At 44.2% G+C, this 57,671-nt stretch carries 45 protein-coding genes, 1 pseudogene and 1 riboswitch (1 of these 47 running past the window's edge); of the genes and pseudogenes, 24 read left to right on the forward strand and 22 right to left on the reverse strand.

The genetic code is table 11. The features are described from left to right. Positions 1-150: 150 nt before the first annotated feature. The 7 genes from pssA to rluD all read right to left on the reverse strand — a co-directional run bounded on the left by pssA (position 151) and on the right by rluD (position 9,360). Positions 151-1,071 carry a CDP-diacylglycerol--serine O-phosphatidyltransferase gene (gene pssA, locus H571_RS14070; protein ID WP_084482649.1) on the reverse strand — a complete coding sequence of 307 codons (921 nt, stop codon included), beginning with the start codon at positions 1,069-1,071 and terminating at the stop codon, positions 151-153. Positions 1,072-1,209: 138 nt separating this feature from the next. After that, entirely contained in the window at positions 1,210-2,226 is a 1,017-nt protein-coding gene (ilvC, locus tag H571_RS0103585; RefSeq protein ID WP_027848116.1) for a ketol-acid reductoisomerase, read from the reverse strand. 158 nt (positions 2,227-2,384) lie between these two features. Beyond that, on the reverse strand, positions 2,385-2,876 hold the full coding sequence (gene ilvN, locus H571_RS0103590; RefSeq protein ID WP_027848117.1) for an acetolactate synthase small subunit: 492 nt from the start codon (positions 2,874-2,876) through the stop codon (positions 2,385-2,387). Positions 2,877-2,878: 2 nt separating this feature from the next. Further along, positions 2,879-4,606, reverse strand: coding sequence for an acetolactate synthase 3 large subunit (locus H571_RS0103595; RefSeq protein WP_027848118.1), 1,728 nt, complete (start codon positions 4,604-4,606; stop codon positions 2,879-2,881). A gap of 392 nt (positions 4,607-4,998) precedes the next feature. Continuing rightward, positions 4,999-7,575, reverse strand: coding sequence for an ATP-dependent chaperone ClpB (clpB, locus tag H571_RS0103600; protein ID WP_027848119.1), 2,577 nt, complete (start codon positions 7,573-7,575; stop codon positions 4,999-5,001). Positions 7,576-7,648: 73 nt separating this feature from the next. Then, positions 7,649-8,401, reverse strand: coding sequence for a peptidoglycan editing factor PgeF (pgeF, locus tag H571_RS0103605; protein ID WP_027848120.1), 753 nt, complete (start codon positions 8,399-8,401; stop codon positions 7,649-7,651). Beyond that, entirely contained in the window at positions 8,398-9,360 is a 963-nt protein-coding gene (gene rluD, locus H571_RS0103610) for a 23S rRNA pseudouridine(1911/1915/1917) synthase RluD (RefSeq protein ID WP_027848121.1), read from the reverse strand. Before rluD ends, pgeF begins: the two co-directional genes overlap by 4 nt. 119 nt (positions 9,361-9,479) lie before the next feature. On the opposite strand from rluD, the gene H571_RS14075 reads away from it, so the two are divergent. Further along, on the forward strand, positions 9,480-10,328 hold the full coding sequence (locus H571_RS14075) for an outer membrane protein assembly factor BamD (RefSeq protein ID WP_051168127.1): 849 nt from the start codon (positions 9,480-9,482) through the stop codon (positions 10,326-10,328). Between the two features lie 86 nt (positions 10,329-10,414). Continuing rightward, positions 10,415-10,855, forward strand: coding sequence for a YtoQ family protein (locus H571_RS0103620; RefSeq protein ID WP_027848122.1), 441 nt, complete (start codon positions 10,415-10,417; stop codon positions 10,853-10,855). 64 nt (positions 10,856-10,919) lie between these two features. Here H571_RS0103620 and H571_RS0103625 read toward each other — a convergent pair whose 3' ends face one another. After that, positions 10,920-12,569, reverse strand: coding sequence for an NAD+ synthase (locus H571_RS0103625; RefSeq protein ID WP_027848123.1), 1,650 nt, complete (start codon positions 12,567-12,569; stop codon positions 10,920-10,922). 88 nt (positions 12,570-12,657) lie between these two features. On the opposite strand from H571_RS0103625, the gene H571_RS0103630 reads away from it, so the two are divergent. Next, entirely contained in the window at positions 12,658-12,906 is a 249-nt protein-coding gene (locus H571_RS0103630) for a PP0621 family protein (RefSeq protein WP_027848124.1), read from the forward strand. On the opposite strand, the gene thiO is transcribed toward H571_RS0103630, so the two are convergent. After that, complete coding sequence (gene thiO, locus H571_RS0103635; RefSeq protein WP_027848125.1) at positions 12,882-13,973, reverse strand: glycine oxidase ThiO; 1,092 nt, start codon at positions 13,971-13,973, stop codon at positions 12,882-12,884. The two genes, H571_RS0103630 and thiO, sit on opposite strands and share 25 nt — an antisense overlap. Before the next feature lie 146 nt (positions 13,974-14,119). On the opposite strand from thiO, the gene H571_RS0103640 reads away from it, so the two are divergent. After that, positions 14,120-14,458, forward strand: coding sequence for a HopJ type III effector protein (locus tag H571_RS0103640; RefSeq protein WP_027848126.1), 339 nt, complete (start codon positions 14,120-14,122; stop codon positions 14,456-14,458). A gap of 19 nt (positions 14,459-14,477) precedes the next feature. Here the strand turns inward: H571_RS0103640 and H571_RS0103645 are convergent, their stop codons facing one another. Then, a complete protein-coding gene (locus H571_RS0103645; protein ID WP_027848127.1) occupies positions 14,478-14,861 on the reverse strand; it encodes a DUF423 domain-containing protein in 384 nt (127 codons plus the stop codon). 109 nt (positions 14,862-14,970) lie between these two features. Between H571_RS0103645 and H571_RS0103650 the strand changes: the two genes are divergently transcribed. From H571_RS0103650 to H571_RS0103705, 12 genes are all read left to right on the forward strand, one after another. Next, positions 14,971-15,807 carry a (Fe-S)-binding protein gene (locus H571_RS0103650; protein ID WP_027848128.1) on the forward strand — a complete coding sequence of 279 codons (837 nt, stop codon included), beginning with the start codon at positions 14,971-14,973 and terminating at the stop codon, positions 15,805-15,807. Next, entirely contained in the window at positions 15,804-17,252 is a 1,449-nt protein-coding gene (locus H571_RS0103655) for a LutB/LldF family L-lactate oxidation iron-sulfur protein (protein ID WP_036217514.1), read from the forward strand. Before H571_RS0103650 ends, H571_RS0103655 begins: the two co-directional genes overlap by 4 nt. Then, the gene (locus tag H571_RS0103660) at positions 17,249-17,914 is read left to right on the forward strand and encodes a LutC/YkgG family protein (RefSeq protein ID WP_027848130.1); all 666 of its coding nucleotides are present in this window, start codon (positions 17,249-17,251) and stop codon (positions 17,912-17,914) included. The genes H571_RS0103655 and H571_RS0103660 overlap by 4 nt, the downstream gene beginning before the upstream one ends. Further along, a complete protein-coding gene (locus tag H571_RS0103665; RefSeq protein WP_027848131.1) occupies positions 17,911-20,718 on the forward strand; it encodes an FAD-binding and (Fe-S)-binding domain-containing protein in 2,808 nt (935 codons plus the stop codon). Before H571_RS0103660 ends, H571_RS0103665 begins: the two co-directional genes overlap by 4 nt. Before the next feature lie 79 nt (positions 20,719-20,797). Then, positions 20,798-23,617: a type I restriction endonuclease subunit R gene (locus tag H571_RS0103670; RefSeq protein WP_027848132.1), complete on the forward strand. Its 2,820-nt coding sequence runs from the start codon at positions 20,798-20,800 to the stop codon at positions 23,615-23,617. After that, the gene (locus H571_RS14080; RefSeq protein WP_051168128.1) at positions 23,617-25,083 is read left to right on the forward strand and encodes a restriction endonuclease subunit S; all 1,467 of its coding nucleotides are present in this window, start codon (positions 23,617-23,619) and stop codon (positions 25,081-25,083) included. Before H571_RS0103670 ends, H571_RS14080 begins: the two co-directional genes overlap by 1 nt. Then, positions 25,070-26,128 (forward strand): nucleoid-associated protein, encoded by a 1,059-nt coding sequence (locus H571_RS0103680; RefSeq protein WP_027848133.1) that lies wholly within the window; start codon positions 25,070-25,072, stop codon positions 26,126-26,128. The genes H571_RS14080 and H571_RS0103680 overlap by 14 nt, the downstream gene beginning before the upstream one ends. Beyond that, positions 26,125-27,129: a GTP pyrophosphokinase gene (locus tag H571_RS0103685; RefSeq protein WP_027848134.1), complete on the forward strand. Its 1,005-nt coding sequence runs from the start codon at positions 26,125-26,127 to the stop codon at positions 27,127-27,129. Before H571_RS0103680 ends, H571_RS0103685 begins: the two co-directional genes overlap by 4 nt. Positions 27,130-27,397: 268 nt before the next feature. Continuing rightward, on the forward strand, positions 27,398-28,396 hold the full coding sequence (locus tag H571_RS0103690; protein WP_027848135.1) for an AAA family ATPase: 999 nt from the start codon (positions 27,398-27,400) through the stop codon (positions 28,394-28,396). A 15-nt stretch (positions 28,397-28,411) separates the two neighbouring features. Next, complete coding sequence (locus H571_RS0103695; RefSeq protein WP_027848136.1) at positions 28,412-30,916, forward strand: S8 family peptidase; 2,505 nt, start codon at positions 28,412-28,414, stop codon at positions 30,914-30,916. 29 nt (positions 30,917-30,945) lie between these two features. After that, positions 30,946-32,499 (forward strand): Fic family protein, encoded by a 1,554-nt coding sequence (locus H571_RS0103700; protein ID WP_027848137.1) that lies wholly within the window; start codon positions 30,946-30,948, stop codon positions 32,497-32,499. Next, positions 32,499-33,989, forward strand: a complete 1,491-nt coding sequence (locus H571_RS0103705; RefSeq protein WP_027848138.1) for a class I SAM-dependent DNA methyltransferase — start codon at positions 32,499-32,501, stop codon at positions 33,987-33,989. Before H571_RS0103700 ends, H571_RS0103705 begins: the two co-directional genes overlap by 1 nt. A 10-nt stretch (positions 33,990-33,999) precedes the next feature. Here H571_RS0103705 and H571_RS14085 read toward each other — a convergent pair whose 3' ends face one another. Both H571_RS14085 and thiC read right to left on the reverse strand, forming a co-directional pair. After that, positions 34,000-34,242 (reverse strand): pentapeptide repeat-containing protein, encoded by a 243-nt coding sequence (locus H571_RS14085; RefSeq protein ID WP_084482651.1) that lies wholly within the window; start codon positions 34,240-34,242, stop codon positions 34,000-34,002. Positions 34,243-34,325: 83 nt separating this feature from the next. Then, the gene (gene thiC, locus H571_RS0103715) at positions 34,326-36,242 is read right to left on the reverse strand and encodes a phosphomethylpyrimidine synthase ThiC (protein WP_027848139.1); all 1,917 of its coding nucleotides are present in this window, start codon (positions 36,240-36,242) and stop codon (positions 34,326-34,328) included. Between the two features lie 74 nt (positions 36,243-36,316). After that, a riboswitch (TPP riboswitch) is annotated at positions 36,317-36,423 on the reverse strand. 131 nt (positions 36,424-36,554) lie between these two features. Here thiC and H571_RS0103720 point away from each other — a divergent pair. The 7 genes from H571_RS0103720 to moaA all read left to right on the forward strand — a co-directional run bounded on the left by H571_RS0103720 (position 36,555) and on the right by moaA (position 41,999). Beyond that, positions 36,555-37,085, forward strand: a complete 531-nt coding sequence (locus tag H571_RS0103720; protein WP_027848140.1) for a hypothetical protein — start codon at positions 36,555-36,557, stop codon at positions 37,083-37,085. Positions 37,086-37,109: 24 nt separating this feature from the next. Continuing rightward, positions 37,110-37,697 (forward strand): molybdenum cofactor guanylyltransferase MobA, encoded by a 588-nt coding sequence (mobA, locus tag H571_RS14090; protein WP_051168129.1) that lies wholly within the window; start codon positions 37,110-37,112, stop codon positions 37,695-37,697. A gap of 184 nt (positions 37,698-37,881) precedes the next feature. Next, positions 37,882-38,412, forward strand: coding sequence for a molybdopterin-guanine dinucleotide biosynthesis protein B (gene mobB, locus H571_RS15985; RefSeq protein ID WP_036217517.1), 531 nt, complete (start codon positions 37,882-37,884; stop codon positions 38,410-38,412). A 1-nt stretch (position 38,413) separates the two neighbouring features. Beyond that, complete coding sequence (moeA, locus tag H571_RS15710) at positions 38,414-39,706, forward strand: molybdopterin molybdotransferase MoeA (protein WP_027848142.1); 1,293 nt, start codon at positions 38,414-38,416, stop codon at positions 39,704-39,706. Further along, on the forward strand, positions 39,703-40,506 hold the full coding sequence (gene moaC / locus H571_RS0103740; RefSeq protein WP_027848143.1) for a cyclic pyranopterin monophosphate synthase MoaC: 804 nt from the start codon (positions 39,703-39,705) through the stop codon (positions 40,504-40,506). The genes moeA and moaC overlap by 4 nt, the downstream gene beginning before the upstream one ends. 3 nt (positions 40,507-40,509) lie before the next feature. Then, positions 40,510-40,995: a molybdopterin synthase catalytic subunit MoaE gene (gene moaE / locus H571_RS0103745; RefSeq protein WP_027848144.1), complete on the forward strand. Its 486-nt coding sequence runs from the start codon at positions 40,510-40,512 to the stop codon at positions 40,993-40,995. Beyond that, the gene (moaA, locus tag H571_RS0103750) at positions 40,992-41,999 is read left to right on the forward strand and encodes a GTP 3',8-cyclase MoaA (protein WP_027848145.1); all 1,008 of its coding nucleotides are present in this window, start codon (positions 40,992-40,994) and stop codon (positions 41,997-41,999) included. The genes moaE and moaA overlap by 4 nt, the downstream gene beginning before the upstream one ends. A gap of 146 nt (positions 42,000-42,145) precedes the next feature. On the opposite strand, the gene H571_RS0103755 is transcribed toward moaA, so the two are convergent. Genes H571_RS0103755 through H571_RS0103775 form a run of 5 tightly spaced genes read right to left on the reverse strand, consistent with a single transcriptional unit; the run spans position 42,146 to position 50,006 of the window. Then, positions 42,146-45,238 carry a molybdopterin-dependent oxidoreductase gene (locus H571_RS0103755; RefSeq protein WP_027848146.1) on the reverse strand — a complete coding sequence of 1,031 codons (3,093 nt, stop codon included), beginning with the start codon at positions 45,236-45,238 and terminating at the stop codon, positions 42,146-42,148. Further along, complete coding sequence (gene nrfD / locus H571_RS0103760; RefSeq protein WP_027848147.1) at positions 45,231-46,412, reverse strand: NrfD/PsrC family molybdoenzyme membrane anchor subunit; 1,182 nt, start codon at positions 46,410-46,412, stop codon at positions 45,231-45,233. Before nrfD ends, H571_RS0103755 begins: the two co-directional genes overlap by 8 nt. Next, positions 46,393-47,172 carry a sulfate reduction electron transfer complex DsrMKJOP subunit DsrO gene (gene dsrO / locus H571_RS0103765; protein WP_027848148.1) on the reverse strand — a complete coding sequence of 260 codons (780 nt, stop codon included), beginning with the start codon at positions 47,170-47,172 and terminating at the stop codon, positions 46,393-46,395. The genes nrfD and dsrO overlap by 20 nt, the downstream gene beginning before the upstream one ends. 51 nt (positions 47,173-47,223) lie before the next feature. Beyond that, on the reverse strand, positions 47,224-48,351 hold the full coding sequence (locus H571_RS0103770; protein WP_027848149.1) for a MalY/PatB family protein: 1,128 nt from the start codon (positions 48,349-48,351) through the stop codon (positions 47,224-47,226). 26 nt (positions 48,352-48,377) lie between these two features. Further along, positions 48,378-50,006, reverse strand: coding sequence for a methyl-accepting chemotaxis protein (locus H571_RS0103775; RefSeq protein ID WP_027848150.1), 1,629 nt, complete (start codon positions 50,004-50,006; stop codon positions 48,378-48,380). Positions 50,007-50,136: 130 nt separating this feature from the next. Here H571_RS0103775 and H571_RS0103780 point away from each other — a divergent pair, with 130 nt between their 5' ends. Further along, the gene (locus tag H571_RS0103780) at positions 50,137-50,538 is read left to right on the forward strand and encodes an acyl-CoA thioesterase (protein ID WP_027848151.1); all 402 of its coding nucleotides are present in this window, start codon (positions 50,137-50,139) and stop codon (positions 50,536-50,538) included. Positions 50,539-50,558: 20 nt separating this feature from the next. Here the strand turns inward: H571_RS0103780 and H571_RS0103785 are convergent, their stop codons facing one another. From H571_RS0103785 to H571_RS0103805, 5 genes and pseudogenes are all read right to left on the reverse strand, one after another. After that, positions 50,559-51,047, reverse strand: a complete 489-nt coding sequence (locus H571_RS0103785; RefSeq protein ID WP_027848152.1) for a hypothetical protein — start codon at positions 51,045-51,047, stop codon at positions 50,559-50,561. Positions 51,048-51,123: 76 nt separating this feature from the next. Next, positions 51,124-53,304 carry a tRNA(Met) cytidine acetyltransferase TmcA gene (locus tag H571_RS14095; RefSeq protein WP_051168130.1) on the reverse strand — a complete coding sequence of 727 codons (2,181 nt, stop codon included), beginning with the start codon at positions 53,302-53,304 and terminating at the stop codon, positions 51,124-51,126. Positions 53,305-53,424: 120 nt separating this feature from the next. Next, positions 53,425-55,377 (reverse strand): annotated as a pseudogene (locus H571_RS14100) (acetoacetate--CoA ligase). Between the two features lie 19 nt (positions 55,378-55,396). Continuing rightward, a complete protein-coding gene (locus tag H571_RS0103800) occupies positions 55,397-57,241 on the reverse strand; it encodes a methyl-accepting chemotaxis protein (RefSeq protein WP_027848153.1) in 1,845 nt (614 codons plus the stop codon). Positions 57,242-57,338: 97 nt separating this feature from the next. Beyond that, positions 57,339-57,671, reverse strand: partial view of a 3-hydroxybutyrate dehydrogenase gene (locus H571_RS0103805; protein ID WP_027848154.1) — the 3' portion only. The gene runs 441 nt beyond the window's last position; the window shows 333 of its 774 coding nt (coding positions 442-774); its start codon lies off the right edge, out of view — the gene reads right to left on this strand; the stop codon is at positions 57,339-57,341.

Here is a 57,671-nt window from a genome sequence, read left to right on the forward strand (position 1 = left end):
TTTAAATTCTTTTAGAAAGAAACCGTTTAAAAACAATCCTTTACACCCCTTGCCAGCTTCTAAACTCAACCCCGTTTCCAAGGCCTCCCTGACAAGAGAGGCGTATTATAGGCACTAACTTTTAGAACGCAAGCCCTTTTTGAAAAAATATTACAAATCATCCAATTTGGTCTTTTTGGACGGCTTAGCAAACACTGCGTACAAAGGACCAGAAAAAGCATAGCCTACAAATAAGACCAAAAGCATAACTGCTGGGTCGATTGAAATGATGGCTAAAAATAGCACTACTGCCAAAAGCACCACAAAGGGCACTCGGTTTTTTAGATCGATACCCTTAAAACTATAGTAGCGAACATTACTTACCATCAATAAACCAACTGCAGCAATAACAAATGCAACCAAAACTTGAGGCCAAAAGGCAGCAAAACTTATGTCATGCAATACCCAAACCAGTGCAGCGACTACTGCTGCCGCTGCTGGGCTAGGCAATCCAGTAAACCAGTTTTTATCCGCACTACCTACATGTACATTAAACCTAGCTAAACGCAAAGCAGTACCTGCTACAAATATAAAGGCAACTATCCAACCTGTTTGACCCAAGTCTTTTAACATCCAGCTAAAAGCAACTAATGCAGGAGCCACACCAAAAGACACCATATCTGCCAGGCTGTCATATTCGGCACCAAAAGCACTTTCTGTTCCTGTCATACGTGCTACACGACCATCTAAACCATCTAGAATCATCGCTACAAAAATCGCAATAGCTGCCGCACTGAAGTCATGATTCATACCAGCAACAATTGCATAAAAGCCTGAAAACAAAGCACCCGTGGTAAATAAGTTAGGCAACAGGTAAATGCCACGATGCTTTTCTTTCTTACCGTTTACCTCTTCTTCTTCTACTACCTCTTCAATCACCTCATCAACTATTCGGTGCGCTCGGCGACTAAACTCACTCTCACCCTCAACTTTCTGTTCTTCTGTATTTTTAGCAGCAATCGCTTCGGAAGCGTCTTTTTCAATCGTATCTTCTTGTTGCTCTACTTCTGCTTCCGATTTTTCTAATGACATAACTTGTACCCTAAGTGTTATAAAATCCCGTAGATTATCTGGCTATACTACACCTTCAATCCAACTTTCTTAAAGCTTAGCTAGCACAAAACAAAAACGCAGCCTCGAAAGGCTGCGCAGAATAAGAAATGATTAAACTTAGTTCTTATCTTTATCAACTAGCTGGTTAGCAGTAATCCAAGGCATCATACCACGCAGTTGAGCACCCACTTTTTCGATAGGGTGTTCAGCATTGTTACGACGGTTGGCAGTCATAGAAGGATAGTTATGCGCACCTTCCGCAATGAACATTTTTGCATATTCACCATTTTGAATACGCTTAAGTGCATTACGCATGGCTTGACGTGATTCTTCGTTGATTACTTCAGGGCCAGTAACATACTCACCATACTCAGCATTATTAGAGATGGAGTAGTTCATGTTAGCAATGCCGCCTTCGTACATCAGGTCAACAATCAGCTTTAGCTCATGCAGACACTCGAAGTAAGCCATTTCAGGTGCGTAGCCCGCTTCAGTTAGTGTTTCAAAACCCGCTTTAACTAGCTCTACTGCACCACCACAAAGAACAGCTTGCTCACCAAACAGGTCAGTTTCTGTTTCATCTTTAAAGGTTGTTTCAATAATTCCTGAACGACCACCACCTACACCCATAGCATAAGAAAGTGCTAACTCTTTAGCTTTACCAGAAACATCACGGAAAATAGCGATTAAATCTGGGATACCGCCACCTTTAACAAACTCAGAGCGCACTGTATGACCTGGTGCTTTAGGCGCAATCATAATAACGTCTAGGTCGGCACGTGGCTCAACTTGGTTATAGTGAATAGAGAAACCGTGTGCAAAAGCTAGGGTAGCGCCCTGCTTAATGTTTGGCTCAATTTCTTCTTTATATAGCTGACCTTGGAATTCATCGGGTGTAAGAATCATAACCACATCAGCGCTAGCAACAGCATCAGCAACATCAGCAACTTTTAAGCCGTGAGCTTCTGCTTTTGCACGTGAAGAAGAATTAGCACGCAGACCAACAGTTACATCGACACCTGAATCTTTTAGGTTGCATGCGTGAGCATGGCCTTGTGAACCGTAACCAATAATAGAAACTTTTTTGCCTTGAATAAGCGATAGATCACAATCTTTATCGTAATAAACGGTCATTGCCATGTTGCTTCTCCTGAAAATAAATATAGTGCTTAGCACTAAATGGTTTATGCCATCAAATTTTTAATCGGCATAGATTAAGGTATTTCTTACACTGCGTAAAATACAATGCACTAATTATTAAAAACCCTGCCAACTCAATTATTGGTTGGGTGCTACAGGCTCAACACCTTTTCACCACGCGCCACACCAGACACACCAGTACGAACAACTTCTAGTAAGGTACTACTGCCTAAAGCTTGAATAAATGCATCTAGCTTACTGGCATGACCCGCCAATTGAACTGTGTAAATGCTGGGTGTTACATCAATGATTTGGCCACGGAAAATCTCCGTTGTCCGCTTTACTTCTGCACGTTGAGCACCCACCGCTTTTACCTTAACCAGCATTAGTTCACGCTCAATGTGCTGACCTTCGGTTAAATCAACCAGCTTTACTACATCAATTAACTTATTAAGCTGCTTGGTTATTTGCTCAATAACCCGCTCGTCTCCAACGGTAGTAACCGTTAAGCGAGACAAGGTAGGGTCATCGGTAGGCGCTACGTTCAAGGTTTCAATATTGAAGTTACGCTGCGAAAACAAACCAACTACTCGTGACAAAGCACCTGCTTCATTTTCCATTAAAATAGAGATGATATGTCGCATGATCAAGTCCTCTCCGTTTTAGATAACAGCATATCTTTCATAGAACCCTGCGGAACTTGCATAGGATAAACATGCTCATGTGGATCTACATAAACATCTAAAAATACTAGCTTATCTTTCATAGCAAAGGCTTTTTCAATGGCAGCATCTAAGTCTTCTGCTTTTTCTACCTTCATTGCTACGTGGCCATAGGACTCAACCAACATTTTGAAATCTGGTAGTGATTGCATATAAGACTGAGCATGACGCGCTTGATAATTTAAATCTTGCCACTGACGAACCATACCTAAGGACTGGTTATTCAGGTTGATGATTTTTACCGGAATACCAAACTGACTACAGGTAGAAAGTTCCTGCATCATCATTTGGAAACTGCCTTCACCAGTAATTAAAACTACTTCTTCATCTGGCTTATTAAGTTTTACACCCATTGCTGCTGGAAAGCCGAAACCCATCGTTCCCAAACCACCCGAGGTAATCCAATGATTCGGCTTATCGAACTTGTAGTATTGCGCGGCAAACATCTGGTGCTGACCTACGTCGGTTACAACATAAGCTTTACCTTGAGTTGCTTTCCAAACTGCTTCAACTACCTGCTGCGGTTTCATGGTTTCGCCTGGCTCTGCAGGCTCATAAATACGCCCAGCACGGCTGGCAGCCCAAGCATCTATCTGCTTCCACCAGTCAGCTAAAGCATCTGGCTCTAACTGGGTTTTACTTTCATCTAAAAGTGCTAGCATCTCTTCTAATACGCTAGTTGCTGTCCCAACAATAGGCACATCGACACGAATAGTTTTACCAATAGATGAAGGGTCGATATCAACATGAACAATACGTGCTGTTGGGCAGAACTTAGATACGTTATTGGTTGCACGGTCATCAAAACGCGCACCAATACACACCACCAAATCACTGTGGTGCATAGCTTGGTTAGCTTCAAAGCTACCATGCATACCTAACCAACCAACTGACTGGCGATCGGTTTGCGGATAAGCACCTATTCCCATTAACGATGTAGTAACAGGAAAGTTGAGCTTTTTAGCTAACTGAGTGAATAGCTCACTAGCACCACCTAAAACCAAACCACCACCACCATAAAGAATGGGGCGCTTCGCCTTAAGAATTAATTCAACTGCTTTCTTAATTTGACCCGTATGTCCACGGCCAACTGGCGTATAAGAGCGCATTTTTACCTTTTTAGGAAAAACATACTCATACTTTTCAGTGGGTGCTGTCATATCTTTTGGAATATCAACAACAACCGGACCTGGACGACCCGTAGTAGCAATATAAAAAGCCTTTCTCAGAATCATAGGAATATCTGAGGGGTGCTCAATGGTGAAGCTATGCTTAACGATAGGACGGGTAACACCAATAATATCGGTTTCCTGGAAAGCATCTTCGCCTATTAAATGGCTCGCCACCTGACCGCAAAGCACGATCATAGGGATTGAATCCATAAAAGCAGTAGCTATACCGGTTACAGCATTAGTAGCGCCTGGACCTGAAGTTACCAGCACTACACCGGGCTTACCGGTTGCACGCGCATAGCCATCTGCCATGTGCGTAGCTGCTTGTTCGTGACGAACGAGAATGTGATTAACCTTGTCTTGGCGGTGAATCGCATCGTAAATGTGTAAAGCGGCCCCGCCTGGGTAACCATAAATATACTCAACCCCTTCATCCGCTAGGAATCGGGTGATCATATCTGCGCCTGAGAGTAGTTCCACTTTCGTGAATCCTTTGAAAAAGTTCGAGTGCATAGAGTTAGTTTTACTACTAACTCCGGTTCAATAATTTAGATGCTAAAGTGAACACTCATCTAAATTGGCTGATGCAATGCCGTGTCTTGGCAAACGAGATCCGCTTTCGGATCTGCACTCTTGTCGCATTGAATGAATGCGTAGTGGGGCTTAACCTGACCAGAGGATAAAACAGGCCGGCAAGTCCTTGGAGGTGAACTAGTTATACAACTAATTCATGTGCACTTACCTAGGGGTCACCTCGATATGCTGCACCTGCTACAAGATAGGTCAAAGACTCTTATAAAACGCCTATTTTGTCAAGCAACCATCCTTGGTTGCCTGCTTTTTGCGTTAATTAAGAGCTGTTTAGTTGAAAGTTAAGATTTAATTTTAAAAATTGTCTTTTCGCCCTCTAAATCTGCTACTAATGTTTGGCCAGGTTCAAAACGGCCCGCCAAAATTTCTTGCGCTAATGGGTTCTCTATCATTTTTTGCACGGCACGCTTAAGTGGACGTGCACCGTAGACCGGGTCATAACCCTGTTCCACTAAGGCATCAACAAAATTATCTGCTAGCTCTAAAGTGAGTTCTCGCTCACTTAAACGCTCAGCTAATCTGGCTAACTGAATATCAGCAATGCGGCGAATTTGCGCTTTCTTAAGTGAATGGAAAACCACCACCTCATCTATTCGGTTAATCACTTCAGGTCGGAAATGCGTGCCGACTACTTCCATCACTGCCGACTTCATGGTGTCATAGCTTTCGTCTGTCATCTGCTGAATCAAGTCTGAACCTAGGTTAGACGTCATCACTATAACCGTATTACGGAAGTTAACGGTACGCCCTTGGCCATCGGTTAAACGGCCATCTTCTAGCACTTGCAGTAGTATATTAAACACATCCGGGTGGGCTTTTTCTACTTCATCTAGCAGCAACACAGAATACGGACGACGACGCACTGCCTCGGTTAAATAGCCACCCTGCTCATAACCCACATAACCAGGGGGCGCACCAATTAGGCGAGCAACTGAGTGTTTTTCCATGAACTCACTCATATCAATACGCACCATCGCCTCGGTTGTATCAAATAAGTAGTGCGCTAAGGACTTACATAGCTCAGTTTTACCTACACCCGTTGGACCTAAAAACAAGAAAGAGCCACTTGGACGGTTAGGGTCAGACAAACCCGCTCGTGAACGGCGCACCGCATTCGCCACCGCGACCACGGCTTCTTCTTGGCCTATTACGCTTTTGTGGAGTGCATCTTCCATTTTCAGCAGCTTTTCACGGTCAGATTCCAGCATTTTGCTCACTGGAATACCCGTCCAACGTGCCACTACTTCAGCTATCTCTTCATCGGTAACACGGTTACGCAGCAGCTTATGCTCTACACCCTCTAGCTGATCAGCCATCTGCATACTGCGTTCTAGGTCTGGAATAATGCCGTACTGAATTTCTGACATACGACCTAAATCACCCTTGCGGCGAGCAGCTTCTAAATCGATTCTGGCTTGTTCTAGCTGCTGCTTAATTTGTTGAGCGCCTTGCAGACTAGCTTTTTCGGATTTCCAAATTTCTTCTAAGTCAGCAAACTCACGGCTAAGCTCTTCAATTTCTTCTTCCAGAATTTCTAGGTGTTTTCTTGAACCTGTATCGGTTTCTTTTTTCAGGGCTTCACGCTCAATTTTTAATTGAATCAAGCGCCTTTCTAGCCTATCCATTGCCTCAGGCTTAGAGTCAATTTCCATACGAATACGACTAGCCGCTTCGTCCATTAAATCAATGGCTTTATCAGGTAACTGACGATCAGAAATATAGCGGTTAGATAGTTTAGCGGCTGCAATTACCGCACTGTCAGTAATTTCTACACCATGGTGAACTTCATAGCGTTCTTTTAAGCCACGCAAAATAGCAATGGCATCTTCTTCGGTTGGCTCACTCACTAATACTTTTTGGAAGCGGCGTTCCAGCGCTGCATCCTTTTCAATGTATTCACGGTACTCATCTAGGGTAGTAGCACCTACGCAGTGTAGTTCGCCACGGGCTAGCGCAGGCTTTAACATATTGCCAGCATCCATCGAGCCTTCGCCCTTACCCGCACCCACCATAGTGTGCAACTCATCTATAAACAGAATGACCTGACCCTGCTCTTTGTCTAACTCACTAAGCACACCTTTTAAACGTTCTTCAAATTCACCACGGAACTTAGCACCAGCAATTAAAGAACCCATATCTAAAGATAAAACACGCTTACCTTTTAAGCCTTCGGGCACTTCACCATTCACTATACGCTGTGCCAAACCTTCTACTATGGCAGTTTTACCTACCCCTGGCTCACCAATTAATACAGGGTTATTTTTTGTACGGCGTTGTAAAACTTGAATAGTGCGACGTATTTCATCGTCACGACCTATCACTGGGTCTAGCTTGCCTTCTAATGCCCGCGCGGTTAAATCAATGGTGTATTTTTCTAGCGCTTGGCGTTTTTCTTCAGCATTAGGGTCGTCCACTTTTTCCCCTCCACGCAAATTTTCTACTGCTGTCTCTAAGCGCTTTTTATTTAAACCAGCGGCTTCTAGCGCTTTACTCGTGTCATCTTTTAAATCGAGCGCAGCTAAAAGCACTAGCTCACTAGAAATGTACTGGTCACCACGCTGTTGAGAATCACGGTCGGCAAGGTTCAATAAACGACCCAAGGCTTGGGAAACGCCTACATTGCCGTCGTGCTGACCTATAGTGGCTAGTTGTTCTAGTAATTTTTTCAGCTCGCTTCTTACACGGCTCGCATCTGAGCCAGCTTGCTTAATAAGCGGTGTTAAAGGACTGCCCTGCTGATCTAACAAGGCTAAAAGTAAATGAACGGGTGCAATTTCATTATGGCTTTGACCCACAGCCATAGATTGTGCATCGGCAAAAGCATTTTGCATTTTGCTAGTTAGGCGATCGATACGCATGTAATAAACCTCTTAAGGCGTTAATTCAGTATTGCTTACTTAATGGGGGGTAATTTGCCTGAATTCAAGAGGTCTAATCTAGCCAGATAACACTTGCCATGCGTCCGCTTTGCTGTCCATCACGGCGGAAAGAATAAAAACGTTCTTCATCGGTAAGTGTACAGAAGTTACCACCAAACACCTGTTCAACACCCGCCTGTTGAAGGCGCTGAGTAGCTAAACGATACAGGTCTGCCATATAGTGCTTTAAGCGGTAAGGGCTGGGTACAAAAGCGGCAGCAGCATCTGGGTGACCGGCCATAAAAGCTTGACGAACCTCCGGCCCCACTTCAAAAACTCGTGCACCTATAGCAGGGCCTAACCAAGCTAATATTTGGCTGGGGTCAACGTCTAAGGCTTTAACGGTATTTTCTAACACACCCGCTGCTAACCCACGCCAACCCGCATGAGCAACAGCAACTTTAGTGCCTTCTGCATCACAAAAAAACACCGGCAAACAGTCAGCGGTTAGCACGACACAAGCATAATCACCCCCCGTTGCGACTGCTGCATCCGCTTGAGTATTAGGCGAGTATTCTTTTGCCACCTTAGCCGTATGCACTTGGTTCAGCCAATTCAGTGGTTTGCCGCCCGTTTCTTTTTGTAAAAGCTCTCGGCAAGCCTTCACCGTTAAAGGGTTATCACCGACATGATCAGCTGGATTAAAGCTTGCATAAGCGCCCTGACTTGGCCCAACCTCACGAGTGGTTACAAAAGCCCGCACATTGTTGGGTGCAGGCCAATGGGGATAAAGCAAACTTAGCTCTGGCTGAACAAGTGTTTTCATCGGGCACTCCGCACATCTTCCTCTAAAAGGGTTAGCAACAGCTCGAAGTCATCTGGCAAGGGTAAAGTCCAAGACATTTCTTTGCCTGTTTCTGGGTGAATAAGCTTTAAACTACGTGCGTGTAGCGCTTGGCGTGGAAAACTACGTAGCATCAGTTTCAACTCTTCATTTGCACCAGCGGGTAACTTTAATCGCCCACCATAAACAGGGTCGCCAACTAATGGATGACGAATATGTGCCATGTGTACACGTATTTGGTGAGTACGTCCGGTTTCTAAATTACAGCGCACATGGGTATGAGCACGGTAACGCTGCACCACACGGTAATGAGTCACTGAATCTTTACCACCTGTCACAACCACTGCCTGACGCTTACGGTCTTTTGGATGGCGACCTATTTGAGTAGCTACTGTTCCACCTGAAGTAAGCACACCTAAAGTTACGGCATCATATTCACGCCCCATACTGTGACTCTGTAATTGTTCAACTAGGGAGTTTTGTGCTTTAAGGGTTTTAGCCACTACCAATAAACCTGAGGTGTCTTTATCAATGCGGTGCACTATGCCAGCACGGGGCAACTCTTTTAAAGAAGGGCAATGAAACAGCAAAGCGTTTAATAAAGTACCATCAGCATGACCCGCTGCTGGGTGAACAACTAAACCGGCTGGTTTGTTTACTAATAATAAATGCTCATCTTCGTAAACAACATCCAACTCAAGGTCTTGTGCTATATCTGTTAGCTGCTCTTGCTGTTCAGCATCTAGGGTTAAAATATCACCAACACGCACTTTATTTTTTGGCTTACCCTGCTCGCCATTACACAACAAGCTACCATCCTTAAGCCACTCTTGTAGTTTTGCACGAGAGAAGTCAGGAAATAAATCTGCTGCCACTTGATCAAGTCGCTTACCTGAAGACTCTAGGGGTACTGCTGCTTGCTGCTTTATTACTTGTGTCATGGAATTCTTTCTGTGGTTTAAAGTCTTAACCTCTCGAACCCAAGAGGGGTTTCCGTTATTCTAGCACTCGAACAAGGTTTATCACCCAAAGATTCCGATTTAGAAAAGACAAACTACTCATGCCACTTAAAGCACTGCACCTTTCAAACATTTTTCGGCTGGTTGTTATTAGCCTAATTCTTGCACTTCTATCTGGCTGTGCGGGTCGCCTAGCCGATGATGAAAAAACAGAACAACAGCTTTATCAAGAAGCTCAAACGGCCTTAGATAAAAAGCGTTTTATTACTGCCATTGAACGATTACAAACGCTAGAGTCCCGTTTTCCTTTTGGAGAATATGGCGAACAAGCCCAGCTAGAACTTATTTATGCCTACCACCAAAACAATCAACACGAGCAGGCGCGTGCTGCTGCTAGTCGTTTTATTCGTTTAAATTCAGGCCATGCACAAATTGACTATGTGCTTTATTTAAGTGGCTTATCTGCTTGGGTTGCTGGTCGCCACTCATTAGAGGGTTTGAAATTAACCGATATTTCACAAAGAGACCCAGGCGCAACACGTGAAGCCTACGCTGACTTTAATCGTTTAATAACTACTTTTCCTGACAGCGACTACGCACCCGATGCCCAGCAGCGCCTTCGCTATTTAAAAAACCTGCTAGCGGCACAAGAAGTTTACATAGGCCAATTCTATTTACGCCGTAGCGCACCCATAGCTGCTATTAATCGTGGACGTGGCGTAGTTGAAGGTTACCGAGACACCCCAGCAGTGGCTGATGCACTAGCGGTAATGATAGAAGGTTATTTACACCTGGAAGATACCGAGCAGGCCAACGAACTACGCCAACTTCTAGTCGAACTTCAACCCAATCACCCACAGTTAAAAGGTAAAAAAGGCTTTGTTCAGCTTCACCCTGCGGATAAGCCAGACAAAACCTTATTACAAATACTTTCGTTTGATCTTTTCTAAAGCACACCCAGCTTTAAAGACCTAGTTTTATCATCAAGGCTCTAATTGCTATCCTAGAGCCTAAACTTCTTACAAGGTGATGAATAATGTCATTTAAAGTTTATCTCTCGGGTGAAATTCACACCAACTGGCGTGAAGAAATTATTAGTGGCTGTAAAGCCCTTAACCTAGATATTGAGTTTTATTCTGCAGTAACCGACCACGATGCTAGCGATGCCGCTGGTGACCTGCTAGGTGCTGAAGATAAAAACTTTTGGCGTGATCATAAGTCAGCCAAGGTCAATTCGATTCGTACTAAAAACTTAATTAAAAAATGCGACCTAGCCATAGTGCGTTTTGGTGATCAATACAAACAGTGGAATGCTGCTTTTGATGCTGGCTACTGTGCTGCTTTAGGCAAACCCTACATTACCCTGCATGGCGAAGATATCATTCACCCACTCAAAGAGGTGGATGCCGCAGCTATGGCTTGGGCAACCACTACTAAGCAAATAGTCACAATTATTAACTACACCCTAACAGCCTAATTAAAAGCCTTGGGTACTTTTGCTGCCCAAGGCTTTACTGTTTTTTATATAGCTCAGTTTACCCTTACAAAACAGGCCATTTGTTGACTAGCGGATAACGCCTATCTTTACCAAAAGCTTTAGGCGTAACCCGTGTACCTGGGGCAGCTTGGCAGCGTTTGTATTCATTCATATCCACCAGTTTAACCACCCGCAATACATCCTCTTGCTTAAAGCCTGCGGTAATTAAATCTGTGGCAGATAAATCTTCTTCTATGTAGCCTTGCAGCAGTTTGTCTAGTACTGGGTAGGGCGGTAAAGAATCTTCATCTTTTTGGTCGGGGGCAAGTTCAGCTGAAGGTGGGCGGTCAATCACTCGCTGAGGAATCACATACCCTTGGCTGTTGCGCCAAGTGCATAGTTCAAAGGCTTTGGTTTTATACACATCTTTAATGGCATTAAAACCACCGGCCATATCACCGTAAAGGGTGCAATAACCCACCGCCAATTCGCTTTTATTACCCGTGGTTAACAGCATTAAACCTTTTTTATTCGACAAGGCCATAAGCAATACACCACGGCAACGGGCTTGTAGGTTTTCTTCGGTCACGTCTTTATAAGCAGTATCTTTACTGGTTCCGGCAAAGGTGTCAGCCAAGCCAGCCATAAAACTTTCGACCATCGGCGCTATAGGAATAACCTGATACTCAATACCCAACAACCTTGCTTCTTCTTCAGCATCGGCAATACTCATTGCAGCAGTGTAATGGTAGGGCATCATTACACCCATTACCCTGTCAGCTCCTAAGGCATCCACGGCAATCGCCACAGACAAGGCAGAATCTAAGCCGCCCGACATACCCAAAACCACGCCTTTAAAACCACTGTTATTTACATAGCTTTTTAAACCTAATACTAGAGCGCCATATAAATAGGCTAGGTCTTCTGGCCAGCTTTTAATGGCATTGCTAGCAGTTGAACTTGCCTCCCAGCCTTGCGGGCTCACTTGCAAATTCACTAGCAAACCATCTTCTTCTAGGGCTTGGGCTTGAGCAATCACTTCACCATCCGCGTTTAAAGCAAAAGAAGCGCCATCAAACAACAATTCATCTTGCCCACCCACAAGGTTGCAATACACCAAGGGGCGTGCCAAAGCTTGGCAATGCTGCTGGGCTAGGTGTAAGCGTTCATACTGTTTGCCTTCGTGCCAAGGTGACGCATTCAAAACCAGCAAAACATCAGCGCCAGCGGCAACTGCATCAGCGGCTGGTTCTGGCTGCCAAAGGTCTTCACAAATTAAGATGCCCAGCTTGCAGCCATTAATTTCTACCACACCTGTTTGTTGCCCAGCAGTAAAATAACGCTGTTCATCAAAAACCTGCGCATTGGGAAGCAACTGCTTAAAGTATTCAGCCACCCATTCGCCTTGATGCAAGACACCAGCGGCATTAAATAACTGGCCATTTTTGGCACGTGGATAACCCACAATTAAGCTAATACCCTGCACTTCTTCTTGTAGTTGCTGCAAAGCCGTTTCTATACGGCCTTGTAAAGCAGGCCTTAGTAATAAATCTTCGGGCGGATAACCCGTTAAAGTCAGTTCAGGAAGCAGTAAAAGATCAGCCTGATTATTAACGGCTAAACTATTAGCTAACTGAATAATAGCTTGGGTGTTTGCTTGAATATCACCGACAAGCAAGCTGATTTGGGCAGAGTAAATTCGTAAGCCAGACAAGACAGGCTCCTAAAAGCTGAGGGTTAAAATGCAAAAACTGTTAGAATCAAAGTATAGATTAAACACCCAGTAAGAATAAGGAACAAAAATGAGTTTATTAATCGTGCGCCTAGTCGTTTTTGTGTTGCTGTTTTGGGCAGGTTTTCGCATTTGGCAATTCTGGCAAGCTAAGCAGCAGCTACCAGGCGACAAGTATTCCAGCCAAACTAAAGGTGATTCAGAAATGATGGTGCGCTGTGAAGAGTGCAAAGTTCACCTACCTCAAGGCAGTGCCATTAAAGCAGGTGAGTATTATTTTTGCTGCCCCGAGCATCAAGCTTCATTCGAAAAAGAATAAGCTGCCATAGCAATCTCTGCTTCACGCTTTAGTAATAGGTCACCCATAGCACGCGCTGCTGCAGGTGCTAAAACCACGCCATTACGAAAATGCCCTGCACTGGTGTAAAGGTTTCTGTAGTTGGGTACTTCGCCCATTAACGGAATGCCATCGAGACTACCTGGGCGCAAACCAGCCCAGTGTTTTTCTATTTCATAATCTCGCAATTTAGGCAGTAATTGAAAAGCCGTTTCACGCAAAGATTCCAAGGCATCTTGAGTGGTTTGTTTATCAAAGCCAACATATTCCATAGTTGAGCCAGCTAAAATACGGCCGTCTTTACGTGGAATTAAATAACGCCCTTTCATTAATACCACTCGGTTAATTAACCCAGGTGGTGCTTTAAACATTAGCATTTGCCCACAAACTGGCTTAATGGCTGTTTTTACATCTAACTTCTCAAGCAGTTTTCCTGTCCAAGCGCCTGCACATAAAACAGTGCGCCTTGCAGAAAAAATCATTTGCTTGCCCTCAACACCCAACACTTCGCCTTCATCATGATAAATGCCGTGTACTTCGGTATTTTCTAACAAGCGAATATTTTTATAGCGCTTTAAAGATGCTCTTAAGGCCTTAGCTAAACGGGGCGTACGCACACTGGCAACTTTAGGCATCCATAAAGCACTACTAAAACCCGGCGCTACATCGGGTTCTTTATCGTATAAAAAAGCCGCATCCACCTGTTCAAGCTGACGTTGTTCTTCGGCAGCCCAAGCTAAAGCCGCTTGTTCATCTGCAACCTGCAACAAGAGCAAACCATCTTCTCTAAATTCAGGGTCGATACCTGTTTCTTCTAATAGCTGTTGAGTGAATTTAGGGTAAAAGTCTTGGGCGTAAGAAGCTAAGGCAGTGATAGAAGCTGGGTAGCGCCAAGGGTAAAGAGGTGAAACAATGCCACCGCCTGCCCAGCTAGACTCTTCTCCACACTGCCCACGCTCTACCAAGGTAACGTCTGCGCCTGCATCAGCTAGCTCTCTAGCTAGCATCATCCCTATAACACCGCCTCCCACTAATAAAAAATCACTCATCAAGCTTACCTAGGTTAAACAACATAAATTTAACGGTTTAACTTCAACCTACCCTAGCCTCCATGCTTAGTGTTATAAAAACACTTAAACCACTTCATCTAAGCAATGAACTTGTTAGACTAAACCTATTCAGAGAAGGTAAACCCATGACTTTAAGCGAACTTCTAGCCCAGTTAACTCAACGCCCTGTTAGCTTCCAAACCGTTATGCAAGTAATTGAAGATGCGTATATTTTTACACCCACCCTCTTTACTAATGGCGATTTAACTAACCCTGCCAATACCAACAACGGCTCTTGTCGAATTTTTGCTTTTGGTCTAATCAATAAGCTAAGTGAACAAGCCACCTTAAATGCTTTTGGTGACTATTATACTCAAGATGTTTTACAAAACCCTGAAGGCACAGACCATCAAAATATTCGTCAGTTTATAAAAACTGGCTGGAAGGCCATTAGCTTTAGTTCAGCAGCCTTAGTTAAGAAGTAATGCCCACTTGCCTAGTGTATTAACTAGCACGACCACGAAGAATACCTACCAAAAGCCCCAACCAGCCCAAGAGCAAAGCAACACCACCCATAGGGGTAATAATGGCTAAGCGGGTATCACCTGTACTGGCCATTAGGTAGAGTGAACCAGAGAAAAGCAGCATACCCACTAGCCAACCCCAAGCAGCAAAACGAAACCCTTTATTTTTTTCTAGCCAAGTGGCTGCCAACCCCAATAAAGCTAGGGTGTGCCACATTTGGTAGGTGGTTGCTAATTTAAACCATTCCTGCGCCCGCTCATCTAAATAAGGCTTTAAACCATGCGCCGCAAAAGCACCTAAAGCTACGACTAAAAAACCACTCACTGCAACTAAAGCCAACCAACGCTGCTGATAACTAGACACTTGCCCTTCCTTACCTAAAAAGCTTTATAAAAACAAACTTGTTGATGCTAACACAAAGCATTATATTGACTGACTAGTGATTTTATTTTTCTTCTGCTGGAGCTTTGCTATGAGTCATCTTTATTATAATGCAGCACCCCAAGAAACACGGGTTGCTAAGCCTCGTAAAGCACCACGCAGCTACCCAACCCACAAACCCACTCACATCTATCTTTATGGCACCTGTGTTGTCGATTTATTTTTCCCAGAAGCTGGGATGGATGCCATTCATTTATTAGAGCGTGAAGGCATTCAAGTTAACTTTCCTCAAGCACAAAGCTGCTGCGGGCAACCCGCCTACACTTCTGGTTATAGCCAACAAGCCAAAGATGTTGCTCGCTCGCAACTCGCCTTATTTACAGAAAACTGGCCAGTGGTGGTTTGTTCAGGCTCTTGTGCGGGTATGTTCCGCGAGCATTATCCTGACCTCTTTAAAGACGAACCCGAAACGCTAACCCAAGTAAACGCTTTGGCTGAACGCACTTATGAGCTAAGCGAATTTTTATTAAAGGTATGCAAAGTAGAATTAATTGATCAAGGTGAAGCAACACAAGTGGCATTGCATACTTCCTGTTCTGCCCGCCGTGAAATGAATACCCACCTGCATGCCCGTGAATTGCTAAATCAATTAGCCCAAGTCGAACGCCTAGACCATGACCATGAAAGCGAGTGCTGCGGTTTTGGTGGTACTTTTTCGGTGCGTATGCCCGATATTTCAGGTGCTATGGTGGCGGATAAAACGCAAGCTTTACAGGCAAGTGGTGCACAGCAGGTGGTGAGTGCTGACTGCGGTTGTTTGTTGAATATTAATGGTGCTTTTGAAAAACAAAATATCCCGTTACTAGGTCAGCACCTAGCCAGTTTTTTATGGCAGCGCACCCAAGCTAAGCAGGAGCCAAACACATGAGCAGCCAACGCATTCCTACGCTTGATGTCACTGCACAAAAGCTTAAATCCAATGCACGCCTGTCATTAAAAGATCAGCAGCTGCGTACTAATATGCGTAGCGCTATGGATTCACTCATTAGCAAACGCCTTATCTCTATGCCGGATGAAGATGAACGTGAAAACCTGCGTGAGCTGGGTAATAAAATTAAAGCCAGAGCTTTATCGCAACTGCCCGATCTGCTGGAGCAACTGGAAAGCAATTTAACCAAGCAGGGTATTCAAGTGCACTGGGCCAGCACCACAGAAGAAGCCAATGCCATTGTTTTAAACATTGCCCAAGCCCGCAATGCCAAGCAGGTGATTAAAGGTAAATCCATGGTCAGTGAAGAAATGGCCATGAATGAGCACTTGACTGAACACGGCATAGAAGCGCTTGAGTCAGATATGGGTGAGTACATTATTCAGCTAGATAATGAAAAACCCACGCACATTATAATGCCAGCGATTCATAAAAATGCGCAGCAGGTGGGTAAGCTTTTCGAAAGCCGTTTAGCCCTACCCTATACTGATGATGTGGATAGCTTAATTCAGTCAGCACGCAGTATTTTAAGAGAAAAATTCTTTCAGGCCGATATTGGTATTTCAGGGGTTAACTTTGCTGTAGCAGAAACGGGCACTTTGTTGTTGGTGGAAAACGAAGGCAATGGACGCATGTCCACCTCAGTGCCGCCGGTGCATATTGCCGTAACGGGGATTGAGAAAGTGGTTGCTAATTTGCAAGACACAGTGCCGCTGCTGTCACTGCTAACCCGCTCGGCGCTGGGTCAAGGCATTACTACCTATGTGAATATGATTTCTGCCCCACGCCAGCCAGATGAGCTTGATGGCCCAGAAGAAGTGCATTTAGTGTTGCTAGATAATGGCCGTAGCCAAGCCTTTGCAGACAGTGAACTAAGGCAAACATTAAACTGCATTCGCTGTGGTGCTTGCATGAACCACTGCCCTGTTTATACACGCATTGGTGGGCAAGCTTACGGCACGGTTTACCCTGGCCCCATAGGTAAAATTATTTCGCCACATCTTTTAGGTTTGGAAAACACGCCAGACCACCCTTCAGCCTCTTCTTTATGCGGTGCTTGCGGTGAAGTCTGCCCAGTGAAGATTCCCATTCCTGCCTTGTTACGTCGCTTGCGTGAAGAAAACGTTAAATCACCCAAGCAGCAACCCCAGATAATGGCTGGGCAGGGCAGCCGTTATTCCGCCAAGGAGCGCTTGCTGTGGAAAGGTTGGCAATACTTTAATAGCCAGCCGTTGCTGTATAAAACGGGCACTTTCTTAGCTACACGCCTAGGCAAATTCACACCCAACAAGCTAGGTCCTTGGACACAAAACCACAGCGCCCCCAAGCCCGCAAAACATAGCTTGCATGAGTTGGCAAAAAAGCATTTGGAGAAAAAATCATGAGTGCACGGGATAAAATTCTAGCCAGCCTACGCCAAAGTTTAGAAGGCACTCAACCGCTAGCCAACCCTTTTGACGCTAGCTTAGTGGATAAACCTTGGCGCTATAAACCAGAAGAAAGAATCACCCGTTTAAAAGAATTAATGACTGCAGTACACAGCGAAGTGCATCTAACATCAAGCCAAGCTTGGCCTGCACTGGTGTGCAAGCTCTTAGCCGAACGAGCCATTAACAAGCTATTAGTTGCTCCAACCACAGCCCATGGCAAAGCACTGGCTAATTACTGTAAAAATGAAAATTCAGCCTTAAAACTCTTGGCTTATGACCGCCCCATTGAAGAGTGGAAGCGTGAACTCTTTGATGAAGTACCGGCCAGTTTTACCGGCACACTTGCAGGGATTGCCGCTACAGGAACCTTGGTCGTACAACCCAGCCCAGCCGAACCACGCCTAATGAGCCTAGTGCCACCGCTACATATTGCGCTACTCAAAGCCAGCCAGATTTATGACAACCTCTATCAAGCCCAACAACACTGGCCCAAACCCATGCCGAGTAACCTATTGTTAATTTCTGGCCCTTCAAAAACTGCCGATATTGAACAAGTCTTAGCTTATGGTGCTCATGGCCCTAAAGACTTAATTGTGTTGCTGGTGGATGACGCATGAGCTTACCTGCTGCTTTTTTAGCTGCTGTAGAAGAAACCCTTCCTGCTTCAAGGCTTTTTTCTGATCCGCTTTCAACACTTACTCTGGGTACAGATGCCAGCTTTTATCGCTTAATTCCCAAGCTAGTTATTCGGGTGGAATCTGAAGATGAAGTGGCTTTTATTCTAAAGCAGGCAAGTAAGCACCAGGTTGCGGTAACTTTTCGTGCCGCTGGAACTAGCTTATCTGGGCAGGCTGTTAGTGACTCTGTTTTGGTTCTTCTTGGTGATCATTGGAATAACAAAGAGGTGCTTGATAATGGGCAACGTATTCGCCTGCAACCCGGAGTTATCGGTGCCAATGCCAATCAAGCTTTAGCCCATTTAAACCGTAAAATAGGCCCAGACCCTGCTTCCATTAATGCAGCAAAAATTGGCGGCATGGTGGCTAATAATTCTAGCGGTATGTGTTGTGGTACAGCACAAAACACTTACCAAACCCTTGCTGCTATGCGTCTATTATTAGCTGATGGCAGCTGTGTAGATAGCGCAGATCCTGACAGCGTTAGCCAGTTCAGAAAAACTCACCAAGGCTTGCTGAAAGGTTTGGCTGAACTCGCTAAGCAAACCCGTGAAGATGCAGAGCTTAGCGCTAAAATTCAACACAAGTACCGAATCAAAAACACTACAGGGCTTTCGCTTAATGCGCTTATTGATTTCACCGACCCTTTAGATATTTTGACTCATCTAATGGTTGGCTCCGAAGGTACGCTTGGGTTTATTAGCTCAGTCACTTATTACACAGTGCCTGACCACCCTAGCAAGGCTACCGCCCTAGTAGTTTTTCCTGATGTTGAAACCTGTTGCCAAGCGGTGCGACTACTTAAGAAACAACCCGTAGCAGCCGTTGAATTACTAGATAGGCGTAGCTTGCGTAGCGTACAACACATGGCTGGTATGCCCGCTTGGATAGAGCAACTAGGTAACTCCGCCTGCGCCTTACTGATTGAATCCCGTGCGGCCAACCCACGTTTATTAGAAGAACAACTGCAACAAATTAATGCCAGTATTGAACACTTCCCTAAAGAAGCGCATATAGCCTTTAGCCAGGATCCCAAGGTTTATGAACTCTTGTGGCGTATGCGTAAAGATACCTTCCCTGCAGTGGGTGCGTTACGAGAAACAGGCACCACCGTTATCATTGAAGACGTAACCTTTCCTTTAGAACAACTGGCCGAAGGGGTTAATCGCCTTATCAGCTTGTTCGAAAAATACCAGTATGATGAAGCCATTTTATTTGGTCATGCACTGGATGGAAATTTACATTTTGTCTTTACTCAGCGTTTTGACCAGCCAGAAGAAGTTGCTCGTTATAGTGCTTTTATGGAAGAAGTAAGCCACCTAGTTGCGGTTGAATTTGGTGGATCACTCAAAGCTGAACATGGCACTGGCCGCAATATGGCTCCTTTTGTTGAACTGGAATGGGGGAAAGATGCCTACCAACTCATGTGGCGTATTAAACACCTGCTAGACCCGCAAGGCATTTTGAATCCTGATGTTGTTCTGTCAAAAGATGCCGGCATTCATTTAAAAAACCTTAAATCTCTACCAGCCGCCAATCCTTTAATAGACAAGTGTATTGAATGTGGGTTTTGTGAACCTGTCTGCCCAGCTGCAGGCTTAACCCTTTCGCCTCGCCAACGCATTGTTGCTTGGCGGGCTATTCAAGAGCAAAAACGTCAAGGCTTAGACACCACTCAACTGGAAAAGGATTTTCAATACCAAGGAATAGACACCTGCGCCGCAACAGGTTTATGTGCTCAGCGTTGCCCAGTAGGTATTAATACTGGTGACCTGATTCGTGAATTACGTGCTAAAAAGGCAAGGCATTCAAAAACAGCAGAGCATTTGGCTGGCTCTTTTGCCCAAATTGCCCGTGCCGCTCGCTGGTCTTTAGTGGGTGCTGAACTTGCTCGCAAATTACTTGGTGCACCAAGAATGCACCGTTGGACGCAACAGCTGCATCAACGCTTTAATAGCCTACCAGTTTACTTACCCGCCACTCCTAAAGCGGCACAACTTCCACCACTAGCAAGCACCAACCCAGCCAGCAAAAAGCCCAGAGTCGTTTACTTTGCGGCCTGTGTTTCTAATGTTATGGGGCCAGCACACCTAGATAAAGACCAAACGCCCTTAAGAGTTAAAACCCAACAACTCTTAGAAAAAGCAGGCTTTGAAGTTATTTACCCAGAAGCTTCAGCAGGTCACTGTTGTGGACAACCCTTTGCATCCAAGGGTTACCCTAAACAAGCAGACGACAAACTGCATGAATTAGAAGAGCAACTGCTTAAAGCCAGCCGTAACGGGCAAGATCCTATCTATTCAGATACCAGCCCTTGCACACTCAGGTTATTAAAAGAATTAAAAGAAACCCAATTAAAGATTTATGATTCCGCAAAGTTTTTAAATGAAGAAGTGTTGCCCCGTTTAAAACTAGAACCCTTAGACGAGAAGGTTGCAGTACACATTACCTGTGGCACACAACACCTAAATGAAACCGATAATTTGCTAGCCATCGCCAAAGCTTGTGCTACTCAGGTAATTATTCCTGAAGGAATTCATTGTTGTGGTTTTGCAGGCGACAAGGGCTTTACCCTACCCGCACTTAATCAATATGCTTTACGCAATTTGGCAGAACAGGTTGAACCGTGTACTGCTGGCTTTTCTACCAGCCGAACCTGTGAAGTGGGGTTAAGTAGTTATAGCAGTCTTAACTATCAGCATTTGGTGTATCTGGTGGATAAGGCAAGTAGGGTTAAGTACTAAAAAGCTAAACTTGTAATTAATTGCTAAACTAGCCAGCATTTAACTAACCAGTAATACAGCCTATAGCAGGGAAGACACTATGGTTAATCAAACACCCGAACAAAAAGCCCGTGATAATATTGATCTCATGCTTGCTAAGGCTGGCTGGGTGGTGCAGGACAAAAAGAAAATCAATTTTTCTGCTGCACAGGGTATTGCAGTTCGTGAGTATCAAACCGATGTTGGCCCCGCTGATTATGTGCTCTTTGTAGATAATAAAGCCGTAGGTGTCATTGAAGCCAAGCCGGAAACTTGGGGCGAGAAAATCACGACTGTTGAAGACCAATCTCAAGGTTATGCCAATGCCAACTTAAAGTGGGTTAACAACAAAGAAATCTTACGCTTTGTCTATGAAAGCACGGGGGTGATCACACGCTTTACCGATGGTGCAGACCCTCATCCACGTTCACGCGAAGTATTCAATTTTCACCGTCCAGAATCCTTAGCAAGCTGGCTGCGCGAAGCAAAAAGCTTACGTGCTCGTTTGCAAGACATGCCACCATTGCCAACCGATGGCCTGCGCGACTGCCAAATTACCGCTATTACCAACCTTGAACAATCACTTAAAGAAGACAGGCCACGCGCCTTAATTCAAATGGCCACGGGCGCAGGCAAAACCTTTACCGCTATTACGGCCAGCTACCGTTTATTAAAAGAGCCCGTGAGCGCCAAACGCATTTTATTTTTAGTGGATACGAAAAACTTAGGCGAGCAGGCCGAACAAGAGTTTATGACCTTTGTGCCTAATGACGATAATCGTAAATTTACCGAGCTTTACAGCGTGCAGCGTTTAAAAAGCTCGCATATCAGCACCGATTCACAAGTGTATATCAGCACCATTCAACGCATGTATTCCATGCTGAAAGATGAGCCATTAGACGATGCGCTCGAAGAGCAAAATCCTGCTGAACAGTTAACCAAGCCTAAAGATCCGTTGCCCGTGGTCTACAACGCAAAAATTCCGCCTGAGTTTTTCGATGTCATTATTATTGACGAATGCCATCGCTCTATTTATAACCTCTGGCGGCAAGTCATTGAATATTTTGATGCCTATTTGGTAGGTTTGACCGCCACCCCTGATGCGCGTACGTTCGGTTTTTTCCGTAAGAATGTCGTCAGTGAATACAGCCATGAAAAAGCCGTTGCCGATGGTGTAAACGTGGGCAATGAAGTGTTCATTATCGAGACGGAGAAAACCACCCAAGGCGGCAAAATCACCGCCAAGCAGCAGGTTGAAAAGCGTGAACGTACCACGCGCCGCAAACGCTGGGAAATGCAAGACGAGGAGCAAACCTACAGCGCCAAACAGTTGGATCGTGACATTGTAAACCCAGATCAAATTCGTACTGTTATTAAAACTTTTAAAGAAACCTTACCGGTTATTTTTCCTGGGCGCACTGAAGTACCCAAAACCTTAGTATTCGCCAAAACCGACAGCCACGCTGATGATATTATTCAAATCATTCGCGAGGAGTTTGGCGGCAGTAACCAGTTTTGTAAAAAAGTGACCTACCGTGTAGCGAACGATAAATTAGATGCCGAAGGCAAAGTGCTAGAAGAGGGCGAGGACCCTGCGGCCATTCTTGCGCAGCTACGCAATGATTATTACCCACGCATTGCTGTTACCGTCGATATGATCGCCACTGGCACAGATGTTAAAGCACTCGAATGCCTATTATTTATGCGTGATGTAAAAAGCAAAAACTATTTCGAACAAATGAAAGGCCGTGGCACGCGCACCCTCGATAAAGACAGCTTACAAAAAGTAACCCCATCGGCAAAAAGTGCCAAAACCCACTATGTGATTGTCGATGCCATCGGCGTTACTAAATCCATTAAAACTGCCAGCCGGCCACTAATTACCAAACCCAGCGTGGCACTGAAAGATTTAGCCATGGGCGTGATGATGGGCGCGAGCGACAGCGATACGGTGTCATCACTGGCTGGGCGCTTAGCGCGGCTCGATAAACAGCTCGATGACAAAGAGCGTGCCCGTATAGCCAAACAAGCAGGTGGTGTACCTTTATTAGCCATTGTTGGCGAACTGTTTAACGCCATTGATGGCGACCGCGTAGAACAAAAAGCTTTAGAACTTGCTGGTTTGCTCGAAGGCACCGACCCCGGCGATAGCCATCGAGATAAAGCCCAAGCCGAGCTGGTGGGTGAAGTGGCCAAAGTGTTTAATGGCGAACTGATAGAGCTTATTGACAGCATTCGCCGTGATAAAGAACAAACCGTCGTGCACGATGATTTAGATGACCTCATCAAAGCAGAATGGGCAGGCGACACCACAGAAAATGCCAAGGTGCTCACCCAAGAATTTTCCGACTACCTAAAGGAAAAAGCAGCCGAGCAAGCCGACAAAATTGATGCGCTAAGCATTTATTTTCATACCCCCGCGCGGCGCAGCGAAGTCACTTATTCACATATCAAAACCTTACTGGATGTGATTAAACAAGAGCGCCCCAAACTGGCACCGCTGCGTATCTGGCAAGCCTATGCCCACTTAGACAGCTATAAAGGCACAACACCTGTTGCGGAGCTAACCGCTTTAGTCGCTCTGATTCGCCGTGTGTGTGGCATAGACCATAGTATTACGCCGTTTGACGCCACCGTGCGTAAGAATTTCCAACGCTGGATTATGCAATACCACTCAGGCAACAGTGAAAAATTTAATGAACAACAAATGGCGTGGCTGCATATTATTCGCGACCATATCGCCAGCTCGTTTCATTGCGAACGCGAAGACCTAGAAATGGCACCCTTTGACTCACAAGGCGGACTAGGGAAAATGTACCAATTATTTGGGGATAAAATGGACTGGGTTATTGAAGTGATGAATCAGGAGTTGGTGGCGTGATGGAAAATCAAAAAGGGCTACCTAAAGACTGGGAAATCGTAAAGCTTGGTAAGTTTGTGGAGTATCAAAAGGGTAAAAAACCCAAAAAACAGTCCGTTATTAAAAGCGCAGAATACCATCTACCTTATGTTGATATAGAAGCATTTGAACACGGCATTATAAAGTCTTGGACTGATGGCGAAGGTTGTCGTTTATGTAGTGATACTGACTTCCTTATGGTCTGGGATGGCTCACGCTCAGGTCTTGTTGGCAAGGGTCTAAAAGGTGCGTTAGGAAGCACGTTGATGCGATTAAACTTTCCTAGCATGGAAAATCAGTATGCTTATTATTTCTTGCTGTCTAAATATCAAGAAATTAACACTAGAGCTAAGGGAAGTGGCACGCCGCACGTTGATCCAGATCTTTTATGGAACTATGACTTTCCTATACCGCCTTACGACGCACAAAAACTCATAGTAACCAAAATCGAAGAGCTTTTTTCAGAACTCGACAGCGGCATTGCTTCCCTAAAAACCGCCCAAGAACAACTCAAAATTTACCGCCAAGCCCTGCTCAAACACGCCTTTGAAGGCAAACTCACCGAACAATGGCGCAAAGACAACGCCGACCAACTAGAAACCCCAGAACAACTCCTCGCCCGCATCCAAACCGAACGCGAAACCCGCTACCAACAACAACTAGAAGAATGGAAGCAAGCCGTTAAAGACTGGGAAGAAAAAGGCAAAGAAGGGAAAAAGCCGAGCAAGCCAGTCTTGCCAAAAAGCTCTGATGTACATGCAAATGATGCGTACCAGAGAATAGGAGGACTCCCTGCATCATGGGCTTGGTTAAAGTTGTCGGATTTGTTGCAGAATTCGCCACAAAACGGGCTATATAAACCATCCTCATTTTATGGTTTAGGCTGTCAAATTATTAGAATTGACAATTTTTATGACGGGAGAGTAACGGATAAGCAGTCATTAAAAAGATTAGCAGTCACAGATAATGAAAAAGATACATATGGCTTAAAACTAGGTGATTTGATTGTTAACCGTGTTAATAGTATTGAATACCTTGGAAAATCAGCATTGATTCGTAAATTAGACGAACCAATTGTTTTTGAAAGCAATATAATGCGCTGCACTCTTTTATCAAAAACAATTGAACGTGAATTTATCGTGCTGTATTTGAATACTATTATTGGACGTAAAGAACTTTGTAAGAATGCAAAGCATGCGGTCAACCAAGCAAGTATAAATCAAACCGATGTTGGCAATAGTTTTTTACCTATTTGTTCTTTGGCTGAACAACAAGAAATCGTTAATCTGCTAGAAGAAAAACTATCCATCATCGAACGAAATGAAAAGGAAATTGAAGATTCTTTAATCAAAGCAGAACTACTACGACAATCCATACTTAAAAAAGCATTTTCAGGAATGCTTACTAACTTCGATAGCAACATGGAAATACCAAATGAACATAAATAATATAAAAATAAATAGAGTTATTGCGCATGAAGTTGTTAGGGCTAAAGAGCTTGAGCAAAGAGCCCCCATCGAAAGTGAAAATATAATAACGTTAGATAGCAAAGGGAATGAGCTGGTTTCTAAACGCTTAGTTGATACGTTATCTAATGGCAGCCATTGTGTAGAAGTGACAGTAGATGATGAGACTGTTAATACCCCTTTTTACCACGTAGCATTTATGCTTGACAGTACAGATGAAGATTTTATTAAAAGCTCGAAGCATTTATCAAAAGAGTTATCACGGGCACAAACAATAGGATCTATAAAAGCCGGATCAGCAATTTTTATACAAGGCACTTGCCTTGTGGATGATGGTGAAGTTAGGTTTGTTGCTATTATTAAAGCAGACTCTGATCAAGCGTTACAAAAACAGATTCGAGAAGAAGGAATTACTCTTGTTTATATCAACGATATGGTACTTGGGCAGTCCCAAAGGTTATTTAAGATTGCATTTTTTGTAGAAGTTGAAAAAGCAGAGGATAGGCTAAATAGAAGGTCAGAGGATTTTGAAATAAAAATATTCGATCACATGATGCAAAACTCAGGTAGTGGTGATGCTGCATCTTATTTTTATTCATCATTTCTTAAATGTAAGCTATCTCATAATGCTTCTAGGCAAACTAAAGAGTTTTATGAAGTAACGAGAAGTTTTATAGATACTCTTCCAATAGAGCAATCAGAAAAAGTAGAACTTAAAGGCGATGTTATTTCTTATCTAAGGAGTAACAAAGAAATAATCTCTCCTAGAGAGTTTGCAAAAGATGTGTTGCCTGTTGATCAACAAGACAAATTTATTAATTTATGTAATGAAAAGAAAATAGGACAATCTATATCCAAGGATCTCTCGCTTTTAAAAGGAAAGCTTCGAAGACAGTCTGTTAAATTTGTATCGGGGGTGACACTTTATGCCTCACCAGCTATTTTTAAGGAGTCAGTAAAGGTTGGTGTTTTTTTAGATGGCTGGACTGATATTAAAATTAAAGGAAAGGTTGAGTCTGGCGTATGAATGAGTTTGAGCTTAGAAAAGCGTACGAGGCTCGCAAACCTATACTTGAAAAGTATGGGCAATGGGTCACTGAAACTATTATTTCTGGGCTTTCTGATAAGTTAGGCTCTGCTGCTAAAGTCGAGGTTTTTTTCCAAATATGGCCTAAACCAAGAGTTAAAAAAACGGATTCATTCCTTGAAAAAGCTTTAATAAGAAAGCCAAAAGAAGATCCTCTTGAGGAAGTAACCGATCAAGTTGGTGTTAGATTTATAGTGCTACTTTTGGAAGATGTTTCTCTAATCGGAGAAGTTATTAGTTCAATAAGCTCGTGGTCTTTCTCAAAAGATAGAGACTACGAAAAAGAACGATTAGAAAGACCAGACTACTTTGCTTATCAATCCGACCATTATGTCTTAAAAAACAATGAGGTTTTTTCTTTTGAAGGGGTGTCTATACCAGTAGGAGTGAACTGTGAAGTTCAAGTAAGAACTATTCTTCAACATGCTTATGCTGAAATGGCTCATAGTAGTGACTATAAACCATCTATTAAGCTTCCAGAAGATGATAAGAAAAAAATAAGGCGCTCTCTTGCAAAAGGCGCAGCACTTATAGAAACAACAGATGATGTTTTTAGAGAAATTAAAGATAGTTTTCTTGCTTATGACAAAACTTTGAAAACTGTTCTAGATGTTTCGTCAAAAATATATTCAGAATTAACAGGTGAGCAGATTCTTTCCGAAAGTCGTTTGAGCCTCCTTATTGCTGATAGCTATAGAGATGAGTTATCTAAAGTTACAGCAAAAACACTTGAAGAATGGTATGAAAAGAAAAGGTGGATTGGTCAAGTAATAAGAGATAAAAGAAATCAATCAGTTTTTTATCGTGATTCAGTTGTTATTTTCTTAGGATGGTTAGTTAGTAATTATCAAATGACTATGCCTAGGAAGTGGCCGCTGGATTCTAAGTATCTTGAAGATATATATACAGTTTTTGGTGTTTCTACAGATGGGATATTTTAATGAGTGTAGAGCTATCGACAATTAAACTCCCCATCAACCTACTCCAGCAACGCACTATCGAAAGCGAGCGTGTGGAATACAAAGGAGGTTGGAACCTGTAGGTGTTATCCGTATCCTTTCGGCTTTTGCCAATGGTCGTCATGATTTTAGTCTGGTTATATAGTGGTTAGTAAAGTTAAAAAAATAGCTGTAAAGTATTTGTAATCACCCTTATAGGGTTGCTGAAGTTTCTCAGCTATAATTAGGCTTCAGCTGAGAGGATCATCCAATGGCTAGCGCAAATCAACTTAAAGCATTGCTTCAGTCACATTTGGAAGGCGACGATGCTCGCTTTTATTCTGTGGCGATGCAGGTTGCTGCCCATGAAGCAAAGCTCGGGCATGGCAAACTTGCTGAAGAGCTGCGTGACTTAATTGATCAAGCTAAAGCGCGCCGAATGGCCACGCAAGCAAGTAATACGGTGCCTATAAGCAAGCCTCGTGGTGAACTAGCTAATTTATTAACCGTTAGCTATCCAAAATCACGTCTTGCTGACATGGTGCTGCATGCTGAGTTAGAACAGCAGCTTGAACGTATTATTCTTGAGCAGCGTCATGCTGCCGAGATTTTGTCTCAAGGTTTGCAACCTCGCCGAAAACTATTACTGGTTGGCCCACCTGGTACTGGCAAAACTATGACGGCAGCGGTATTGGCTGGTGAGTTAGGCTTACCTCTCTTCGAAGTACGTCTCGATGGTTTAATCACAAAGTTTATGGGTGAAACGGCAGCCAAACTTCGTCAGGTCTTTGATTCGACCCAACAAACTCGTGGAGTGTATTTTTTCGATGAATTTGATGCTATAGGCTCGCAGCGTGGCTTGAGTAATGATGTGGGTGAAGTCAGGCGTATTTTAAATAGTTTTTTGCAAATGATTGAACAAGACGATTCGCATAGTTTAATTATAGGCGCAACTAACCATCCGGAAATTCTAGACAATGCACTTTTCCGTCGCTTTGATGACCTTTTGCACTATGAGCTGCCAGATGAAGAGCATATTGCCAGCGCATTAAAAGGCCGACTTTCGCGTATGGCGGTTAAAAATACGTCTTGGAAACGCCTTGCCAAAAAAGCGCTAGGGCTTAGCTATGCAGAGTTAACTAGAGCAGCAGATGAGGTGTTAAAAACCGCTTTGATAGAGCGCAGAAATACGGTTACAGAAAAAGATATTGGTGTGGCTTTAGAGGAAAGGCGCAGACTTTCGGCACGGTTAAATTACAAAGATATTTAAGGATAAGGATGTCTGATGGCTGACAATAAACAGGAAAAATACTCGCATATTGTTTTGCAAGCAAAAGCCAGTGCCGAACGCTTTAGTAGGCCATCACGCAAAATTGATCCTAAACCTATGGTGGGTAGAGATCGAACTAGACATGGTTCTGCGTTAATAACTCAAGTGCAGAATCTAGAAGCAACGTTTGCACAAGCCGCACAAGTACAGCGTGGTGCAGGCATGGATGAAGGCTTCGGTTTGCAAATTGAGTTTGAAAGTTTTCCAGATATTGAATTAGCTTTTGAATCGTTGGCAAGTGAACGTTCTGGTATCGAGCTACGCAATGTTCGTCGTGATGAGAATAAAGTTCTAGCTACAGTTTTTGTGCCTGAAGGTAGGCTAGCTTTTTTCGAGAAGCTAATTCTTGCCTATCTAGATGAGGGCAAAGATACTGAAAAAGGTCCTAAAAATCGCAAGTTATTGAATGCTATAGCCGAGATACGCGCAGCAACCTTACAGTCATTATGGACAGATACACCAGAGTCGATGCCAGTGTCAGACACTGAAACGCTTTGGTGGGAAGTATGGTTGCCAGTTAAAAAGGATAGGCAAGCTGTTACCGCGCAATTTCGCGAAATGGCAGAAAGTTTAGGGTTTGAGTTGGCTGCGGGAGAGTTGATATTCCCTGAGCGAACAGTGCTTCTCGTTTACGGTTCCGTTGGACAAATAAAACGCTCAATGATGACGCTAAATAGCATTGCTGAGTTACGTAGGGCAAAAGAAACGGCTGATTTTTTTGATTCACTAGCACCTAGTGAGCAACCAGAGTGGTCGAATGAGTTAGATGCCAGATTAACAATGCCTTTTGAGGGTGCAGATGTTCCTTATATCTGTGTACTGGATACAGGTGTTAATAATGGCCACCCACTGTTACGGCAAGCTTTAGCAAGAACCGATTTACATACTGTTGAGCCGGGATGGGGAGTGAATGATCAGCACGGACACGGCACTGAAATGGCTGGTGTCGCATTGTTTGGCGATTTGACTGACGCACTAGTAACGACACAGCTAATTACTATTGAGCATCGTTTGGAGTCAGTAAAGCTTTTACCTTTGAATGGCGCTAATAGTTCTAATGCGCAACATCATGGCTATCTCACAGTAGAAGCAGTTTCTAGACCAGCGGTTATAGCTCCAAACCGTAAACGTCTTTTTAGTATGGCGGTTACAGCTAAAGATAATCGTGATAGAGGGCGACCTTCAGCATGGTCGGCAAGCATCGACAGACTAACCTCTGATGCGGATGAACAGGGTAAAGAGCCAAAATTATTTATTGTTTCTGCAGGTAACATTGATGATCCAAATGCTTGGTTAGATTACCCCAATAGTAATACAACCGATGGCATCCATGATCCAGCACAAGCTTGGAATGCATTAACAGTAGGGGCAATGACAAACTTGGTAAATATTACCGAGTCTGGTACTCAGAATTATCAACCAATTGCTCCCTTTGGTGGTTTGAGTCCTTTTAGTACAACCTCGCAAACTTGGCAGCCGCATTGGCCACTAAAACCTGATGTGGTATTTGAGGGTGGCAATGCTGCTAAAGACAGGCTTGGAGCAGCTTGGATGCCAAGCTTAAGCGTATTAACCACTAATGCAAAAATTAATGAGCGGTTGTTTACCACTACCAATGCAACCAGTGCCGCTTCAGCAGCTGCTGCGCGGATGGCTGCTCAGCTAATGAGTCATTACCCTGAGCTTTGGCCAGAAACAATTCGAGGGTTAATGGTGCACTCTGCTGAATGGACTCAAGCAATGAAAGACGTGTTTTTATCCACTAAAGGTCAGCCAAACAAAACGCAGATAGCTAACTTGATACGCCACTGTGGCTTTGGGGAGCCTAGCATCGAGCGTGCCTTATGGAGTGCAAATAATTCTTTAACTTTGGTGTGTGAAGATTATTTGCATCCCTTTATGCGCGAGGGTAGTGCCGCACCAAAATACAAGGATATGAACCTGCACAATTTGCCTTGGCCGCTGGATGAGCTGGAGTCGTTAGGTAACACAGAGGTAGAGATGCGGGTAACACTCTCTTACTTTATTGAGCCTAATCCGTCAGCTCGTGGTGTAACTTCTCGGTATCGTTATGAGTCGCATGGTTTACGTTTTGAGGTAAAGCGTCCGCTCGAAAGCACACAAGATTTTAGAGCGCGAATTAATGCTAAAGCCCGAGAAGATGTGATCTATACATCTAGTGGTGATAGCGACCCTGCTTGGGTAGTTGGCACTTCAAACCGACATAAAGGCTCGCTGCATTCTGATATATGGAAAGGTAGCGCTGCGGAATTGGCGAGTAGGGGTGAGATTGCTATTTACCCATCCTCAGGATGGTGGAAAAGTAGGCAAGCGCTTAAGCAGTATGAGCGCGCTGTACGTTACTCTCTGATAGTATCGATTAAAGCTCCAGAAGTTGATGTTGATCTCTATACCCCTATAGCCAATAAAGTGTCCTTGCCTATTTTGCTACCGGTCTAGGCAGTCCTTTAAACTACAGCAGTTAATCTATGAGCAAACTCCCCATCAACTTAACCAACCTTCTTCACCAACGCACGATCGAAAGTGAGCGGGTGGAATACAAAGCAGGTTGGAATCCAGAAAGCGTTATCCACACGCTTTCTGCCTTTGCTAATGATTTTCATAATCTCGGTGGCGGTTATGTGGTGATCGGGGTGGCAGAGGACAACGGTCAACCTGTGTTGCCGCCCGTGGGCTTAGCGCCAGAACAAATCGATACCATTCAAAAAGAGTTGTTGAATTTGGGTAACTCAGCTATTCAGCCGCCTTACCATCCGCTTACCGCAGTTTACGAGATTGAGGGTAAACATATATTAGTGCTGTGGGCGTTTGGTGGCGAAACACGTCCTTATAAGGCCAAGGTCAGTTTGAGTCAGAAGAAATCCGACTGGGCTTATTATGTTCGCAAACATACCAGTACGGTGAAAGCGACAGGCGAGACAGAGCGCGAGCTGATTTCTTTGGCGGCAACCGTGCCTTTTGATGACCGTTATAAACAAACCGCAAAGCTGGATGATTTAGCACCGCACCTCATTCGTGAGTTTCTCACCGAAATCGGCAGTGATTTAGCTAAAAATGCTGCGAATATGTCAGTGGAGCAGTTGGCGCGGCGTTTGAATATTGTCGGTGGGCCGCCTGAGGCACTATTTCCTAAAAATGTAGACTTGCTGTTCTTCAATCCGCATCCAGAGCAGTTTTTCCCCGTTACGCAAATTGATGTGGTGTACTTCCCCGAAGGTGCGGGTGGTGATCATTTTGAAGAGAAAGTTTTTAAAGGGCCGCTTGGGCGCATTACCCGCGATGTCTTGAGTTATATTGAAGCGCAGTATTTAAAAGAGTTTGTGGTAAAGCACCCAGACCGTGCCGAAGCGGAACGCTTTTGGAATTTCCCTTACGCAGCCATTGAAGAGGCGGTGGTGAATGCGGTGTATCACCGTTCGTATGAAATTCGCGAGCCAATAGAAGTACGTATTTATAAGCATGAACTAATGGTGCTAAGTTTTCCTGGCCCTGACCGTTCTATTAAATTAGCCGACTTGCAGCAAGGTAATGCGGTTAGCCGCCGTTATCGCAATCGCCGCATTGGTGAATTTTTGAAAGAGCTGGATTTAACCGAAGGCCGCTCCACAGGTCTGCCTAAAATGTTCGATAAAATGGCACGCAACGGCTCGCCTAAACCTATTTTTGAAACCGACGAAGACCGCACTTATTTTTTAGTTCGCCTACCTGTGCATGAGAAAGTGGCGGAGCTTGAGCTGGCTAGTGAACAACCTACCCTGGAAGTCACCGCGGAAGTCACCGCGGAAGTCACAGATGAATTGGTAGCGCTTTTGAACGTGTTTAAAGGCGAGATGACGCGCACGGAGTTAATGCACGAATTGAGTCTAAAACATGCCGAGCACTTCAGGCTTCATTATTTGAATAAAGGGCTAGAGCTTGAGCTAATCGAAATGACAATTCCCGACAAGCCACGTAGCCGCTTACAAAAATACCGTTTAACCCCACTAGGCAAGCAGGTGCTTGCTGCTAAGGAAGATTATTAATGAATACTGCTTCAATCGTTTCCAGAGTCTGGAGTTTTTGCACTACCTTGCGTGATGACGGTGTGGGCTATGGTGATTACCTAGAGCAACTGACTTACCTGATCTTTTTAAAGATGGCCGATGAGTACAGCAAGCCGCCCTACAGCCGTGATGTGGGTATTCCTCAGCAATACAACTGGCAAGCGTTAACCAGCAAAAAAGGCGCAGAGCTTGAAGTGCTATACGTGGAGATTTTACGCGAACTGGGCAAGCACAAAGGCATGTTAGGGCAGATTTTCACCAAGGCACAAAATAAAATTCAGGATCCTGCCAAGCTGTTTCGCTTAATCGACATGATTGATAGTACCAGCTGGCTGGTGATGGGCGCTGATGTTAAGGGCGATATTTACGAAGGCATACTGGAGCGCAACGCAGAAGATACTAAATCAGGTGCGGGGCAGTATTTTACACCACGTTCATTAATTCGTGCCATGGTGGAATGTGTACAGCCTGAACCTAATAAAACCATTGCTGACCCATCCTGCGGTACAGGTGGCTTTTTTCTTGCTGCCTATGACTTCTTGAATAACCCTGAAAATTATCAGTTAGATAGAGACCAGAAGCATTTCCTGAAGCACAAGACTTTTTTCGGTAATGAAATTGTCGCTAACACGCGCCGCCTGTGTTTGATGAATATGTTTTTGCATAACATTGGTGAGATAGACGGTGAAAGCTTAGTGTCTCCCAACGATGCGCTTATTGCGCCTAGTCCGGTCAGCGTCGATTATGTGTTGGCTAATCCACCGTTTGGTAAGAAAAGCTCGATGAGTTTTACCAACGACGAAGGTGAGCAAGAAACAGAAGACCTAACCTATAACCGCCAAGATTTTTGGGCAACAACCTCGAACAAGCAGCTTAACTTTGTGCAGCATATTCGCAGTATGTTAAAAACCACAGGCAAAGCCGCTATTGTTGTGCCAGACAATGTTTTGTTTGAGGGCGGTGCGGGTGAGATTATCCGTAAAAAGTTGCTAGAAAATACCAAGCTGCATACTATTTTGCGTTTACCGACAGGCATTTTTTATGCGCAAGGTGTGAAAGCTAACGTATTATTTTTTGATAACCAAGCGGCCAGTCCAGAGCCTTGGACAAAAGACGTTTGGTTCTACGATTACCGCACCAATATTCACCACACCTTAAAAAGAAAACCGCTGCGCTTTGAAGATTTAACTGATTTTATCACGTGTTATAACCCTGAAAATATAAACGCCCGTACTGAAACCTGGCATGCAGAGAATAACCCTGATGGGCGCTGGCGTAAGTATAGTTATGAAGAACTGATAATACGCGATAAAACCAGCTTGGATATTTTCTGGTTAAAAGATAAAAGCCTGACAGATTTAGATAATCTGCCAGAGCCGGATGACCTAGCCGAAGAGATCATTGAAAACCTAGAAGCAGGATTAAATAGCTTTAGAGAGGTTTTAGCTGGTTTGGCGAGCAAAGGTTAGTAAATAAGGCTTAATCCACCAATTCAATTTCTAAGCTATCTAGCAATCTAGTCGCTTCAAAACGGCTAAATTTTGCATGTTTAATTTCATTTCGATAAACATCAATAGCGTAGTTAGTTGCTTCTGCAAAGTCGGCACTGGTTAGATTAGTATTGCTAAACAAGCTGTTAGTTAAGTCGGTATAGGTGAAGCTTGAATTGCTAAAATCACCTTCCCTAAAATCTACGCTATGGGCTTTGCATTCTTCTAGCACTTAAACAAGTTTGCCACTAGAACATAAAAAAGCCCAGCCAAACACTTTACGTTGGCTGGGCTTTAGTTTTGCTAAGTTAGAGTTTAAGCCTTGTGGTAAATTTTCGCTCCCGTGGCTAAGAACTCTTTGGATTTTTCTATCATGCCTTCTTGTGCTTGGGCGTTAATTGCTGCTACTTGCTTTTCATCTAAATCACGCACTTCTTGGCTTATTTTCATGGAGCAGAATTTAGGGCCGCACATGGAGCAGAAGTGAGCAACTTTGGCTGAGTCTTTAGGTAGCGTTTCATCATGGAAACTACGCGCTGTATCTGGGTCTAAACCTAGGTTGAACTGGTCTTCCCAACGAAATTCAAACCTTGCTTTAGAAAGGGCGTTATCACGACGCTGTGCCGCTGGGTGGCCTTTAGCTAAATCCGCTGCATGGGCAGCTATTTTGTAGGTGATAATGCCGGTTTTTACATCATCTTTATTCGGCAAGCCTAAGTGTTCTTTGGGCGTAACATAACAAAGCATGGCACAACCGTACCAAGCAATCATGGCCGCACCTATGCCGGAAGTAATGTGGTCGTAACCCGGTGCAATGTCGGTAGTTAAAGGGCCAAGCGTATAGAAAGGCGCTTCATCACAGCATTCTAGCTGCTTGTCCATATTTTCTTTAATTAAGTGCATAGGCACATGCCCTGGGCCTTCAATCATCACCTGCACATCGTATTTCCACGCCACTTTAGTTAGCTCGCCAAGGGTTTCTAGTTCGCTAAACTGGGCTTCATCGTTGGCATCGGCAATCGAGCCGGGGCGCAAACCATCGCCCAAAGAAAGCGCAATATCGTACTGGGTACAAATTTCACAAATTTCTTCAAAATGCGTGTAAAGAAAACTTTCTTTATGATGCGCTAAACACCATTTCGCCATTATCGAACCACCACGGGAAACAATGCCGGTTAAGCGTTTTGCAGTCAGGGGTACATAGCGCAGCAACACGCCTGAGTGAATGGTGAAATAATCCACACCCTGTTCGGCTTGCTCAATCAGTGTGTCACGGAAGATTTCCCAAGTGAGGTCTTCAGCGACGCCATTTACTTTTTCTAGCGCTTGGTAAATGGGCACAGTGCCCACGGGTACGGGCGAGTTACGAATAATCCACTCACGGGTTTCGTGAATGTGCTTGCCAGTGGATAAATCCATTATAGTGTCGGAACCCCAGCGAATCCCCCAAGTCATCTTGGCCACTTCTTCTTCAATGGAAGAACCCAAAGCTGAGTTACCGATATTGCCGTTAATTTTTACTAGGAAATTACGCCCAATAATCATTGGCTCGGTTTCTGGGTGATTAATGTTGCAAGGAATAATTGCCCGACCTTTTGCCACTTCTTCACGTACAAACTCAGCCGTTATTTCTTGTGGAATGGCTGCACCAAATGACTGGCCTGGATGCTGTTGCCCTAGCAGTTCTTCTACTGCTTCAGTGCCTAGTTCATAACGCTGCTGGTTTTCACGCAGGGCGATAAACTCCATTTCTGGAGTAATAATACCTTGGCGTGCATAGTGCAGCTGGGTAACATTTTTACCCGACTTAGCGCGGCGGGGTTGGCGTTTCAGGTTAAATCTTAGGGCTTCTAAAGTCGGGTCTTGGCTGCGGCGTTTACCAAAGTCACTGGTAGGTGCGTCAAGCAGTTCAGTGTCTTGGCGTTCTTCAATCCACTTGGCTCGTAACGCTTCTAAGCCTTGGCGAATATCTATCTTGGCTGCTGGGTCGGTGTAAGGGCCAGAGGTGTCATAAACCAAAATATCAGGATTTTTTTCTTCGCCTGAATCGGTGGCAGTGATTGCTTGGCTAATGGAGCGAAAAGGCACACGAATATCAGGGCGTGAGCCTTCTAAATAAATTTTACGGGAATTGGGTAAGGGTTGGACGCTGGCCGAATCGACTTGCGCGGTTTCTTTTAAATGCTGGCTGGTAAAGTTGGTTTCAACTAGCGAGGTTTCTGGCTTGTTCATTGAGTGCTCCCACGTTTAATTTTATTAATGCGGGAACCGGTAGTGCACAGGACGAGCAGGGCTTTTAAGCCTTGATTTGCAGGTATCTCGATTCCTACGCCGGTACTAACCGGTTCAGGTTCAACGGGTGTTATCTCAGCTTCTGCACTGTTTAAGCGCTTCGGCACCCCGTCAAGATGTCCTAGACAGTCTAGCAAGACCTCGCTAGGTAAGAAAGTGACATATTTTTAGCTTTTCATACTAAAGTTTCCTAATACCCAGCCGAAACCTTATACGTAATCATCTATACATCGGAAGGGTTGCATAAACGCCATGCGTATTGAAAACGCTTATACAAAATCACTTGAGGTTCAAGAATCACTGAACACTTCGCTGAATTCAGCGCAGGGTGCTCAGTTTTCTTTGGTCTTGAGTTTGATGATGGCGCCTGTTTATTCTCCTGACCTGCACTACCTGTATAATAATCTGCCAACGCAGAGCTATGCACCGCAGAGTATTTATCCTAGCCATATACCCACTTCTTTTGACCCGCCTGGGTTAACTAACTTTGTTAATCGCCCACCAGCACATCATAATATTACCCTGGTAGAAGATACTTACAGCCGTAGTTTGGCGCGTAATATCCAAAGCGATATGGGTGAAGCTTTAGTGCAAGGGAATTCTGGCTATTTTAGTTGGTTAAGGGCTTTAACTGAAGAATACCCCCGCCTGCAATTTATCACCACGCTTAAACCTGCCGGTGCACCTGCACCTAGCCAAGTGGCTGCCGCCTATGCCGCACAAGCCAAACCAGATACTGATACACTGATTAAAGAACTTAATAGTATTCGTACTGCTGCTTAGTTCTCTTAGCTGGAACCAATTTTTATGAGCCTTACTTCGCTGAATAAACTTCAGCCCTTACCCGTTTGTGGCGTTGTTTTGGCTGGTGGCCAAGGCTCGCGTATGGGTGGGCAAGATAAAGGCTGGGTGGTTTATCAACAGCAACCGCTTATCAAGCAAATAATCAACCGCCTTGCTCCCCAAGTTTCTGACTTAATTATCAATGCTAATCGTAACCTAGATGATTACTCCGCCTTAGGTTATCCAGTCATTACCGATATTGAAGCTGGTTTTCACGGGCCACTTATGGGTATTTTGAGCGGTTTAAAAGCGTCTACTCAAGAGTGGACACTCTTTGTACCCTGCGATGGTCCTTTCCTGCCTGAAGATTTAGCCCTGCGTTTGTACCTAGCTGCCACTGAGCAAAACTGTGATATAGCAGTAGCCAGTGATGGTGACAATCTACAGCCGGTGGTGGTCTTGTTGCGTACTTCTTTAGCGCCACAGTTACAGCAAGCCATCGTTAAGGGTGAACGTAAGCCAAGGCGCTGGTATGCAGAAGTAGGTAGCTGTAAAGTAGTCTTCAGTTCGCAAAGTTTGCGTAATTTCAATAAGTTAGATGAAATGTTCTAAACTTGCTTAAAGGCTTGCTAACTTATAGCTACCTCTTAAGATCAATATAAGCCTGCTAACTTGTATGACATATTCTCAAGTACCTTATTTCTATATGTTTTTTATGTGTCTTACTCTTAAGCGGCCTGTTATTAAATAGCCTGTTCTCAAACAGCTTGGCGACACAAAAAGGAGTCAGCGCTCAATGATTAACTACCCCTTGCCCGTACTAGGCTTTGCTGCTTGGAGTGGTACCGGTAAAACAACTTTACTTAAAGCGCTTCTGCCCCGTTTACGCCAGCGTGGATTACGCATTGGCTGTATTAAACATGCTCACCATGATTTTGATGTGGATACTCCGGGTAAAGACAGTTACGAATTACGTCATGCGGGTGCTGAACAAATGCTGATAGCCTCCCATAAGCGTTGGGCGCTAATGGTCGAAGATAGACGCAATGAGCCGCCCATGTTAAGTGAGTTATTAAGTCACCTAGCTACTGACAAGTTAGACTTAGTACTAATCGAAGGCTTTAAAAATGAAGCTTTCCCTAAAATTGAACTTAATCGCCCTTCAGTTGGCAAACCTTGGCGTTATCAAGAAGATCCGCATGTTGTTGCTGTTGCCTGTGATGATTTAACGGCTATTCCAGCCGACTGCACACTACCCCAATTAGATTTGAATAATTTAGAGCTACTTGAAGGCTTTATTTTAGATTTTTGTAAGCTAAGGAGCTGAAATGAGCCTTACTTGTTTCGAACTGACTGATCAAAAAAAACAGCTAACACTTGAAGAAGCGCTAGAAGCTTTGCTTAGTTCTGCCAACCAAACCACTCCATGCATTCAATTACCACTCAATAAAGCCGCTGGTTTTACCTTGGCTGAAACCGTTATTGCACCCATAAACGTGCCACAAAACACTAACTCAGCCATGGATGGTTATGCCTTTAATAGCCAAGATTTAGGCAAGTTTTTAACATGGAAAATAGTTGGCGAGTGCTTAGCAGGTAAAGGTTTTGATAAGCCCATTAAGGCAGGTGAAGCCGTTTATATAGCTACAGGAGCCACCTTGCCTAAGGGTGTAGATACTGTAGTAATGATTGAACAATGTGTGGTTGAAGGTAAAGAAGTTAGCTTTACTAACACCGATACAATTCAAGCTGGCAGCAATATTCGGCAAGCTGGCGAAGATATTCAAGAGGGTCAGTCTTTACTAACCACAGGCACTCGCTTAGGTGCAGTTCAATTAGGTTTACTTGCCTCTTTAGGCGTTGCCCAAGTAAAAGTTCACCAACCTTTAAAAGTCGCTATTTTTTCTACTGGCGATGAAGTTACCGCCCCTGGTGAATCGCTTCCAGCCAACGGTATTTATGATGCTAATCGCTTTACTTTGTTAGGCATGTTGCAAGCCTTAGGTTGCGAGGTAACCGACCTAGGCATTCTGCCCGATAGTCTTACAGAAGTGACTAGCGCCTTAAAAAGCGCCAGCCAAAACCACCAGCTAGTTCTCACCAGCGGGGGAGTTTCTGTAGGTGATGCCGACTTTGTTAAGCAAGCTTTACAAGCCTTAGGTGAAACCCGTTTATGGCGCTTAGCCCTTCGCCCCGGTCGCCCTTTTGCTTTTGGTCATTTAGGCAAGAATAGCAGCGGCCAAACTTGTTTATTTGCTGGTTTACCCGGCAATCCTGTCGCCACCCTAGTTACTGTTATGCTGCTTATTCAACCTTTAATTAGGCAGCTTCAAGGTGAAGGCAAGAGTCAGGCAGCTATTTGGCCAGCGCTAGCAGAAGCCAGTTTTTATAGCCGAGTCGGCCGTAGTGATTTTCATCGGGGTATTTATAGTTTTACTGCGAGCGGCCAGCTACAAGTTCGCACCACCGGCTCACAAGGTTCTGGCATTTTAACTTCTGCGCATCAGGGTAATTGTTTAATTCGTATTCCCGATGACAAAGCAGAAATTCCCGCCGGTAAAGTGGTTGCTATTTATCCTTTCCATGAATGGTTACCCAGTTATCAAGGAGCTAGCCAATGAATCAGTTAAGTCACCTGAATGCTCGTGGTGAAGCACGTATGGTGGATGTTTCAGAAAAACAGATAACTTCACGTACAGCCACCGCCTGCGCCAGCATTAAAATGCAGCCTTCTACCCTGCAGCTTATTATTGAAGGTGGTCACCCTAAAGGGGATGTGCTCGCCACCGCACGTATTGCTGGCATTATGGCAGCAAAAAAAACGCCTGAACTTATTCCACTTTGCCACCCTTTAATGCTGAGCAAGGTAGAAATTGATTTAACTGCCGATGAATCCATCCCCGGTATTCTTATTCACGCGACTTGTAAACTAGCAGGGCAAACAGGAGTAGAAATGGAAGCCCTTACTGCAGCTTCGGTTGCTGCTTTAACGGTTTATGATATGTGTAAAGCCGTTGATAAACGCATGATTATTGAAGGTATCAGGGTTTTAGAAAAGAAAGGTGGCAAGTCAGGTGATTGGGATTTTACTGCCGAAGAAACTAACGCAACGCCTAAAGCTAAGAACACTAGTGCGCCTGAAAAAGCTGTTTCAGCTACAAATACTAATTTTAGTGTGCATTTTTTTGCTGAGCTACGTGAGCAACTGGGTGTGGATAAGTTATCGCTTAGCTTGGTAGATCTGCCTAGCCCTAGCCTTGCAGAATTAGTGACTCAGCTACGCAACCGAGATAAAAAATGGGACAAGCATCTAGCCAATAGTAATTTGTTAATGGCAGTTAACCAGCAAATGGCTAAGCCTAGCTACCAAATTCAACCAGGTGATGAAGTGGCCTTCTTTCCACCGGTCACTGGGGGCTAACTCATGAATAACCGTAATTATGTTAGTGTTCAATCAAAAGTTTTTGATTTAAACCAAGAAACACAAGCACTGATCAAGGGGCGAAGTGATCTGGGTGCACTAGTCACTTTTACTGGTTATGTTAGAGACTTTAATGAAAAGCCTGATGTGCTAGCCCTAACTTTAGAGCATTACCCAGGCATGACCGAGCAGGCATTAAAAGCAATTTTACAAGAAGCGGAACAACGCTGGGCATTAAAAGGTACCCGTATTATTCACCGCATAGGTCGTATGGAACCCAGTGACCCAATTGTTTTAGTAGCTACTTCTTCAGCCCATAGACAAGATGCTTTTGATGCCTGTAACTTTATAATGGATTATCTAAAAACCCGTGCGCCCTTTTGGAAAAAAGAACATACCCTAACGGGTGATTACTGGGTTAGCGCTCGTACTAGTGATACTCAAGCAGCAGAACGCTGGAAGCCAACCTTGGAGGTAAACTCACCATGAACCAAGTTGCGCAGTTAACCAACACACTAGTAGACAACTTTGGTCGCCAAGTCACCTATGTGCGCTTATCAGTAACCGACCGTTGTGATTTTCGCTGTGTTTATTGCATGAGCGAGAGCATGACCTTCTTGCCCAAAGAAAGCATTTTAAGCCTAGAAGAAATTGGCCGCATTGCTCAAGTGTTTTCTGAACTAGGTGTCGAGAAAATTCGCCTAACCGGTGGTGAACCTTTAGTTAGGCGAGACGTCATGCAGGTGATTGATTACATAGGTGGACTAGGCCTAAAAGACTTTGCTATGACTACCAATGGCAGCCAATTACCCCGCTACGCCAAAGATTTAAAAACTGCTGGCTTACACCGTTTAAATATCAGCCTAGATTCTTTAGATGCCAAAAAGTTTAAGCGCATTACTCGCACAGGCAATTTGCAGCAGGTACTTGATGGCATAGATGCTGCTATTCAGGCAGGCTTTAAGGGTATTAAACTGAATGCGGTTATTATGAAAGGCCGCAATGAAGATGAAGTTTTAGATTTAGTGGAATTTGCACGCAGCAAAAAAATAGATATAAGTTTTATTGAAGAAATGCCCTTAGGCGTGGTTTCAGACCATGAACGAGGCGAGACTTACTGCTCGAGTGATGAAGTGCGTAAAATTATTACTAGCCGTTACGCCTTAACAGCCAATAAAGCTAAGACTGCTGGCCCTTCACGCTATTATTCTATGCCCGACTCTTCAATTAACTTAGGCTTTATTTCACCCCATTCGCATAACTTTTGTGGCGACTGCAATAGAGTAAGAGTCACTGTTGAAGGCCGTTTATTGCTTTGCTTAGGTAATGAACACTCGATTGATTTACGTCCCTACCTACGCAACCATCCACAAAATAACCAGCCACTGAAACAAGCGATTATTGATTCTATGGCCATTAAACCTGAACGCCACCATTTTACTAATGATGGTGACGTCCAGGTCGTTCGTATGATGAATATGACTGGCGGGTAAATTACTACTTACGTAGTTATCACTGTGTTAAAAACCTGCTCAAAATGCTCATTTACCCAGAAGTAAACTGCGCTTCCTCGCAGGTTTTTGCCTTGTGCTAACGTCCTCAGTAACATAATTTTATCTAGTGTTTAGACCAGTATAAATCAGCTTGTACCTAGGCGTGTTACTCGTACGGGTAAGCCTTGGCGAATTGCAGAGCCACTGATAGGTTCTAACCAAGTACCATCCACATTACGAGTGGGGTCACGGAAACCTAGGTCGTTAATATTTAGGCCAGCACGCATCCAAGGCATATCAGGCTGAGACTCACCATCAATGATATGGGGTGTTGCACCTAAATCACGGTGTCCATAACCATGCTCTATACCTAACGAACCTGGCATCACGCTTTCACTCACTAAGGCTAAACCCACAACCTCACCACCAGGGCTTTCTATGCTGATGGTGTCGCCATGCTTAATGCCAAAACGCTGGGCATCTTTAATGTTCATCTGCACGGGGTTATAAGGCTTAATCATTCTTAAACGCTCATTACCTATGGCATAAGAGTTCATCAGGTTCGACTTAAATGAGAAGGCTAGCAATGGCCATTCTTGCTCAGTAAACACTTCCCTCATTGGCTGTTTGTTAGCCAACAAAGGGTGACTGTGACGAGGCACACCTGAGTTAAACTCACCATTCATGGTATCAATACTAGTGCCTATGGTTTCACTATAAACACACAGGGTTTTAGTCCAAGCATTCTTTAACTGCTCACCTTTATAGTGGTCTGTTGCATCTTCAAAACGTCCGCCACGGGCATAAAGGAAGTTAACTGGCCCCCGCTCTTCTTCTTTTAGCGTTTTTTCTACTTCTGGCTGTAAACGCACTATGCCACTATGCGCTAAATCGTCTTCACTCGCTGAGGGTAAAGGCTTACCTAAAAAGGCAATATTGGCTGCCATGCGTAGGTAATAATCTTCAGCACGGTTTAAAGGGTGCAAATTGCCGTCTGCATCTGGAATGGCATTCTCACCAAAACCTTTTAAACCTAAACGCTTAGCCACAGCAATAAAGAAGGCATCCATACTCACAGGTTCGCCTTCAGCAGTTTTTTGCTGACGTGGTTCAACCACTGGCCAACAGGCCGTCGTTAACTTACCTAGCGCACCTTTCCAAGCACCGGTAAAACCCCAAACCTCATACATCACTGAGTCAGGCACTATATAGTCAGCAAAGCGGTTGGTTTCGTTAATAAAGCCATCCACAGCAACAAATAAACCTAAGCGCTTGGGGTCTTTTAATTTATCAGCAATAGTTGCTTCTAAACCTGCTTGGCCATAAATGGGGTTAGCCATGCAACCAATTAAGGCTTTAATTGGGTAGGGGTAGCCATCTAAAGCCGAAGGTAGGTGTTCGGTTAGTGTTGGTGGTGCAATGGGACGCCAAGGTGCACGAGAAGGGTAAGGGTTTTCACCCGCTGCAACCTTACGCTTATATTCAGACGATTTTTGGTAAGGAAAGCGTGAGCGCGATAAAAACACACCTTTAGGACCACGCTTACCTGGGAAGTCGGCCAAGTTATAACGTGGACCTTTACCAGCACCATTAAAGATACCACCACCCACTGAACTACCACCCTTACGGTTGTAGTTAGCAGCGAGTAGGTTAAGCATCTGCACACCAAAGGCTGAGTAGAAGCCGTTGCCTGACATCATGCCACCATGACAGTTCACTACTGCACGGCGACCATGACTCGCAAACTTAGCCGCTAGTTCAATAATTTTTTCTTGTGGAATACCACAATGCTCAGCATAGGTTGCTAGGTCGTATTCATTGGCCGATTCACGCAATAAAGTCATGCTGCTTTTTACTAATACCGTTTCGCCACCAACTAACTCGACTTCACGCTCAACAAATAATTCAGCGGCTAGCACAGATTCGCTGCTCACCAACTTACCTGCAGCATCAACCACCAGAGGCACATCAGCATCACTACCTGCTTCTGCTAAACCTAGGTCACTGGCTCTTAAAAAGAAGCTTTCGCGTGGGTGGACCTTAGTGGTGATAACTAAATGGGTAGCATTAGAGTGACTGACTTCATCTTTGGCATCAGCCGCTTTTTTACCCGGTAATTCTAAGAAGTCTTTAGCATAACCTTGGTTGTCTAACAGCCACTGAATAATCGCCATAGCAAACGCACTGTCAGAACCTGGGCGAATGGGTACCCAATGATTGTTATCTGCCGCATGAGAAGCCGCAGCATTCAAAGCAGGGTCAACAATTACATACTCTAGCGTACCTTGCGCACGGGCTTTAGCAATTAAGCGACCTTGTAACTTAAAAGGGTTACCCGCTTGGCTAGGTGCAGTACCTATGTACATAATAAATTCTGCGTTTTTAATATCAGGCTTAACGTGCGCATTGCTTACCAAGTTATTCATGACCGCGCCTGAGCCCATACGGAAGGCCAAGCCACAATAAGAACCATGGTGCCCATAGTTACGGGTCGCAAAAGCATTTAAGGTAAAGCGCTTTAGCAAGTCGGAACGACCATAGTCGGTCGCTTCCATCACCATTAACTGGTTAGCTTTAGGACCGTACTCAGGGTTTTCTGGGTCAATCAGCTCATCGTGGTTATGAATCGTACGTAAACCATCAACATGGCCTTCACCAAACAAATCACCGCCTTCACAAATTTCTTCAATCAGCTGTTCAAAAGAAATCTTTTCCCATTTGCGCTCACCACGTCCAGCAACACGCTTTAAGCAATGGTCAATACGGAAAGGGTTGTCTAGCTGCGACATCATGGCGTTACCACGCGCACAAGCAGTGGAACGGTTTTGCTGACCCTGCTCTGCATAAGCACTTAAGCCACGTAAGGCTTCAACCACGGGTGTTTTCATGGGTAGGTGTTCATCAGCCGATAGCGGGTGATAAGGGTTACCTGAAACACGCAAAACTTTTTCTGTGGTGTTATCAATACGTACTCTAACGCCACACTGAGTTGTACAGCCATAACAAATAGTAAAGGCAACTCGCTGATCTGGGTTAAGGGTTAGCTCACCTGTTTTCAAATCAACGCTGTATTCTGGCGCTAAAGAATTACCATGAATACGGTCTTTAGGTTTTTCGCCCGCACTACCCGTTACACCTTTAGCTAGCTTAATAAGTGGGTCTGAATAACCGGCAGCAAAGGTAGCAGCACCACCGGCAGCAACCGCACCTTTAAGTAAACGACGACGAGATTTATCCATGGCTAGTTGCTCCTTTAGCAGCTGAATCTATATTAGTAGCAGGTTGAATATCGGTTGCTACACCACCTTGTTGGGCATCACGCCAAGGAACAAACAAATCTATCAACAACATTACCGCTAGCCATAAACCAAAAGTACCAACAATCCCTAATAAACCAGAAGAACCGGCAGGAATACCATAGTGGTGGAAGCCAGCACTGTTACGTGCCACATGCTGCACATCCATTAATACTACCCAGCGGAACATCCAACCCAGGTGAATAGCCACCAAGCCTAATAACCAAACCCAAGAGTGTAAGGCTGGACGCTTGCTTGTGTTGAACAGCATATAAAGCGTTCCCACAAACAGAACAACTGCGGTAATGCTTCCCCAGAGTGCAGTAGCTCGCCAAGAATCACTAAAGCGTATCGATTCTATTGCTGCAGCAACTGAACCTTGTGGGTCGTTAATACCGCCCAATACCCAAGCCGCTGCAATCGCCGCTGCTGCCAAGGTAGCAACCAGCATCACTTTTAACATTTGGCTATTCACGGCGCTGTTTTTCATTTGCGTAACACGGTTTAAAAGCAGCATTAAACCTGCCGCTGTAATAAAACCAGTCGCTACAAACATAGGCGGTAGCCAGTGGGTATTCCATAAAGGACGTGCTTTAACTATGGCAACTTCGGCACCCGTATAAAGCATAATGCCGGTAGAAAAAACCAGCGCAATAACGCCCACAACTACCATTAAAATCTTCGGTGTTGGGCTAGTGCCTAAAGAAATCCAGCGGGAAACAAAACCTAAAAAGCCAGGTGCTTGACGGTTAGCTTGTAAAGCAGGACGCCAAGCCATCCAAGTTAAACCCATTACGCTAAACAAATAGAGTGGCAGAATCACACTACCGACCGACATCCAAGAATGGGTATTGGCATAGGCATAAAAATGCCAAAAGCGTAATGGTTGGTGCAAGTCAGCCAATAAGGCCACAGGCGCAACTAGCGTGGCACTTAAACAGGCTAAAAGTGCTAAACGTGCCGTAGGCAACCAGTCTTTTTTACCAAAAATTAACGCCGGCGCTGCTAACCAAAGGGTGGCATAAGATAAGGCAATTAAGAAAAAATACTGTACCGCCCAAGGGTACCAAGCAATGGGGTAGCGGGGTGCGAGTAACTCAATGGCCACGGAATTCATAACCCATCTCCTTACCTTGATCGTCTAGAACTTCAAGAAGTGCAGCTTCAGCCACAGGGCGTGTTACAAAGCGCTCATCCATACCCAAGTAGAACACCTGAGGAACGGTATTTTTTTCTGGCTGTAAAACCATTAACTGCTCACCATATTCAGCAATCATCTGGCTAATTTGGCTATTAGGATCACGCATATCACCAATAATACGTGCGCCACCTACACAAGATTCTACGCAAGCAGGCAATAAACCCGCTTCTAAGCGGTGTGCACAGAAGGTGCATTTATCAGCGGTTTGAGTTTTGTCATTAATAAAACGTGCATCGTAAGGGCAGGCGTTAACGCAGTAGGCACAGCCCACACAGCGGTCGCTGTCGACTACTACTATGCCATCTTGACGCTGGAAAGTTGCTTCAACGGGGCAAACAGGTACACAAGGCGGGTTTTCACAGTGGTTACACAGGCGTGGCAACATAAAGGTTGCTAGTGCACCGCTGGCTTGGTCTTCAACTTCATACTGAGAAACGGTGGTACGAAACTTACCCATAGGGGCAGCGTTTTCTATATGACAAGAAACCGTACAAGCCTGACAACCTATGCATTGGCGTAAATCAATTAGCATTCCATAGCGTTTAGTAGGGTCACCTTCACGGCGGGCGGGCTGGGCGTTTATTCCAGCAGTCGCAATGCTAGAAAGTGGAACAAGTGCTACGCCAGCACTAAGGCGAGCCAATTGTCCCAGTAGGGAACGGCGCATTAAATCCATGGTGCCTCCGGCAACAAGAAAAAGGGTGCAGTTAAAACATAAGCTTATAACCTAGTTTATTACCCCTTCATTATATAGTACTTTAGCCATACGTTGCAGCGCTTGCTGTAATTGCGTTGCAGAACAACCAAAGTTTAGTCGCACATGGCTGTTTTTGCCATAAGCCTCGCCGGGGGATAGTGCTACACCCCCATCTAAAAAAGCTTGTATTGGATTAGTTAATTGCAAAGCAGAAACATCTAACCAAGCAACAAAAGTGGCTTGAGGGCGCTGGTAGCCAATTTGCGGAAAGTCTTTAAGCCAGTCTTCTAAAATAGCTAAATTAGCATTTAAATGGACTTTAAGTGCTGCTAACCAATCATGCCCTCCCTGCCAAGCCGCTTGGGCAGCGACCAAACCTAGGTAGTTCATATCTGGCATTAGGCCACGCATTTTTTTGCGGTAACTGGCACGCAATTCTGGGTTAGGAATAACTGCAACGGCACAAGACAGGCCAGCAATATTGAAGGTTTTACTGGGTGCCATAAGGGTGACAGAATGCTGGGCAGCAGTTTCACTAACACTGGCATAAGGCACATGACGTAGACCTGGCTCTAGAATTAAATCACTCCAAATATCATCAGAAATAACCAATAAGTTATTTTCTTCTGCCATATCAGCCAGCTTTTCTAGCTCTTTTCGGCTATACACTTTGCCTAGTGGGTTTTGTGGGTTGCACAAAACTAAGGCTGATGTTTCTGGTTTTAAATAAGAGGCTAGTTTACTGGTGTTAACTGGCATATCGAGCGTAGGGCGTTTTCTTAGCTGGCCTAATACCCGAATGGGTGGATAAACTGGCGACTGAACCAATAATCCCTGCTCGGGTTTAAGCCAAGCTTCTACTGCAAGGTTAAACCCTGGCACTACACCAGGAATCCATACCAACCAATCTTTTTCTACTTGCCAGTTATATTGGCTAGCACACCAATCTATAAAAGCCTGATTAAGCCCTTGAGGCACTTCACCATAGCCAAACACACCAGCGGCTACCGCTTTACTTAAAGCCTCTTGTACCACCGGTGGTGAAGTTAAATCCATATCTGCAACCCACATGGGAATAACATCTTGCTGCTCATAACGTTGCCATTTAAGGCTAGCTGTATTTTTACGTTCCACCGGTGTTACAAAATCAAAACTCATATTTATACTCTATAAAATAGCTTAAGTTACACTTTAAACTGCCCAACCTGATTTCGTAGTCTGTCGGATAGGGCTGCTAAATCAGTGCTAGAAACTCTTGTTTGCTCAGTTGCCGAAGCATTCTCTTCGCTTAGCTGAACAAGGCGAATAATATTACGATTAATTTCTTCCGCCACTGCCGCTTGCTGCTCAGCAGCTGAAGCAATTTGATGGTTCATATCTCGAATATGCCCTACCGCACCGGCTATTGAGTTAAGTGAACCCGTTGTACTTTCTACGGCATTTACTGTTTGCTCTGTTTCTTTAATGCTTGCCGCCATTACCGTTACAGCCTTCTCAGCTTGTGCTTGTAACTGAGTAACCATGCGGTTAATTTCTTCTGTACTTTCATGCGTTCTACTTGCCAAAGAGCGGACTTCATCAGCCACCACGGCAAAACCACGTCCCGCTTCACCAGCTCGCGCTGCTTCAATCGCAGCATTGAGCGCTAGCAAGTTAGTTTGTTCAGAAACACTGCGTATTACATCCAATACTGTGCCAATATTAGAGGAATCTTCACTTAACTGGTGAATTACTTCTGTTGACTGATTTATCTGTTCAGCTAAATGCGTTATAGCTGCAGAAGCTAGCTCAACATTCTTACGACCATCTGCCGTTGATTTATCTGTATCTGTTGCGGCATTAGACGCATCACCTGCATTACGTGCCACATCTAAAAAACTGGCACTCATTTCATTCATGGCTGTAGCAACTTGATCCGTTTCTTGTGCTTGACGTGCTTGGTTATAAGCAGCTTGCTCTGATGTTGCTGACATTTGGCTAGCAGCGGCAGCAACGGATTCAACTGAATTTTTAACTTCAGTAACCAAATTCTGGATTTTATTAGTAAAAATATTAAAGTACTTGGCTAATTCCATTACTTCATCTCGACCCCGTTCACTCAGGCGAACTGTAAGATCACCATCACCCGCACCTATTTCACGCATGGCTTTTACAGTTGCATCGAGAGGGCGCGTAATAGAATTGGTAATAAACCAACCAACTAGCATTAACAAAAGTAATACCAAAAATGAAATGGCGCCCAGCGTTTTTAGACTGTCCATAAACAGGGCTTCAATATCATCCACATAAACACCAGTACCAATTAACCAATCCCATTCAGCGTTATAGCGTACATAGGTAATCTTTGGCTGAGGTAATTCACTGCCTGGGCGGTTCCAGTAATAGGGCATATAGGAATCACCCGTTGCTAAGGCTTCTTCATTTAACATACGAAAAAACTGTTTGCCGTTAACATCTTTTAGCTCTCCCAAGTTTTTACCTCTTAACTTAGGACTGGGGTGTGCCAGCATATTCATTTGGGCATCGTGTACCCATACATAATCTTTGTATTGGCCATAAGTCATGGCGCTAACTCTTTCTAACAAAGCTGCTCTTGCAGTTTTTTCTGTCATTTCACCAGCTTTTACTCTTTGCTGATAATCAATCATAACCCCTTCAGCAACATCAACTAGATGGCTAATTTCATGTAGTTTCATCCGCTCCATTTCTTTGTACTGTTGCTTTACTGCCACCAACAACATAAGCAACATACCTACCACCGCAAGCAGGTTTATTATCCAAATACGGTGTTCAATTCTAATATTACGAAGCATGATTACCTCTAGGGTTTAGCAATAATCCATTTAAAAAAATTAAAAACAGCTTTACGTTTACGTCAAGAGTAACTCTAATAGGTTTTTATTTTGTTATCAAGCACCTAGACACACCCTTGGAGATCAACCAATGTTTACCCATAAATTTTCACCCAGCTTTACTGATACTGATGCCTTAGGTCACATTAACAACACCCGTTTACCCGTTTGGTTTGAACGTGCACGCAACGATTTATTCCGCCTTTTCACACCCGATTTAGACCCTAAAAAATGGTGCTTAATTTTAGCGAGTATCAAAGTCGATTTTTTAGGCGAACTTTTTTATGGCGAAGATATAGAAATTAAAACCTATTTAGGACGCCTAGGTAACAGCTCTTTTGTGGTGGTTCAAGAGGCCTGGCAAAATGGCAAGATGGGATCACGCGGGGAAGCAACACTAGTACATTATAACTTTGCTGATAAAAAGTCGATGCCTATTGAAGGTGAGCTGCGCGAAGCACTGACAGCCCACCTAATACCAGCCGAAAGCTAAAGGCTTAAGCCAGGGATGGCTTAAAAGTGAAACATAACACCTAGATGAGGCCGAAAGAGCAGTTCGTCACTTTTACCTGTAACTGGATTATTAATACCATAAAGCATAGACACTGCACCCGTAGCTACCAAATTACGAGTAATGGGTAACTCATAACCCAAGCGCAAGTCTGCACCTAATTTAGAACTAGCACCCTTGTCTTTATCACCATACCAATAACCAGCACCTAGCTGAAAAAAACTACCACTTAAATATTTTTCGTTATAGCGCTTAAAGCCTGCCTCTACTACTTGGTAGCTTTCTCCAGATGCCAAGCCTACAACTAGCGCAGAACGACGCAAAATAGAAACCTGTAATGCTAAGTTTGCCTGCCCATCATCTTGGTTTTTATCTAGTTGCCTTGCAACATCATAGCCTAAACCTATACTTGTACTTGCTTGCAAATTGCCAACAAGCAATAAAGACATGACCAGCCCCGCAAAGAGGGAAACCCAAAAACGATTAAACATGAACAACTCCGGCTAGGTATGCAAAAGACTGAAAACGACTAAGGTTGAGCATCTTAAAATAAAAGCAGCCTGCTGCCTACTCTAATAACTGGTTAAGCGACCTACGCAACCAGCGATCCAACTCTTTTTTGCCTTTTAAAGCTAATTGCTGCTGTAATTTTAATTCAGGCACTTCTTGTAACAACAACTGCACCCAAGGCGCTAGCTGAGTAGCTTTTACCTTTTCTGCTAAAACCTGCCACAACCAAGCTTTAAGTGCTGTTCGACTTACAGCTAAAGGCCTATGCCCCTCTGCAAAGGCATTTAATTCCAACTGGTCTTGCTTACTTAAAGCCACCTTTTTTAAAGTCAAAGCTTGTAAAACAATAATTAATAAATCTGCTGGCAAGGCTTTTAACCACAGGGTTAAAGCATCGGGCAGAGTTAGGCTAAACCTTTCAACCAACTGTTGTTGCAAAGCTTTACCTTTAATAGAAATACCTTGAGCCACTTGCAGGGTATGTTCGCCACTGGCTTGATCTTTAGTGATGCCTAAACGTACTGGTTGATATCCACCCTTAAACCAAAAGGGCAATAACTCAGTTGTGGCACCAAAACTACTGCCTATTAAATCTAACTTGGGTTGCTGCTTGGCTTCCTCTAATACAAAATCTAAAAGCTGTTTTCCTACACCCTGCCGTTGTAATGCTGGATGAACAAGAATGCGCTGAATGCGCCACCAGTTTACTTCTGCTGCTTGAGCTAACCCACCATGAAAAGCTAAAGACTGAGCCAACAAATGCCCTTGCGGACGCCGCTTTCCCATAAAAATGGCTTGGGCTAACTCAGCATCAAAACCACCTTCCTCTTGAACTAAAGCCAGCGCAACCGGCAAATTGTTTTGCCAAGCACAAGCAAGGTGAATAGCGGGTGCATCTAAAAGCTGACGAAAGTCATCGGGTGTAGTGCGATAGTGAGCGAGTACCAATAAGCCAAACACCTGCTGCAATAAAGCCTCGTTTGCAGCCAAATCGACTTGCTTTAACCAAGTAAAACTTAACGGCATTTTAGTTAAAGCACCCCTAGTTAAATCTGGGTCTGTTACTTCAGCATCGAGTAACAATAAACGGTGAACCAAGGCTTCTAGTGGGTCACCCTCAGCCCAGCGCAAAGGTTGATTAATACTCAGCGCCAGCCAGTTAGGTGTGTGTTGATTTAGATGTTGAGTAAAGCGTAAAGCAAACCCCCTGCCATTGCCTTCATACCCCTGTTGGGTGGTAGCAAACACACTGCATGGGTAAGCCGCTAACAAACCTTGTAAAACGGGTACAGGTAAAGCTGCGGCTTCATCAACTAACAATAAATCGGCTTTTGGCTTTTCTTCTAACAAGGCATCGGGTGCTATAAAGCTAACCTGCGCTTGTTCTTCTGGTGGTAAATCTTCTATACGTGCAAAAATAGCAGTGGCTGCTTGGCTAGAAGGTGCTGTAACCAGTAGTTTTTTGCTAGTCGGTTGTTGAATTAATTCGCGCAACAACAAACCTAAAGCACCACTCTTACCTCTGCCTCGATTAGCTGTAATCACTAGGGGTACGACTGGTTTACTGGCAAACCAATCAACTAACTGGGTAACTAAAAGGGCTTGCTCTTCACTAACAGCACCCCAAGGTAATATTTTTAAAAAAGGCTGATTTTCAGGTTGAATGGTTACAGCAGTTAAAATGTTTGGAACAACCCAGTTACCTAGCTTCCCTTGCTGTTGGCTAAAGTGCGGTACTTGGTTTTCAATTAACAGTCTTTCACAACGCTGCACAAAATAATGGGTTAAATCTTTAGCTTCTAAAGGCCAAGCCGCCAAGCGTTTATAGTCTGGATCAACCGATGCTGACCAAGCTTCTGGCGTTAATAAATACAGCACTCCGCCAGCCTTTAGTGTTCCTGCCAAAGCACCTAAAGCATCTGGATTAAAACCGCTAAAAGCATCTATGACTAAAACCTGCTGCTCACTACCCAATAAACCACGGCTTTTAGAAGCAGAAAGAAAATTTATTCCCTTTGGAAGTTCAACCTGCGATGAGCTAGCAGCAACAGCCTGTATCCAAACACCACCTAAAGGTTGGGCTAATAATTGCTGCTGTTTTGCTAACAGCGTTAAAACTTGTTTAGAGCACCAATCAGCATCACCCGTTATCCAAATCAGTTGCCTGTGCCGATAAGCTTCAAGGGTTAGTAATAGGTTATTAAAATCAGGATCATTAAGCATGCCGCTAGAATTCATTATTTCTTAGCCAGTTACAAGTCTAAATAAATCGGCTTCAAGCCAAATAAAAAAAGACCACTGTTCGAAGGAGCGAAAGCAGTGGCCAAAAACATCAGCGGAAAGTATTTAAAATACTATTTAGTCAGTTAGCAGCTCTGGTAAGCCAGAAAATAGCTGCAAAGCTTCTGGGTTAGCTAAAGCATCTTGATTTTTAACCGGCCTTTGGTGAACAACTTCTCGCACGGCTAGCTCTACAATTTTGCCCGATAAGGTGCGTGGAATATCCGCCACTTGAATAATTTTTGCTGGCACATGGCGTGGTGTGGTTTCTGCACGGATTGTTGCGCAAATACGCTTTTTAAGTGTTTCATCTAACTGGAATCCTTCTTTAAGGCGTACAAACAACACCACGCGTACATCTTCTTTCCAGTCTTGCCCTATGCATAAGGCTTCCTGTACTTCTTTGACCTTTTCTACCTGACGATAGATTTCAGCGGTTCCTATACGAACTCCACCTGGATTAAGTACCGCATCTGAGCGACCATGAATAATCACTCCATCCTGTGCTGTAATTTCGGCGTAATCACCATGTGCCCAGATATTTTCAAACCGCTCAAAATAAGCTGCTTGGTAACGGCTAGCATCAGGATCTTTCCAAAAACCTATCGGCATAGAAGGAAAGGGCTGCACACAAACCAGTTCACCCTTTTCTCCTATCACGGGTTCGCCAGCATCGTTATAAACCTGTACATCCATACCCAAACCACGGCACTGTAATTGACCACGATAAACAGGGCGTGTTGGGCAACCCAGCGCAAAGCAGGAAACTATATCGGTACCGCCAGATATAGAAGCTAAAAGCAGGTCTGATTTAATATCGCGGTAAACGTATTCAAAGGATTCATGTGCTAGCGGAGAACCAGTCGAAAGAATTGCGCGTAATTTGGGTAGCTTATGGGTTTTATTCGGCTGTAAACCTGCTTTTTCACAAGCGGCAATGTACTTGGCACTAGTACCAAAAACACTAATTTCTTCTTGCTCTGCCATATCCCATAAAGCTTTAGGTTCTGGCGCAAAAGGCGAGCCATCAAACAAGACCAAAGTGGAGCCAACAGCCAAACCAGACACTAGCCAGTTCCACATCATCCAACCGCAGGTAGTGTAATAAAAGATGGTATCTTCACGGGTTAAGCTGGTGTGAAGCTGATGTTCTTTTAAGTGTTGTAGCAGGGTTCCACCAGCTGAATGAACGATGCACTTAGGCACACCCGTGGTACCTTAGGAATACATAATATAAAGCGGGTGATCAAAAGGCAGTTCAGCAAACGCAATTTCTTCTGCATTAGCAATACAGAAGTCAGCCCAAAGCACTGCTTCTGGTATAGGTGAAATGTCGGGCTGATTTTCAAGAAAAGGAAAAACCACTAGCTGTTCTAAACCTTCTAAGGCAGTGGCTATTTCTGCTACTTGCGGCAAGTTATTAATGTGTTTGCCGTTATAAATATAACCATCGGTGGCAAAAAGAACTTTGGGTTGTATTTGCCCAAACCTGTCTAGCACGCCATTAAAACCAAAATCAGGCGAACAAGACGACCAGATAGCGCCCAAGCTTGTTGCTGCCAACATGGCAACCAAAGCGTAATGACAGTTAGGTGTAAAGCCTGCCACTCTATCGCCTGGAAGAACACCAGCAAGTTCTAAAGCAGCAGCCACTTCTGCTACCTGCTTATAGAGCTGTGCATAAGTTAAAGCAGTGCGCTGACCATCTTCTCTTAGTGAAACAACGGCGAGAGAAGTATCTCGAAAACGTAATAAGTTTTTAGCAAAATTAAGCTTAGCATCAGGAAACCAACGCGCCCCAGGCATAAGGTTAGGGTTTTCTAAAATTCGATTGCTTCCCTTACTACCAACAACTTCTCCAAAATCCCAAACCTGATCCCAAAAACCTTCTAGGTTGCTAACGCTCCAATCAAAAAGCTCGCTATAATCTTTTAAATCTAACTTATAACGCTTGTTCACCTCTTGCATAAATTGATGCATTGGGCTTAATTCAATAACGGCAGCAGATGGCTGCCAAAGTGGCTGATTCATTGTCTATCTTCCTATTCAATCAAGTCTGAAAACGCTTGAGATCACTACTTAAACCGTCGGCTTGAAGGTGTAGTTGACGAGTGGCTTCTAACAGTTTTTCTACTCGCGACTGCTGCTGACCAACTAATCCAGCAACCTGATCCATATCGGAAGTCATGCTGCCGGTGGTTTCAGCAACTTCTGCTACTGATGTACGTACTTGATTCATACGCTTAGATGAGTCACTACTGGCTTGCTGTATTGTTTGTACTGCCTGTAAAGCTTCACTACCCTTAGTTCGACCTAAAGAAACTTGTTCACGTGCTGCCTGCACAGAAGCTATCGTGGTGTTGGTATCTCGTTGAATGCCTGTTATGCGCCCATCAATATCCTGTGTTGCTTGAGCCGTTTGCTCCGCTAAGGTACGTATCTCATCTGCAACCACCGCAAAGCCTCGGCCTGCTTCACCCACTCTGGCTGCTTCTATGGCTGCGTTTAAGGCAAGAAGATTGGTCTGCTCTGCAATACCATTAATAAGATCAAGCACACCACCTATTTGTTGTGAGTGTTCACCTAGCTGCGCTACCTGGTCATCAATATCTTGCATTCTAGAAGTGATAGCTTCCAATGCTTCAATAGCTTGTTGAATAACTTGACCACCTTGGTTAGCAGCTTCATCTGTTTGGCCTGCAGCCTCTTCAACCTCGGTTGCCGCAACAGCCATTTGATCTGTAGTAGCGCTAATTTCTTCCATAGCTGCTGCAAGAACATTGCTTCGGTCATCCAGCTGTAATCCTTCTTTTTGCAAACCACAAATTTGCTCTTCCATGGCTGTTGCCATTTGCAATAACTGCTCATTACTTGTTTGAATATCACCTACCAACCCTGTTAAAGATGCAACAGTTTGGTTCACGCCTTTAGCCAGCTGATCAAATTCATCTGTTTCAGAGGTTATTGTTAAGCGCTGGCGTAGATCACCTTCTGCAACTTTTTTTAAAAACGCCAACAAACCTTGCAAACGATTGTTAAGACGGCGATTAAGTTGAACAACCGCTAGCATTAATAACAAAGTAATAATTAACCCGTTAATTAGCATGGTGCGTTGTTGCTTATTAGCTTGCTCACCCGCCAGAAGTTCCGCTGTTTGTAGCTCTTGCCCCGCTGATTGTCGTGCAACCCGATTCAATTCTACTAGCAGGTTTTCACGCAGATTTAAAAGCTGCTGTGTTTCTGCTTCTAGCTGTAAACGCAGGTAGGTAACATAGTTACTGGTTTCTTTATAACGCTGCAGGTGAGCTGCAAAATCATCATAAAAACCTATTCGCTTCAAACTCTCCTCAAAAGTAACTATGCCTTCTTGCCAAATAGCTGTTGTAGCCTCACTAGGGTTTATAAAGAAATCTTTTTCTAAGTTACGCACATTAGTAAAGCGCGTTACCAAAGCGGATAAACCTTCTAACTCATATAGCAGTTCATTGGCTGCTGCATTTAATTCACCCTGAGTGCCATCGGTTGTATTTAGACCAAAAGCAACTTGGGATGCTAAGGTTTGTTCTAGCTGTGTAGAAAACACTTCTGCTTGATTTAGTAGCTGAGGTTGATCTTCCAGCGCTTGAATTAATTGAACGGGCAAACCCTCTAAACTTTTTTGTAGTTGTGGCAAGTGCTCCAGAGTTAGGTTTTCACGCTGTAATTCAATTTGTAGTAGTTCAGCTTCCAATGCCAAGATGTCTAAAGCTTTATTTGCTGTTGTTGCTACAGCGCTATAAGCCTTTCCTTGCTGCTGTAGGCCATATAAACCTACAGTAGTTAGAACAACCAACCCTATAACTAGCAGAGCTAATAGCCCCCACAGGGTATTTCGGAATGAAAGCTGCAACTTCATAAATCACCTATTTTTATTGTTTTTCAGACATAAGAAGGCCGTGGCTCAAAACTTAATAGCTGAACCTTCTTAAAATCTGTTAATGGGTGTTCTGTTATTACTGAGTGGTATAACCACCATCAATAACCACAGCTTGGCCAGTAATACCGCGGCCGCGGCCACTGGCTAAGAACAGGCAGTAATCAGCCACTTCTCGTGGCTCTAATAAACGCTTTTGTGGTACCAAAGGATAGATAACCTCCTCTAATACTTTCTCTAGTGGCACACCACGTGTTCTAGCCAAGTCATTCAGCTGACCACGTACCATTTCTGTATCAACATAACCTGGGCACAAGGCATTAACCGTTATGCCATATTCAGCGCCTTCCAAGGCTGCAACCTTGGTTAGCCCTATCACGCCATGTTTAGCGGAGTTGTAACCCGCCTTGCC

The organism is Marinospirillum minutulum DSM 6287, from assembly GCF_000422325.1.
Taxonomy (GTDB): Bacteria; Pseudomonadota; Gammaproteobacteria; order Pseudomonadales; family Halomonadaceae; genus Marinospirillum; species Marinospirillum minutulum.

Excerpts from the sequence above, each read along its gene's own strand:
- thiO (WP_027848125.1), bottom strand. The coding sequence starts at position 13,973 with ATGAGTGATTTTTTATTAGTGGGAGGCGGTGTTATAGGGATGATGCTA.
- moaC (WP_027848143.1), top strand. The coding sequence starts at position 39,703 with ATGAATCAGTTAAGTCACCTGAATGCTCGTGGTGAAGCACGTATGGTG.
- H571_RS0103720 (WP_027848140.1), top strand. The coding sequence starts at position 36,555 with ATGCGTATTGAAAACGCTTATACAAAATCACTTGAGGTTCAAGAATCA.
- H571_RS0103770 (WP_027848149.1), bottom strand. The coding sequence starts at position 48,351 with ATGAGTTTTGATTTTGTAACACCGGTGGAACGTAAAAATACAGCTAGC.
- ilvN (WP_027848117.1), bottom strand. The coding sequence starts at position 2,876 with ATGCGACATATCATCTCTATTTTAATGGAAAATGAAGCAGGTGCTTTG.
- pgeF (WP_027848120.1), bottom strand. The coding sequence starts at position 8,401 with ATGAAAACACTTGTTCAGCCAGAGCTAAGTTTGCTTTATCCCCATTGG.
- moaE (WP_027848144.1), top strand. The coding sequence starts at position 40,510 with ATGAATAACCGTAATTATGTTAGTGTTCAATCAAAAGTTTTTGATTTA.
- H571_RS0103780 (WP_027848151.1), top strand. The coding sequence starts at position 50,137 with ATGTTTACCCATAAATTTTCACCCAGCTTTACTGATACTGATGCCTTA.
- H571_RS0103665 (WP_027848131.1), top strand. The coding sequence starts at position 17,911 with ATGAGCTTACCTGCTGCTTTTTTAGCTGCTGTAGAAGAAACCCTTCCT.
- H571_RS0103640 (WP_027848126.1), top strand. The coding sequence starts at position 14,120 with ATGACTTTAAGCGAACTTCTAGCCCAGTTAACTCAACGCCCTGTTAGC.
- H571_RS0103650 (WP_027848128.1), top strand. The coding sequence starts at position 14,971 with ATGAGTCATCTTTATTATAATGCAGCACCCCAAGAAACACGGGTTGCT.
- H571_RS0103685 (WP_027848134.1), top strand. The coding sequence starts at position 26,125 with ATGAATGAGTTTGAGCTTAGAAAAGCGTACGAGGCTCGCAAACCTATA.
- H571_RS0103620 (WP_027848122.1), top strand. The coding sequence starts at position 10,415 with ATGTCATTTAAAGTTTATCTCTCGGGTGAAATTCACACCAACTGGCGT.
- H571_RS14095 (WP_051168130.1), bottom strand. The coding sequence starts at position 53,304 with ATGAATTCTAGCGGCATGCTTAATGATCCTGATTTTAATAACCTATTA.
- mobB (WP_036217517.1), top strand. The coding sequence starts at position 37,882 with ATGATTAACTACCCCTTGCCCGTACTAGGCTTTGCTGCTTGGAGTGGT.
- H571_RS0103630 (WP_027848124.1), top strand. The coding sequence starts at position 12,658 with ATGAGTTTATTAATCGTGCGCCTAGTCGTTTTTGTGTTGCTGTTTTGG.
- rluD (WP_027848121.1), bottom strand. The coding sequence starts at position 9,360 with ATGACACAAGTAATAAAGCAGCAAGCAGCAGTACCCCTAGAGTCTTCA.
- H571_RS0103690 (WP_027848135.1), top strand. The coding sequence starts at position 27,398 with ATGGCTAGCGCAAATCAACTTAAAGCATTGCTTCAGTCACATTTGGAA.
- H571_RS0103800 (WP_027848153.1), bottom strand. The coding sequence starts at position 57,241 with ATGAAGTTGCAGCTTTCATTCCGAAATACCCTGTGGGGGCTATTAGCT.
- H571_RS0103785 (WP_027848152.1), bottom strand. The coding sequence starts at position 51,047 with ATGTTTAATCGTTTTTGGGTTTCCCTCTTTGCGGGGCTGGTCATGTCT.
- H571_RS0103655 (WP_036217514.1), top strand. The coding sequence starts at position 15,804 with ATGAGCAGCCAACGCATTCCTACGCTTGATGTCACTGCACAAAAGCTT.
- H571_RS0103755 (WP_027848146.1), bottom strand. The coding sequence starts at position 45,238 with ATGGATAAATCTCGTCGTCGTTTACTTAAAGGTGCGGTTGCTGCCGGT.
- mobA (WP_051168129.1), top strand. The coding sequence starts at position 37,110 with ATGAGCCTTACTTCGCTGAATAAACTTCAGCCCTTACCCGTTTGTGGC.
- H571_RS0103660 (WP_027848130.1), top strand. The coding sequence starts at position 17,249 with ATGAGTGCACGGGATAAAATTCTAGCCAGCCTACGCCAAAGTTTAGAA.
- dsrO (WP_027848148.1), bottom strand. The coding sequence starts at position 47,172 with ATGGATTTAATGCGCCGTTCCCTACTGGGACAATTGGCTCGCCTTAGT.
- H571_RS14080 (WP_051168128.1), top strand. The coding sequence starts at position 23,617 with ATGGAAAATCAAAAAGGGCTACCTAAAGACTGGGAAATCGTAAAGCTT.
- clpB (WP_027848119.1), bottom strand. The coding sequence starts at position 7,575 with ATGCGTATCGATCGCCTAACTAGCAAAATGCAAAATGCTTTTGCCGAT.
- H571_RS0103700 (WP_027848137.1), top strand. The coding sequence starts at position 30,946 with ATGAGCAAACTCCCCATCAACTTAACCAACCTTCTTCACCAACGCACG.
- thiC (WP_027848139.1), bottom strand. The coding sequence starts at position 36,242 with ATGAACAAGCCAGAAACCTCGCTAGTTGAAACCAACTTTACCAGCCAG.
- H571_RS0103670 (WP_027848132.1), top strand. The coding sequence starts at position 20,798 with ATGGTTAATCAAACACCCGAACAAAAAGCCCGTGATAATATTGATCTC.
- moeA (WP_027848142.1), top strand. The coding sequence starts at position 38,414 with ATGAGCCTTACTTGTTTCGAACTGACTGATCAAAAAAAACAGCTAACA.
- ilvC (WP_027848116.1), bottom strand. The coding sequence starts at position 2,226 with ATGACCGTTTATTACGATAAAGATTGTGATCTATCGCTTATTCAAGGC.
- H571_RS14075 (WP_051168127.1), top strand. The coding sequence starts at position 9,480 with ATGCCACTTAAAGCACTGCACCTTTCAAACATTTTTCGGCTGGTTGTT.
- H571_RS0103680 (WP_027848133.1), top strand. The coding sequence starts at position 25,070 with ATGAACATAAATAATATAAAAATAAATAGAGTTATTGCGCATGAAGTT.
- pssA (WP_084482649.1), bottom strand. The coding sequence starts at position 1,071 with ATGTCATTAGAAAAATCGGAAGCAGAAGTAGAGCAACAAGAAGATACG.
- moaA (WP_027848145.1), top strand. The coding sequence starts at position 40,992 with ATGAACCAAGTTGCGCAGTTAACCAACACACTAGTAGACAACTTTGGT.
- nrfD (WP_027848147.1), bottom strand. The coding sequence starts at position 46,412 with ATGAATTCCGTGGCCATTGAGTTACTCGCACCCCGCTACCCCATTGCT.
- H571_RS0103775 (WP_027848150.1), bottom strand. The coding sequence starts at position 50,006 with ATGCTTCGTAATATTAGAATTGAACACCGTATTTGGATAATAAACCTG.
- H571_RS0103695 (WP_027848136.1), top strand. The coding sequence starts at position 28,412 with ATGGCTGACAATAAACAGGAAAAATACTCGCATATTGTTTTGCAAGCA.
- H571_RS0103705 (WP_027848138.1), top strand. The coding sequence starts at position 32,499 with ATGAATACTGCTTCAATCGTTTCCAGAGTCTGGAGTTTTTGCACTACC.